The organism is Citrobacter sp. Cpo071 (genome assembly GCF_030332765.1).
In the GTDB taxonomy this organism is placed as follows: Bacteria; Pseudomonadota; Gammaproteobacteria; order Enterobacterales; family Enterobacteriaceae; genus Citrobacter; species Citrobacter portucalensis.
On the sequence record NZ_JAOWHE010000065.1, the window covers coordinates 57,319 to 108,445 of the forward strand.

Consider the following 51,127-nt stretch of genomic DNA (forward strand, 5'->3'; position numbering starts at 1 on the left):
GCTAATATTTAGCTATTTAGTCGTTTATGATTTTTGCTCAACCATATTCTCAGTGGCTTCATTGGGCTCATATTTAGCAATGCCAATACCGGTTGCCGCCCACAGTAGGGCAAAGATGACACCGCTGTAACAGAGGATTGCCCAGGGCAAGTAATCAAGCGTGGCAACGCCCAGCATAGTGGCGCAATAAACGCCTGAGGCAGACCATGGGATAATCGGTTCGACAACGGTTCCGGCATCTTCAGTGGTTCGCGAGAGGTTTTTTGCCGCAAGACCTCGCTTTTTGTACTCCTCTTTAAAGGCATCACCGCACAGCAGCAACGGTAAGGTCCCATTTGCCGTGCAGGCACAGATGGTAAATGTCGTCACAATCGTGGTAGCCACCAGGCGGAATGTGGATTTAACGCCTTTTGTCAGTGCGTTTATCACGGTGTGCAGAGAGCCTGTCGCACTCATTGCCCCGGCAAAGCTGAAGGCGCTGAAAACGGTAACGAAGCTGCTAAACATTGAAATAGCGCCGCCTCGCTCCAGCAAGCGGGAAACATCGGAAGACAGTGTCGGCAGATTATCTCCGGTAAGCATTGCGAGCTTAAAGCCACTGACCACGGATTCGCCGACAGAGGATGCCGTAAATTGCTGAAAGACTAACGCCAAAATCATTGAGACTATCGTAGATAAAAAGAGCATCGGAATGGGCGGTCTTTTTGACAGTGAGCCATATAAAACGATGATCGGCGGGAGTAGCAGCAGAATATTAAAGTGATAAATCTGACCAATAGAATTCATCAAGTTGGTAATGTTTTCAGGCGCGCTGGACGAGGCATCAATGCCCATGCCCATATAGCTGTAAACGACGCAGCAAATAATAAAACCCGGGCCGGTAGTCCACAGCAGGTGGCCGATATGCGAGTACAGGTTTACCCCGGCAGCCAGTGCAGCCATGTTGGTTGAATCAGAAACCGGTGAGAGCTTATCACCAAACCAGCAGCCTGAAACAATGGCACCAGCGGCAATGGGCAGCGAGACATTCAGACCAATCGCTACACCAATCATGGCAATACCAACGGTCCCGATAGAACCCCAGGAGGTACCGGTGCATACTGAGATCAGTGCTCCCAGCATAAATGCCGAAATATAGAAATACTGCGGGTTAATCCACTTCAAACCATAATAAATCATCATTGGAATAGTGCCTGACACCATCCATGCGCCAATTAAGAAACCGATACTGGCGACAATTAATATGACCGGCAGCGCTTCAGATATTTTATTGCAAATAGATTGTAGAATGTCATCCCACGTGTAGCCGTGAGCGATGGCGATAAACGAGGCGGTTGCCGTTCCCATCAGGATCATGGGTTCAGCACGAATATTGAAGATAAAATATCCGATGCTAATCCCGCCCAGCATGACTACCATGGGTAAAACTGACCAAAAGAAAGACAATGGCTTTCTGTTGTTGGCGGTACAGTTATTTAATTCCATAATTCCATCCCAATCATTAATGGTTGAACACGTCAAATAAATACCTGCTACAGGTCACTCATGTCTGAGTAACATAGTTGCCAGAGCTCATGGCTGAACCCTATTTTATTAACTGCTGCAGATTATCTTTTTTGACCTGCTATTCTGGTGCTTATATTTTAGTAGTAAGGTAAGAGAACGTTTGGTGAATAAATTACCCCTCGGCATAAGGTGAATGATGTCGGCGTTGTTGACTCAATTTGCGATACTGCTGTGGTGGCATGCCGACGTATTTATGGAACGAGCTGTAAAATCGACTGCTGGAGCGAAAACCTGCAATTGTAGCGATATCCAGAATTGTTTTATCCGTATCGCTGAGTAAAGCCCGCACATGGTTAATGCGCATCGCGGTAATATACTGTTTCATCGTCAGTTGCATCACCCGGTGAAAAATACCCATCGCATAATTGGGATTGAGCTTAACGTGTTCGGCAATAGCATCAACCGTAAGCTGTTTGTCGCAGTTGGCGGCAATAAACTCCAGCATCTGGCTGACGTAAAACTGTGAATGCCGTGAAATACTGTTTTTCTGGGTACGCGACGTTTTGTTACCCAGTACCGGCCGCCAGCCAGCGAGGCTAAAGCGCTTGAGCATTAGCGCGATTTCATCAATGGCTAACTGGCGAATTTGTTCGTTATCGCTATTGAGTTCATTCTGCCAACGCTGTACTTCAAACGCGCTCAGCTGCTGTGAAGCCAACGAAGTAATCACCATCCCGTGGGTCACGTGATTAATCAGCTCCCTGTCCAGCGGCCAGGATAAAAACAGATGCATCGGTAAGTTGAAGATGGCCATCTGTTTACAGTGCCCGGCATCCGTGAGTTGATGGGGAGTACAGGCCCAGAACAAGGTGATAAAACCCTGTTTGCTCTTCACCACTTCGTCATTAAAAAGATACTCCACATCACCATCAAATGGCACGTTCACCTCAACCTGGCCATGCCAGTGGCTGTAGGTCATAGCCAGCGGCGCCCGCAGTTCGACATCCATACGCTGATACTCGGAATAGAGCGCCAGCGGACTTCGCGACTTTTTCTCATAGCTACGACACATATGAGGGTCGAGCGGCAGCTGCGGGGTACTTTTTGCCATTATGGTTGGGTTCCTGGATAGTGATTCCGGCCATGGGGTAACGCCAAAGCATGAACATAGCTTAACCGAAAAAAAACGTCGTTTTCTCTCCATTTTCGCGAAGTTATTCCCAAAAACTCAGATCCTGTGCCTGTCGCTTGCCGATCTGAGATAGCGGGAATGGCGAGCTGTAATCTCAAAAACGCTCAATCTGGGGAGCCCATGGCAAAGCAACATCGTTTATTTGCCCATAAATCGGAGTTGAAGCGATAGCCAGTATTCAGCGAATACCGTACATTTTTATTTGTATCCACAGCTTAAGGAATCATCATGTCCAGGCTCCGTACTTTGGCCGCGGCGGTAGTTGCCGTTGCTGCGATGACGATGTGTGCCACTCCTGTGTTGGCTAACCCCGGCAATGGCAACGGAAATGGTAACAGTGGCAACCATGGTAATAGCGGGAACAAGGGGAATAGTGGTCATAGCCAGAAAGGACACGCGGACCAAAAAAATAACGCACAATCAGAACAGCGTAAAAATTATGGTAAGTCGGACCATGTTGATAGTGACATCAGCTATAACGTGGCCAGGCAGTATGCCGTCAGATACGGTCTAACGGGCTATAAGTCACTGCCTCCAGGTATTGCCAAAAATCTGGCGCGAGGAAAACCGCTTCCTCCGGGGATCGCCAGGAAGAGCGTTCCGCCATCAATGTTGAATCAACTTCCGTATTACCCGGGCTATGAATGGCAGGTTATTGGCGATAATCTGGTGCTGATTGCACTGAGCACGGCGATTGTCACCGCTGTTATTAATGGTGTGTTTGATTAAGGTTCAACGCTATGTCCAGACGAAAGGCCATGTTATTAACATGGCCTTTTTGTTGTGCATTATTCACTAAGGATCACCCGCATAGTCAAAGAATTATATTTTGCATATTTCCCAGTTAATATCTGATAGTTCCGACATGGATCACAATCGCAGTTAAATAAGTTGGCTTGCCGTTGGAGCATCTCCATTATGTGCCTTTTCTTAACAAGGATTACGTTTTATGAACATTCGGCCTCTCCTCGCCTTCACTTTTATCGGAATATTGTGGGGTGCGGGATCTTCACAGGGACAAGCAAAAGAGTGGAATAAAGAACCTGTGGCTGTTTTACAGCAGGGTGCTGAGGCGGGGGATGCGCAGGCGCAGTTTGTGCTTGCAACCGTGTACTTAAAAGGTAAAGAGGTAGAGCAGAATTTCAGTAAAGGCAGCGAGTGGCTGACCAAATCGGCTGAGCAGGGTAATGCGAGTGCCCAGCATCTGCTTGCACTGATGTACTACGAGGGCAAAGGCGGCCTGAAAGATGACAAGAAAGCGGCCGAATGGTTTAGCAAAGCGGCGGCCCAGGGGAATGTCGATGCCCAATACTATCTCGGTGTGCTGTATTTCGAAGGTAAGGGCGTGCAGCAGAATGACAAGAACGCTGTTGAATGGCTGACACGTGCGGCTGAGCAGGGCAATCTCGATGCGCGTTATCTGCTCGCCTTAGTCTACTTTGATGGTGAGGGCGCGCGCTGGTATGACGGTAAGGTCATTGAGTGGTTTGACAACGAAGTCGGAAAAGGCAATAAGCAGGCCGTCGAGTGGTTAAGCATTGCTGCCGAGCGCGGAAACTATCATGCCATTGAGTGGCTCCATCGTGCGGTTGAGAAGGGCAATCCTGACGCAAAGCGTTTCCTTGAAAGTAAGGCGTCGCTATTAGAGGGCTACAACACCGTTAAGTCATTGAGTAAAGCGGCTGAACGAGGGGATGCCAAAGCGCAGGGATTACTGGGCAGAAAGTACTTTGAAGGTGATGGTGTCGGTCTGGATACTGACAAAGCTTTCGCGCTGTTTAAACAGTCCGCCAGCAAAGGGGACGCGCTGGGCCAGAGCATGCTCGGCGCGATGTATTACCTTGGCGAGGGGGTTGGCGTGGCTCAGGACCACAAAAAAGCGTTTGAGCTGTTTAATCAGGCTGCTCTTCAAGGGGATATGCTGGCCCAGGGCATGCTTGGCATGATGTACGCAAAAGGAGAGGGAACGGTCCAGGACAGTAAAAAAGCGGTGGAGTGGCTGGAGAAAGCCGCGGCCCAGGGAGATGCAGGCTCGCAGAAAGATCTTGGCTTGATGTATTTAGAAGGTAATGGCGTCGCTCAGGATGATAAAAAAGCCGCTGAGTGGTTTGAACAGGCCGCAAGAAAGGGAAATGCGGAAGCTCAGGGGATGCTGGGAACCATGTACCTTGAAGGCAAAGGGGTAACTCAGGATTATGCTCAGGCGTATATCTGGAGTGCGGTGGCCTTTGCTAATGGGAATTCTGATGCACAAAATGGACTGGATATCGCGCAGAAGAACCTGAATCCGACAGCCCTGAAAGAAGCTGACGACAAGGCCAGACGCTATTTCGAGCAGCATCGAAATCAATCGGCCCTGTAACGCGCTCGGTTGCACAGTATGGTTTTACGTGAGCCTCTTCGTTAAGAGGGGGAGGCTCACAAACCGTACAGTTTTATTTTTCTATAGAGCGTGGCAATGCTGATCCCCAGTTCTGTCGCGGCTTGTTTTTTCCCCTCAACGCTTGAGCCGAATCGCTGGATGACGTTTTCGATAGCTTCCCTTTCCGCCTGTTTTCCTTTGCTGGCAAGCTGACGGGGTTGCGCGGTCATCGTCGTTTTCCTACCGTCAGCGGCGGTGAGCAGGTAAGGGGGAAGATGGCTGGCGTTGATCCCGGCGGCTTCTCCGCGCATCACAAAAATGTATTCGATCACGTTGCGTAATTCACGAATGTTGCCCGGCCAGTGCCAGGCATAAAGGCGGTTAATAACGTCATCAGGCAGTTTTTGCGGTGGTCGCTGGTAACTGACCGAGAACTCATCGGCAAAATACTGTGCGAGGACCGCGATATCAGCCCGGCGTTCACGCAGGGAAGGGAGTACCAGAGGGACCACGTTCAGGCGATAGAAAAGATCTTCGCGAAACTGATTATTCTCCACCATCGCATTAATGTTTTTGTTAGTTGCAGCAATAATGCGCACATCAATATTGATGGTGTTATTAGAGCCAACGCGGGTGATCGCCTTTTCCTGCAAGACCCTGAGCAGCTTGGCCTGCAGATGCAACGGCATATCGCCAATTTCATCCAGAAACAGGCTGCCGCCGTTGGCCAGTTCAAATTTTCCCATTCGTCCTTTGGGATCGGCCCCGCTGAATGCGCCACGAACATAACCAAACAGTTCGCTTTCCAGCAGTTGTTCGGGGATAGCCGCGCAGTTGATTGTCACGAAAGGCGCGGCTTTACGTGGACTGCTTTGGTGAATGGCAAAAGCCACGACCTCCTTCCCCGAACCACTTTCCCCGGTGATGAGCACGCTGGCGTAACTGTTGGCGATTTTACCGATGGTGCTTCTGAGTTGCTCCATTGAGGGAGAGTGACCAATCAGTCGCACCTGCATGTCGGACTCATAAGGGGATGGAGTAAGGTTACTCAGGTAGTCGTGTGCATCACGAAAGATAACCATGGTTAAGCGATCGTTATCCTGCGAGGAGAGCGAAATTTGTTTGCACAGTATATGATGTTTCTGACCTTCAAGCGTCAGCCACGCTTCTTCATCGCCATACAGGCTATCTCCGGTTGTTTCAATGGTCAGTGGTAATCCCTGAACCTCACGGTTGAGGATGCGATCGGCTGAATGATTGGCATGCCAGATAAGCCCCTTGCCATCAATTGCCACCACGCCGCGGTCCATAGCATCGATCAGACGCCGAAATGCGCCAAGCGTTTCCTGCGCGCGTAAACGCTCCAGGCATTCAAAGACCTTACTGGAGATCATTACGGCGATTTGCTCAATAAAGGTGACAAATTTATCAATCTGGCTCAGTAACGTGTCACGCTGTGCCTGGGTTGAGCAAATAATCCCGATCACGCCAATCACGCGATTATTGAGAAAAATGGGTGCGTTCAAATCCAGCATTTCAGAACAGTAGTGGTGTTTTTCACATAACTGACACAGCGGATGCTCGCCGGGATTTTTGATCAGTACCGTTTCTCGCACCTGCAAAACGTGACGATAGATGTAGCCATTTTTGGCCACGTTCTCATTGAGCATATGCCGATATTTCCCGGTACCCGCGATGCGCATTAAAGATTCATCAATGATTTCAACGTCCGTGCCCGTTATGCCAGAAATAGCGTCGGCATAATTGCATATATCATCCTGAATATTGCTGAGTACTGAAATCATGGTACTTCTCCGGCAGTGTGTCGCATTTCTCAAGGAAAATGATAAATAGGCGAAGCAATGCAAAAATGATTTGCGAAAAATCAATCTATCACGCTGTTTTTGGATGTTTTTCTTATTTTATCTTCAGCGATCACACTATTTATCAATAATGAGAATTTATCAAAATGAGGCGATAAACTGACGCAGTGATATTTTTGGTGTCAATTTTTATTTCTATTTAATTTATTGAAATTAAAGCCTTTATTAAAATATTTATAAGAATTTACTCGGTTAATAAAAAGCTGGTAAGCATTTTGCTCTATTGCCAATACCGATAACGGAAATATCTCTGTATTTCACCGATTACAGGGAATGAAATACCAGGACAATGAGGTTTTATGATGCTGGAAAACTTATCATTTTTTATTAACCAGACACCGTTTACCGAACATCCGAACGCGCCGTTGGCACCGTTTAGCCGCCAGGAACTGGTAAAAGCGTTGAATTTTCATCGGTCTATTCCGGGCTACGCGCCGACGCCGCTGTATACGCTACCGGCGCTTTCACAAAAACTGGGCGTTAAAAATATCTACCTCAAAGATGAATCTCAGCGTTTTGGCCTGAAAGCCTTTAAAGCGCTGGGTGGCTCCTATGCGATGGCGTGCCATATCGCTGAATTAGTTGGTAAGGATATCAGCGAACTGCCGTTTGACGTGATGACCAGCGAAGAGGTACGCCACGATCTGCAAACCGTCACGTTTGCCACCACTACTGATGGCAACCACGGTCGCGGCGTGGCATGGATGGCGCGCCAACTGAAGCAAAACGCCGTGGTGTATATGCCGAAGGGCTCTTCGCAGCAACGTCTGACCTCTATCCGTAACGAAGGCGCTACCGCTGAGATCGTCGATATGAACTATGACGATGCGGTTCGTATGACCGCAGAACAGGCCGAAAAGTATGACTGGATTGTGGTGCAGGATACCGCGTGGGAAGGATACGAAAAGATCCCGCAGTGGATTATGCAGGGCTACGGCACGCTGATGCTGGAGGCGATAGATCAGCTGCATCAGGTTGCGCCGACGCACATTTTTGTGCAGGCAGGCGTCGGCTCGTTTGCCGGAATGGTGCAGGGAATGGTGACGGCAGCCTGGGGGGAGAATCGCCCGAAAGTGATCGTCGCCGAAGCGTTAATTGCCGATTGCCTCTACCGCTCAGCCCGTTCGAAAGAGGGAGATGCCATTGCGGTGGGCGGTGATTTACAAACCGTGATGGCCGGTCTCGCCTGCGGTGAAGCGAACAGTATCGGCTGGAAATTGCTGCGCGATTATGCCAACGCATTTGCCTCCTGTCCTGATGAAGTTGCAGCGTTGGGCATGCGCATGTTGGGCAACCCGCTGGCAGGTGATCCACAGATTATTTCGGGTGAGTCAGGTGCGGTTACTACCGGTCTGCTGGCGCTGCTGATGACCTCGCCTGAACTGGCGCAAACGCGTGAGCAACTGGGGCTGGATGCGCACTCTCGTGTGCTGTTAGTCAGCACCGAAGGGGATACCGACCCGCAACAATATCTGGATATTGTCTGGGGCGGTCAGTACCCGGGCATCAACAAATAATTCCCTGATTGAGAGATATAACGGAGAAACCCATGTTATCTGCAAACCGCATTGAAGAAGTCATTAAAAACTGTCAGGCGCTGATCCAACAAAAAAGTTATTCCGGTCAGGAAGGGGAAGTGGTTAATGCCATAAAAACAATGATGCAGCATTACCAATTCGATGACATCCACGTTGATAAGTACGGCAACATTGTTGGCGGCATTGTCGGCAACCAGCCGGGGAAAACGCTGGTTCTCGATGGACATATCGATACCGTGCCGGTGAATGAAGAGAAGTGGTCCCGCAACCCATACGGCGGCGATATTGAAGATGGCAAAATTTATGGTCGCGGCACAACAGACATGAAAGGTGCCGTGGCGGCGATGATCTCCGCCGTGGGCTTTTTCGGTCAGGACAATCAGCGAAATTTTGCCGGGAAAATCTACGTTGCGTGCATCGTGCATGAAGAGTGTTTTGAAGGTATTGCTGCCCGCCTGGTCAGCGAGCGCTATAAGCCAGACTACGTGATTATCGGTGAAGCTTCCGAGTTAAACCTGAAAATTGGTCAGCGTGGCCGTGCTGAGATTGTGGTCGAAACCTTTGGTAAGCCCGCGCACTCCGCTAACCCACAGGCGGGGATTAACGCGGTGTACAAAATGGCGCAATTGATCGACAAAATTCGCACGATCACGCCGCCGACGCATCCGGTTCTGGGGCCTGGCATTCTGGAACTGACCGACATTAAATCTTCGCCGTACCCGGGAGCCTCGGTGGTACCGGATTACTGTCGCGCAACCTACGATCGCCGTTTGCTGGTGGGTGAAACCAAAGAAAGCGTGATTGCTCCGCTGGAAAATGCGCTTGCTGAACTTATTGCTCAGGATCCGCAGTTTAAGGCCCGAGTGTCCTACGCGGTGGGTCAGGAGTCTTGCTATACCGGCGCCACGATTGAGGGAGAGCGTTTCTTCCCCGGCTGGGTGTACGACGAGTCCGACGAATTTGTGCAGGCAGCGTTAGTGGGCATTCGTGAGGCTGGCTTTAATCCAACCATTACGCAGTACTCATTTTGTACCAACGGTAGCCACTATGCGGGCGAAGCGGGAATCAAAACCATCGGCTTCGGTCCTTCACGAGAAAACCTGGCACACACCATTGATGAGTATATCGAGATCGATCAGTTAACCGGCTCAGCCAGCGGCTATTACAGCATCATCCAGACACTCTATCGCCAATAAAAATAAAGATAACCACCTCTTACCTTACAGGCGGTGTCGCTCAGCAGCACCGCCATGGAGAATAACGATGAAAACCATTTTCAAAAACGGAAATGTAATCGATGGGACGGGCAGTGAAGGCAGGATTGCCGATGTGATGGTTGATGAAGGACGTATTGTCGAAATCGGTCAAATTGAGGTTGGCATCAATGAACAGGTAATTGATGCAACAGGAAAAATTATTTGCCCTGGCTTTATTGATACCCATACGCACTCTGACCTGTCGGCCATTATTAACCCCGCGCTGTCGGCAAAAATTCGTCAGGGTATCACCACCGAACTGTTGGGCCAGGATGGCGTCGCCTTAGCACCGCTACCTGAAGAATATATTCCAGCCTGGCGTAAAAATATCGCCGGGCTGGACGGTGACACCGACAAAATTGACTGGAAGTATAAAAATACAGACGGTTATCTCAATCTGCTGGCATCACGTCATCCGGCGACAAACCTCGCGTATTTAGTTCCTCATGGCAACGTGCGCATGGAAGCGATGGGTCTGGATGGGCGTCCTTCGACCCGTGAAGATGTGGCGAAGATGTGTGAAGTCCTTGAGCGGGAGCTAAAGGCTGGGGCATTTGGACTTTCCACAGGACTTATCTATATGCCTTGCGCCTTTGGTGATACTGCCGAAATGATTGAACTGTGTAAGGTCACGGCGAAATATGACGGGATCTTTGTGGTGCATCAGCGCAGTGAAGCTGACGATATTATCAACTCAACCCAGGAACTGATTGATATCGCCAAAGCCACTGGCGTCTGGCTACATATTTCGCATATGAAGGTTTGCGGCAAGAAAAACTGGGGGCTGATCGACCAGATGCTGGGCATGCTGGAACAGGCGCAGGAAGAGGGAATTCGTATCTCTTTCGACCAGTATCCGTATGTGGCGGGCAGTACGATGCTTGGCGTGATCCTGCCGCCCTGGGTTCACTCCGGTGGTACGGACAAATTACTTGAGCGTCTCGCCTCGCCCGAACTGCGCGCCAAAATGATTGATGATATTCAGCAGGGTATTCCTGGCTGGGATAACTTTATTGATTTTGCCGGTTTGGACCAGATTTTTGTCACCAGCGTAAAAACGGCAAAAAATCAGGATGCTGTCGGTTTGAACCTCGTCCAGTTGGGCGAGCTGCGCGGAAAAGATCCGTACAACGCCACCTTCGATCTGCTCTTTGAAGAGGAAAACGCCGTGGGGATGGTCGACTTCTACGGTACCGAAGAGCACGTGATTAAGTTTCTCTGTCGACCTGAGCAAAACGTCTGTACCGACGGCTTAATGGGGGCTGGCAAACCGCACCCGCGCGTGTTTGGCGCATTCCCTCGCGTACTCGGTAAATATGTCCGTGAAGAGGGATGTCTGAGCTGGGAAGCGGCAATCCGCAAGATGACGGGAAAACCTGCTGAAGTATTGGGTTTGCAGGATCGCGGACTGCTGAAGGTGGGTTATGCAGCGGATATTGTGATGTTCGATCCGAACACAATTACGGATAAAGGCACTTTTGTGGAACCCAATCAGTACCCGGAAGGGATTGAAATTGTCATGGTTAATGGGCGCATTGCCTTAATCAATGGCACGGAAAGTTATGCCTGTAGCGGTACGGTTATTAGAAAACAATATTAATAAATAACGCTAAACACGCATGGATCTATCGCGACTATTTATGGCCGCGGTAGATCACTACACCCTAAGGACATCACAATGAACCTACAAACGTCTTTACCTTCAGGTAAACCCAAGACCTGGAAAGCAAGATATACCGTCCTGACCCTGATCTGGCTGGCGTGGCTGCTCTCTTTTCTCGACAGAATGGTGATGAGCGTTTCGCTCCCTTATATTGGCAAAGATTTAAATCTTGATACGACTCAACAAGGTTTAATTATTAGCGCCTTTTTTATTGGTTATGCTGCCTTTCAGATTCCCGGTGGATTACTGGCGGATAAATTTGGCTCGCGCAAAATCATGGCCATTGGTATTGCATGGTGGTCTGTGTTCACCAGCTTAACCGGCGCTGTGCTGACGCTGCCGCTGATGTTAGCAGTACGATTCTTTTTTGGTATCGGTGAGGGATGTTTCCCGTCGGCCTCATGGAAGATGATATCAACCTATTTCCCGTCGAAAGAGCGTGGTCGCGCCACGGCGATTCAGTCAACGGTTAACACCTTAGGCCCAGCGCTGGCGGTAGTTGTGGCGGCAAGTATCATCGGGGCATTTGGCTGGCACATGGTTTTTATCGTGCTGGGTATTCCCGGTCTGTTTATCGCGGCAGGTATCTACTTATTTACACGTGACAACCCGAAAGATCACCCTGCCATTACGCAGCAAGACCTGGCTGAGCTGGCTGCTGACGATCAGGGGAGCCTGCAAAACACCAGTGCTATCGCGTTTAAAGACGTACTCAAAATGCCAGTGCTCTGGCAAATGGCCAGTATCTGGTTTTTGTTTGATATTACCTTCTGGGGTTTTTCAACCTGGCTACCAAGCTACCTGATTACCGTACGAGAGTTTTCTCTGGCAAAGACCGGTGTCATGGCGGCCATTCCCTTCCTGTTCGGGGCTGGCGGAACATTATTAGGCGGTTATTGCTCAGACAAATTCAAACCCCAGCGTAAAACGCTGTATGTCGTAACCTCTGTTATTGCCGCGGGATTCCTGTATCTGACTTTCAGCGTGAGCAGTGCAGATATGGCGGTGGTTTATCAGTGTGTCTCAGCCCTGTTCATGTTCTTTGCCATGGCGACGTTCTGGGGCATTCTGATGGATACGATCCCGAGCAACATCATGGGGCGGGCATCCGGTATTGTTAACTTTGGCGGCCAGATGGCGGGGGTTGTATCAGCGCCTATCATCGGCTGGCTTATCCAAAGTAGTGGCGGAAGCTATAACAGCGCCTTTATCTTTATGATTGCTGCACTGTTGTGCTCAGCTGTCGTTACACTGACAGTCAAAAGCTCGCAGGCAGTGGGAGCGTTGCCCAGTAAAGCCTGATTAATGTCTCTCTCTTGTGGCTCTGCTGTTCCAGAGCCACATTAAGGATGACGGAAATAAGTGATTTAGAGCCTATCCCATTAGGCTCTTAGTGGAAACTCAGGAATCGGTTTGAAAGAAATGCAGAGGATCTTTTAATCGTTTTCTCTAAGGAAAACAGTATAGGGTTTTGTAAACTACAAAAATGAGATGTTTTGTTATCTCTTTTATCTATAACAGGAAAGGGGTAAAAAACCTTATTTTTAGGGAAGCATTCTGTATAAATGCTCATATGGTTTAATACTTCGCTGTTCAATGGTTTGGCCTTGTTACATATCTCGTTGGCGAATGCGCTGCATTTGCTGCAATTACAACGACATGCAGAATAGTCAGTCGAGATGAGGGAATCATTATTGCCAATGTTAAATCCTAGCTTTCCTCGCCGGATATAAGCATCCATTATTCCACTGGCTTCATATTTTAGCAGTAATCCCTCCCGTTCACTCCGCGTTAAAGATGGCGATAATATATAACTCAGCAACAAGGTAGTTCTTTCATTTATGGATGGATATAGATTTAACTTGTTGATCTGTTTCGTCTTAATGATGAAATAGGACGCGATGACAAAGCCAAGGCATCGAGCGGTACTCATCTGCAGATCCCAGTTGTCTTTTTGTACGGTATATTCGTAAGTTACAGGCATGAGTGAATGTTCGTACGCTAGAAAGTCGGCAATAAACTCCATGGTCCTGATATACGGAAGTTGGTTGCCATTCATCTTGATGTATTGATGCTGGCAACACATCAAATGAACCAATTCATGAAAGAAAACGAAGTTCATAAAAGAGCGGGCGGTGTTAAGAGATACCTCTACTGAATGTATGTCAACGCGATTGGCTATAATACATAGCGCTGTATCGGCTAAGGCTGTGTGTTTAAATATGGAGGCAAGATCGAGACTGATGTTTAAGTTGTATGTTCCTGCAACAATAATTACCCATGAATAGAATCTGTGATTAATTGCAATATATGCAATATCTTCGTGGATAACTATCTGGATTAATGGTTCATTTTCGTTCACAAAACCCCATACGGTTTTGTTCACCGGGATGAGTGAGTCTTTACCCAGCCAGGCTTCGATCATCAAATCCAGCTCAGTAAATGAGTACCATGTAATATCGGTATCATTATTGTCAGGTGAACACCAGGATTGATAAGGCCAGGCGTCAGGCATTGTGTCAGGGAATACAACATTGTTTAATGATTCTCGTATTTGATTCATTTTGCTATACGCCATCAATCAATTGCTTTGCTTACTACCAGAAGAGAAGCGTAACTTACTGTTCTGGTAACCTATTTTTCTCCTTAGAATGTGAAAGTGGTGCTTTTAACGTTGGCCGGTTTTTCTTCCCGCCAGGTTGTGCCAGTGTACGATCCTTCTGGATTTACAGTTTCTCCAAAATTCAGGTTAGTAAAATTGTTATCACCCGAAAGTATGAAAAATGCTCTATCTTATTTTTTTAGCAGCGCATCGATGTAACCTGGAAATTTGAAAATGCGCTGTTTCTGCTTTATTTAAGCATAAAGACAAGTGTAGGATAATTTCATATAGAAATAAAATTAACAAAAAACTGTCGTAGGCAACGTATTGAAAAATAATATTTGTTTGTAATGTAAAGTTGCTGGCATAGAAATGTGCATGGGAATGTTCAACGTAAGCGGCTATTTGATAGCGGCTTTCCACCATGCCACCCTAACGGAATGATCGTCAGATGAGGGGGGGGCGTATTTTTACGGTTCTAATGCTTACTACCCTATTGATATTAATAACTTTGCTAAGAATGAATCCTAATAAATGAAAGACCTGTCCTACATGTGTAGGAATTTTCCTTTGTGTTGTGTTAATGATTTGATATTTACAAAGGTTCAAAGTTTAATTTTTGTAAATCAAAATGTTGTTTTTATGATTTATTCATTCGAATTATGAAAAAATAATAAAATATACGCGTGGCTATGCTAGAATTTTCCTCTTAAAGTCTTGCGTTTATAAAACATAATATTGAAGACTCATCTGCTCTATAGCCATCGCCTCTCTTTATTTATCGGGATTCTTATACGCAATGAACGCGATAATCGTTGACGATCACCCATTGGCTCGCATTGCCATCCGCAACTTACTCGATACCAATGGTATCGCCGTGACCACCGAACTCGACAGTGGGGATCAAGTGGTTCAAACCGTTGAAAAAACTAAACCGGAGCTGTTGATTATCGATGTGGATATTCCGGGTATCAGTGGCATCGAAGTGCTGGAGCAGCTGAGAAAGCGGCACTATGCTGGTGTAATCATTATCATTTCAGCCAAAAATGAATTTTTTTACGGCAAACGTAGCGCCGAATACGGTGCTAACGGATTTGTGAGCAAAAAAGAAGGTATGAATAATATTCTTGCCGCAATCGAAGCAGCAAAAAATGGCTATAGCTATTTTCCCTTTTCCCTTGAGCACTTTACTGGTTCATCCGTCAGCGAGCAGGATAAGCTTGATACGTTGTCGAACCAGGAAATGAGAGTATTGCGTTATATACTTAATGGCATGGATTACAGCACAATTGCCAGCAAAATGAATATCAGTAATAAAACGGTAAGTACCTATAAAAGCCGGTTGATGGAAAAATTAGATTGTTCATCATTAATGGAAATTTATGATTATGCGCAGAGAAATAAAATAGGATAGAGTAATGCTGGAACGCTTTTTTATTTTTTTGATGGTCGTCTTTACCATCGGGTTGTCTACGGGTGTAAGCTCAGCTCGGCAAGTTGAGCTAAAAAGTAACTATAATACCTCAGTGCAAAATATCGGCTTGAACAGGGAAGAAACAAACTGGTTAGCGCATAAAAAAACCTTGGTTGTTGGCACCTGGTTACCGGAAGTCTCCCCCATTGTTTATCAAAATAGCGGTGAATATTATCGGGGCGTCAACGCGGATTACCTTGCGTTAATGCAAAAGAACCTCAATCTAAAAATCATTATAAAGCAGTATGATAATGAGCAAGAGGCGCTGGCCGCGCTCGCCAATAACGATGTTGATACGCTGATAACCCAACTGTCCCGACGGCAGGATGTTGGCGGAAATCTGTTGCGCACTTCGGCATTGCTGACCACGTGGCCGACGCTTGTAACATCGCTAAAAAACACTCTGCTGCCGCTGACCTCGAACCATCAGGTTAGCGTCGCGTGTGTGCGAGATTGCCCTTTTCTCGATGTTATCCAGGGGGCTTTTCCTGAGGCTAAAGTCTCATTTTATGACGACGAGTATCAGGCTATGGCGTCGGTAGTGAATGGCGATAACCAATATTATATTGGTAACAATATCACCAGCAGCCATTGTATCTCTCGATACTTCTCACAATCACTGGTTATTACGCACTACTTTGATAAGCAAGAACAATATAATTATTTTGTCGTTAACGAAGATCAGCCTGTATTAAGAAATATTCTTGATGGTTTCATTACGTCAATCAGTAATGAAATTCATATGCAAGTCATGCAGAACTGGCTGAACCGCGGCAACCTTGCCTATCTGAATGCGCCTATTCCTTTCACCGATCAGGAAAAAGCGTGGTTGAAGAAAAAGCATGTTATCCGCATTTTAATCAACCCAGATTACTCGCCCTATACGCTGGTCGATCGCAGTGGTGAGTTACGCGGTATTATTGGTGATTTGCTGAATATTATTCATCTGCAAACGGGGCTCGATTTTGAACCCATTTTAGCTAGCTCCAAAAGTGAGCAGACAAAGCAAATAAGCGGCGAACAGTGGGATATGTATCCCACTATCACGCTAACTCATCAAAACCCGAGCAATTCGGCCTTTAGCGATCCGCTGATGAATGTGGCATTTGTGATGATCACTTCCCGTGAGGAAACCGCCGAATCGCTACTGGAGAAGCCGATACGCATTGCTTTGCCTGCCGGGCATGTGCTGGAAAGCGAGCTGAAGCAACGCTATCCGCAGGCCACCTGGGTGAATGCGGATACTGGCAGTGTTGCGATGGCCATGGTCAAGGAGGGCAGCGTTGATGCGGCAATCGCTACCGAATTGTCGGCAAGATTTATGGTCGATCATTACTACCAGAAAAATATGCACTTTTTTAGGCTTCCAGATATGCCTGGTGCGTCGGTAAGTTTTGCGATTTCTCCCCACGAGCCGATGTTGAAGTCAGTTATGGATAAAGCGCTACAGGCCATACCGCCACGTGAAATTTTGCAGATGACGGAGAGGTGGTCGAAAATTTCTAATACGCAGGTCGATTTCTGGAGTCGATATAGCAAACAGTTCTATCAACTGGGGATATTCGCGCTGCTGCTGATAGCAATTAGCCTGATCTGGGGGATCTCACTCTCCCGTGAGGTAAATAAAAGGAAACAATCGCAGCGGCTACTGGAAGAGCAGCTTCATCTCAAAGAAGCATTATCTCAAGAACTGGAAAACGAAAAGAATAAAGCGATTGAAGCAACCAAGGCCAAAAGTCGCTTTCTGGCGAGTATGAGTCATGAATTACGTACTCCGGTAAGTTCGATTGTTGGCTTTGTGGAATTACTGTCGAGTTCAGAACTCAGCCCGGCACAGCGAAAAGAGGCGATTGCCCTTACCGGGGCGACGGCCCAGTCATTGCTTGGGCTGATCGGTAAGATTCTGGATGTGGATAAGATTGAGTCTGGTAAATACCAGGTTGTTCCTCAATGGACGGATCTCTCGCAGCTCATTGAATTGCAGTGCCACTCTTTCGATGCCTTAGCCAGACAGAAAGGCATTACGCTTGCCTGCGTTAGCCAGTTGCCGGCGAACGAGCGGGTATTTGTCGATCAGCAGGCTTTGCGGCAAATTCTCACCAACCTGGTGGGTAATGCGTTGAAGTTTACCGAGCAGGGCAGCATTCATGTGACGGCCCGTTTGATGCCTGAGGGGGAGAATCACGGTACCCTGACTATTGCCATTAGCGACACCGGTTGCGGGATTAGTGAAGAGGAGCAGGCGGGGCTGTTTCAGCGTTACGCTCAGGGACGCTGCGGGCGCCAACAAACCGGTTCTGGTCTGGGGTTATTTATCTGCAAAGAACTGGTGACGTTGATGGGCGGGACGCTGGAGTTGATGAGCGTCCCGTTGCAAGGAACCACGTTTACCATAACGCTGCCGGTTGAAACGGCTCGTCAGTCGATTGTATCGGATGGCGATGCGCCCGGTACTCTGTTACCGCTTCCGTGTCTGTCTATTTTGATAGCTGACGATAATCCAACCAATCGCCTGCTGCTCAAGCGACAGTTGAATGCCATTGGCTACAGCGTGGATGAAGCGTGTGATGGGGAGGAAGCAGAAGCCAAACTGGCGAAGAAATCGTACGATCTGCTGATAACCGATGTAAATATGCCGAAAAAAGACGGGTTTGATCTTGCGGCTTCGCTACGTCGTCAACAGCCGAATTTACAAATATGGGGACTGACGGCCAGCGCACTTCCACAGTCACGCGATCGATGCCTGCAAAATGGTATGAACTTGTGCCTGTTCAAGCCTGTGTCGATTCAGACACTGACCCATGAATTGAGTAAAATCGAAACCGGTTATGCGTCTCCTTGTACAATCCGGCATTTGAAATTCAATGTGTTGACGGAAAATACCGGCGGCGATCGCGCACTGATGAACGAGATTCTCGAGACATTTCGCGAGGCAACGCTGAATGATATACAAGCGGCTGAGAAAGCCGTTCTGCAAGATGAACCTCAGCTGTTTTTGCGAGCTCTTCACCGGTTGCATGGCTCGGCGCAAATTCTGGGTATCACTGCGCTACAGAACCTGTGCGAACCTTTCGAATCCAGACGACATGACGATCTTCCTCTGGCAGTACGCGAGGAGGCATTGCAGAAGATTATTGCTGTTATGCGGGAAATTGAGATTGAGATAGACAGTCTGATTAGCCATTAATCCCCCTGATCGGGTAGCCGTAGCTGCCCGATCAGGAGAGAAAGTCCTGGTTCAACACTCCGTAGTGCTGAGTACTACTGGCCTGCGCCGATCATCTCGCTATCGACCACAATGCCATCTTCAGCACCTTTTAACACAAGGTTTGCTTCATAGTATTTACCGGAAGCCAGCAGTTTTTGCGCGCTGGCAACGGTTTTACGAGTCTGATTAAGAGGCATCAGGTATTGGGTCTGAAGCACGCTGATACCAGCCAGTTGCAGAGTATCCACTGCACCTTTCCAGTCGCCTTTGGCCATTTTGCCATTCGCTGTTTTGATAGCGGATTCTTTGGCCGGAGTCGCAATATAGTCTTCTGACAGCGCGACCGTAGCGTTAATAACCACGTACTGATCGTCAATCATCTTGGCTTTAGGCGCAGCTTTTACAAATTTCGCCCAATCTTTGCTGTCGCCTGCCAGCAGGGAAGCCGCGTCATCGGTTAATTTTTTAGCGCTGTCAGGCTGTCCATGAAACAGGGCCAGACGAGCAAGCTGAATATCACGCATCGCATTTGCGCCTTGCACTGCGACCTGCATAACATCGGCAGCTTCTTTTTGTACATTTGCGGTAGCAGCTTGCGCCGGAGTGGTTGTGGTAGCAGTAGCAGCCATCACTGGTGCTGAACCCATCATGGTTGCAAGCACACCCGCAAGAATAATCTTTTTCATTACTTTCTCCTGAATAAATTTGGTATATGTCACCAAACGCAATAAGCATATTAAATAATGTTAAAGAGAGGAATCAGAGCCAAGATAGAATAATGACCGTTTAATCCTACAAGTGTCAGATGTCTGACATGTGTAGGAATATACGCATAGCGACATTCTCTTGTTCTTATATACGCTTCCTTAGTGGAAGTCTTATCATTCCACTGTAAGTAACATATGTTGAGTGAGTAATAATTCTTGTGTCAACAGGTTACATTGCGTTTATGTATAACGGAGGATGTATGTTTGTTTTTAATCAGCGTAGCCTGAGAGCGTTTAATGAAAAAACACTCGTTCATTATAAAAAGCACGCGACGATTATGGCGATGTTGATGTTGATTTGTGGCATCTGCTGCTTGATTTATCCGATTGCTGCAGGTGTTTATTTAAGCTATGCAACCGGTTTTATGTTCCTGGTATGTGGTTTCTATTCTATTTATAGCCTGTTTAGTTCAGGTAAAAAGCAATTGAAAGCCAAATTTACCTATGCCTTTTTTGCTATCGCGTGGTTACTGCTGGGTTACTGTTTCCTCGTGAATCCTGTGATAGGCATGAATTCACTGGCAGTGGTATTTTGCTGCCTGTTTATTCTGGGGGGAATTTTTCGTATCGCCTCTGGGGTCAAACTGTTCCGTAGTCCGGGTTATGGATGGAACATTTTTATTGGTATTTTTGACCTGCTTATTGCCGGCGTATGGCTGAATATGGATCCCGACAGATCGTATGTATTTACCTCAATTTTTATTGGTGTCGAGATGATCTTTAGTTCTTTAGCTTTTATCAGTCTGCGTAGAAATGCGACGCTGGTTAAAACTGATAAGCTCGCCGATAAAAATTAATGCTAACTCTGGAGCGCATAGTGAATATTAAAATGATGGTTTCTGCGGCTATTCTTGTGACCTCTGTTATGGCACCAATGACCCGTGCTTTGGCTACTCAGGCAACGGAAGCTGCGCCACAAGATATGACCTGTAAAGAATTTGTTGATATGAGTCAGCAATACAAGACGGCAATTGCCTTTGTGATTGTTAATAAAAATTCGGACTTTAAAGGCGATGATTATGTTCCCCTGCATGAGGTGGAAACGGAAGCTGTACCGAAAATGGTTAAAATGTGCCATCAGCATCCGAATACAAAACTGGGTGAACTGGCTGTAAATCTGAAAGGTTCCGGTCTGCACTATTGATTAACCGTTTTGATAGCCTGGCTTTAGTTAGAATTGACAACCTCTGTTCCTACCCTCAGTCGTTCCTTATAAAAAATCCGCGTAATGCTTACCCTGCTATCCACGAGAAACTCGCTGGATAGCTGTGCCCGCTAATAACCGTAGACCTGACAAACGAAGCCCCATCCCTGGGAATTGAATAATCTAAACCCAGGGAGAGGGCAGGGGATCAGCGTCGAGCTTTAAATCGCGCTAACGTATTTTCAACGAGGACAAAGAACACTGGAACAAAATAGATTGCCAGTACCGTCGCGGCCAGCATCCCACCGATAACCCCCGTACCGACGGCATTTTGCGCACCAGAGCCCGCGCCGTTGCTTATTGCCAGTGGAATAACCCCCAGGATGAAGGCCAGTGAGGTCATCAGAATTGGACGTAAGCGCATTTGCGCGGCTTCCACCGCAGCCTCAAGCGGCGTTTTCCCTTCTTTCTGCATAATCTCGACGGCAAACTCGACGATCAGAATGGCGTTTTTAGCCGACAGCCCCATGGTGGTGAGCAGGCCGACCTGGAAATAAACATCATTGCTCAGGCCACGCAGATCGGTAGCCAGCAAAGCGCCGACCACCCCGATTGGCACAACCAGCATCACCGAGAACGGGATCGACCAGCTTTCATACAGTGCCGCCAGCGCCAGAAACACGACGATCAGCGAAATGCCGTACAGCATTGGTGCCTGGTTTGTGGATAGCGCCTCCTGATAAGACAGACCGGTCCAGGCATAGCCGACGCCTGCGGGCAGTTTATTAATCAGCGATGCCATAAATTTCATCGCATCACCGCTGCTTTTCCCTTCAACCGGCTGGCCCAGAATTTCCATTGCTGGTTGACCGTTGTAGCGTTCAAGGCGAGGAGAACCGTAGGTCCACTCGGTGGATGAGTAGGCGGAGAGCGGCGTCATGGAACCGGAGGCGTTACGTACGTACCAGTGGTTGATATTGTCCGGCAACATACGGAACGGCGTATCGGCCTGGACATACACTTTTTTTACGCGCCCCTGGTTCAGGAAATCATTGACATAGCGACTACCAAACGCGGTGGAGATGGTCTGATTAATATCCGATAACGCAACGCCCATAGCTTCAGCCTTTTTGGCGTTGACGTGAATGCGGAACATCGGTGTATCTTCCAGACCGTTCGGACGCACCCCGTCGACCTCACCGGATGACTGGTTGGCCAAAGCCAGAAGCTGGTTCCGCGCCTGCATCATTTTTTCATGCCCAAGATTACCGTTATCCAGCAGCTCCATATCAAACCCTGATGCGGTGCCCAATTCTGCGACCGCCGGTAAATTGAACGGATAAACGACGGCATTATTGATGGTGCTTAAGGCCATCATTGCCCGTCGAATAATGGCGGTAACCGAGTTTTCTTCGCCAACGCGTTCTGACCAGGGCTTCAGGCTGATAAACGCCAGACCGTTGTTTTGTCCCTGGCCGCTGAAACCAAATCCGCCGACGGTGAAAACAGAAGCAACGTTTTTCTGCTCTTTCGTCAGGTAGTAGTCGGTTATTTCTCCGAGCACTTTGCTGGTGTTCACCATCGTTGAACCCGAAGGCAATTGTGCCGTGGTCATGAATACCCCCTGATCTTCTTCAGGCAGAAACGAGGTCGGAGTGCGTAAAAACAGCACAATCATGCCCGCGCCAATGACTAAATAGACGACCATATAACGGCCTGTGCGACGTAGCAGTCTACGGGTGCTGTCCGTGTAGTGCTGAGTGCATTTCTCCATGAAGTGATTGAAACGGGTAAACAGAAAATGTGTGTTTGCCTTTTCTCCTTCGTGGGATTTCAACAACATAGCGCAAAGTGCAGGCGTCAGGCTCATTGCCACAAATACTGACAGCAGCATGGAGGAGATCAAGGTGATGGAAAACTGACGGAAAATTTCACCCGTTGCCCCGCTCATAAACGCCATCGGCATAAATACGGCGGATAAAACGACGGCAATACCAACCAGCGCCCTCTGGAGCTGGCCCATTGCTTTGTGCGTTGCCGCTTTTGGAGACAAGTGCTCTTCAGCAATAATACGTTCTACGTTCTCAACCACCACGATGGCATCATCGACCAACAGCCCTATCGCCAGCACCATGCCAAACATCGTGAGCGTGTTAATCGAAAAACCGGCGACGTCGAGTATTGCAAAGGTTCCGAGGATAACCACCGGAACGGCGATAGTGGGGATAAGCGTCGCACGGAAACTCTGCAAAAACAGATACATGACGAGGAATACCAGAATGATTGCCTCGATCAAAGTATGAAAAACACCCTGAATCGAAATCTCGATAAACGGCGTGGTGTCATAGGGATAAACGGTTTTCATACTGGCCGGAAACCAGGCCGATAATCTGTTCAGCTCTTGTTTGACCGCCTGGGACGTTGCCAGGGCATTGGCGCCAGCGGCAAGTTTAATCGCAATCCCGGCGGCGGGTTTGCCGTTGTAACGTGCAACCGTTGCATAATTTTCCGCACCCAGCTCAATGCGCGCGACATCGCGCAGCAGAACCTGAGAACCATCTTGCTGAACTTTAAGGAAGATCTTGCCAAATTCATCGGTCGTTTGCAGACGCGTCTGGACGATTATCGACGCATTTAACTGCTGATCGGCTGACTGAGGCATACCCCCCAACTGCCCGCCAGATATCTGATTATTCTGCACTTTGAGCTGGGTAATGACGTCCTCGGGAGTGAGGTTATACTTGTCGAGCTTTTGTGGATCCAACCAGATGCGCATGGCGTATTGCGAACCGAATAACTGCACGCTCCCCACCCCGGCAGTGCGGCTTAGCGGATCTTTAATGTTCGAGGCCACATAGTCGGCAATATCATATTGGCTCAGGCTGTTATTATCAGAGATAAAACCGGCGACCATTAATATATTGCTGCTGGATTTATCAACGCTGATCCCTTGCTGTTGTACTTCCTGTGGCAAGGAAGGCATCGCCAGCTGTAGTTTATTCTGTACCTGAACCTGCGCAATATCGGGTGACGTACCCGTTTTGAAGGTCAGGATAATCGAGGCATTACCTGCCGCATCGCTGGTGGATGACATATACATCAGGCCATCAAGACCATTCATATTCTGTTCAATCACCTGGGTGACGGAGTCTTCAACGGTCTTTGCGTCAGCCCCTGGGTAGGCAGCGCTGATGGTAATGGTTGGGGGCGCAATTTGTGGATATTGGGCGACAGGCAGGTTCATTATCGCGATACCGCCCGTAAACATCATGATAATAGCGAGCACCCAGGCGAAAACCGGGCGCTCAATAAAAAAGTTGGCCATGAAGAAAGTGTCCTTAATGCCTGAAATATTACTGTTCAGCTACCGTGTCAGGTGTGTTCAGTTTTGAAGGGAGGACCCGGGCTTTGATTCCCGGATGAATTCTTTGTAATCCGGACACAATGACCCGATCGCCAGGATGTAATCCCGCGGTCACTAACCATTGATTACCAACGGCCTTCACTGCGTTTATTTCACGCAGTTGCACTACGTTTTCCTGGTCAAGGATCAGCGCGGTGGCTTTTCCTTGCTCGTTATGCGTAATTCCTTGCTGGGGGACCATCAACACGTTTTGTTGACTGCCTTCGTCCAGCAACGCCGTGACATACATACCGGGTAAAATTTCACCTTCAGGATTGGGAAATACGGCGCGCAGGGTTACCGAACCGGTGGTCTCATCAACAGCGGGATCGGAAAACTCAAGCGTACCGGTATGGCGATAGGGCTTGCCGTTTTCCAGCATCAGTTCAACCGGAATTTTGCCTTGTTGCTGGGCGATTTGGCCGTTGGCTTTCTCTTCTTTCAGGCGTAAGAAGTCCTGTACTGATTGGGTTAAATCAACATAAATCGGATCTAATCTCTGAACGGTGACCAGCGCGTTTTCCTGATTGGCAGTAACCAGGGCACCCACGGTCACGGAAGATTTGCCGCTAATGCCATCAATGGGCGAGGTAACATTGGCGTATCGAAGATTGATGGTGGCTTGTTCAAGATCCGCTTTAGCGACGGCAACATTGGCTTGCGCTTCATTAAGCTGTGAACGCGTCGTGTCATAGTCCTGGCGGCTGACGTAATTAGATTTTATTAATGCTGACTGCCGATTGAGTGTCAGACGAACATTATTGGCGGTAGCCTGTGCCTTTGCCAACGCGCCTTTGGCTGAGTCCAGTCGTGCCTGCAGCGGGGCTGGATCAATTTGATACAGTGATTCTCCTTTGCTGACTTTATCACCTTCAACAAAGTTGCGTTTTATGATGATCCCACCAACCTGAGGGCGGATTTCGGCGATCTCGAACGCAAGCGCGCGACCCGGAAGTTCACTTTTAATATTTACTGAGGAGGGCGCTAAGGTAACAACGCCGACCTCGGGCTCCATGGCGGTTTTTACTGCAGGTTTATTATCGCAGGCGGTGATGATGACGCTACTAAAGAATAATGGTATCAACAGTAAGCATTTTCTGTTCATAGTAATCCCTGAATAATGTATAAACACAAATGTTCTTTTATTGCATGCAGGGTGGGGGAGTTGTCGGTAAATAACAAAAGATGGTCAGGCATGAGAAGGGTAAAGCCCATTTCTTCGCTAACAAATTAGCGGTTAAAAATTATATGTAACAGGAAGAATGCATGTTAAGCGAAGGATCTCATGAAGCAGGATGGCGCAATAAGATAAACGCGGGGTGATGAGAAGGGTTGTTTGCCAACACCTGACTCCGGAATATAGTCGCGCCATCTTACCTCTGGGATTATTTCACTAGCTCCGGAGTTACCTGAGTGACTGTATTGGCGTAGTAAGGCGCTCCCCACATCGGCTCAGGCCAGAATGCGCCGTAACCATAATCCCACATGTTATAGGTGGTGTTGACAGACTCAGTTAAATGCCAAACCTGGATTCCTTGTAAATCAACTTTAACAAAGTTGTACGGGACTTTGTTGATGAATCCTGACTCATCTCCTTGAATTGTTCCCAAAATGGTCACGAAATGGTTTCTGTAGTTTACCGGATCGAGGAAACCTTTCTGCTGGGCAAGAATACGTCCCTGATAGCTCGCGTCTATTTGTGGCTTAGCAGAGTCGTTCAGTGGCAAAACGGCGATTTCCAGCAACGTATCATTTTTGGTGTTAATCACATTGATGACTTTACCACCAAAGCGAGCCTGTTGACCGGTATATAAACCGGGCTGGTTATGCACGGAGATAAAGTTTTTTTGGATATCGGGTTGATTATTACCTTTGATATTCTCAGGAATGGAAGCACATGATGCCAGGGTGAAAGCAAGGGCAATAATCATCAACCCTTTTGTATTTTTCATTTTACTTTCCTGCTTAAAAAAGACAGGTCTATAGTAAACCTTTGCGTATTATTGTCAGCATGCGCATTGTTGATTATCTAATATTAATATAATTGTAGCTTATGGTAATAACGGATTGTATTTTATCTGGTCGCTGAATGAGGACGATATTTTCAACGACCATAAAAGTAACGGCTGGCATCACGCTTTCACGTCACGCTGGCGGGAATGTAATAAAGCGGATCGTCAATTTTTGCGGTGCTCATCACCCGACAGAATGACCGTTTTCATTACTCCCGTCACCCAGACGGTAAGCCAGCGCCACCACTAGCGACTGCACCAGGCACAGCGTCGCAGACTGGGATCGAAACGCGTCAACCTGCGCCTCTTTCACCACAAAGCAGAGATCGCTGAATGTGGCCAGCGGGCTTATCTGGCTGTCGGTAATCACGATCTGGCGCGCGCCGGCATTGGCCGCAGTTTCGCTGACCATCACCGTTTCTTCCGCATAAGGCGAGAAGCTAATCGACACCACGATATCGTGCGCTTTGATGCGGTTAATCTGCTCGCGCAGCATTCCGCCCATTCCGTCGAGCAAAATAGGGCGACATTCAAGATGGCTCAGGGCGTAGGTGAGATAGGCCGCTACGCTAAACGAACGACGCAGACCTGCAATGTAAATGGTGTCGGCTTCTGCCAGCAATTGTACGGCGCGTTCCAGCATTTCAGGTTCGGCACGGGCTGCCAGCTGCTGGAGCGCCTGGGTATTCGAACGGGCGAACTCCTGCAGGATATCGAGCGGGGTTTCCGGTACGGCTTCGCTTTCCATCTCACGGAACATGCGCGCGCGGTCGCTGTAGCTGGCGGTTTCCTCTACCAGGTTCATACGAAACAGCTGTTTCATTTCGTTGAAGCCGGTGAAGTCAAAGGCGTTGGCGAAGCGGATCAGCGTAGAGGGGGGCACTCCGGCACGTTCAGCAATGACGGCAACCGTATCAAAGGCCACGCTATTGGTATTATCCAGCACATAGCGGGACACCTGCTGCAGCCTCTTACTCAGGCTATCGTAGCGATCGCGGATTTGCTGCTGCAGCTCGTTCAGGCTGGTTGCTGTTGTCATTTTACCTCCTGGTACATAGTTTTATGATTCTAAACGCAAAACCGCGTCTTTGAAATGTCACTCATTCATCTGGCTGTAAAAACGAAACAAAAGCTTCAGGCTTGTCGTCCGCTGAAACGTTATGCCAGTGCACGCTAATCATGCGATTCCGCTTGTTAACATAAAAACCCATCCTTGATCACATTAATCATTATTTATTTTATTTCAACTTAAAATGGAATGTTTGTTTCATATATAGTACACAGATAACAGTGTTCAGGTAACAGTCACGTATCAACAGCGAGAGGTTAAGGATGGAGACAGTAGCGAATTTTATCCACGGCGAATGTGTCACCGGTTCAGGCCAGCGCGTTCAGGCAATCTTCAACCCGGCCACCGGCGAGCAGATCCGCCAGGTGGTGATGAGTACGACACAGGAAACCGAGCAGGCCATTGCGGTAGCGCACGACGCATTCCCCGGTTGGGCGCGCCATTCTCCGTTAAAACGTGCGCGAGTGATGTTCCGCTTTAAGGCGCTGTTGGAAGAAAACATGGAGAGGCTGGCTCGCATCATCAGCGAAGAGCATGGCAAGGTATTCTCTGACGCAGTTGGTGAGCTGACCCGCGGCCTGGAAGTGGTGGAGTTTGCCTGTGGCATCCCACATCTGCAAAAGGGCGAACACTCAGCCAACGTAGGGACCGGCGTCGATAGCCATTCGCTGATGCAACCGCTCGGGGTTTGCGTCGGGATCACGCCGTTTAACTTTCCGGCAATGGTACCGATGTGGATGTTCCCCATCGCGCTGGCAACCGGGAATACCTTCGTGCTGAAACCCTCAGAAAAAGACCCTTCTCTCGCCCTGGCTCTGGCGAAACTGCTGCAAGAAGCCGGATTGCCGGACGGCGTGTTCAACGTCGTGCAGGGGGACAAAGAGTCCGTTGACGTGCTGTTAACTGACCCGCGTGTGCAGGCCGTGAGCTTTGTCGGCTCTACGCCGATTGCGGAATACATTTATCAGACGGCATCGGCCCACGGTAAGCGTTGCCAGGCGTTAGGTGGCGCTAAAAATCACTGCATTTTAATGCCGGATGCCGACATGGATATGGCGACCAACGCCATTATGGGGGCCGCTTACGGCGCGGCGGGTGAACGCTGCATGGCGCTTTCGGTCGTGCTGGCGGTAGGGGACAAAACGGCAGACGAGCTGTGCTCGAGACTGGAAAAACAGATTGCGGCGCTGCGTGTCGGGCCTGGTCTTGACCAGACACCGGAAAATGAAATGGGGCCGCTTATCTCCTCTGTACATCGTAATAAAGTGCTCGGTTATATCGACAGTGGGGAATCGCAGGGGGCCAGCCTGCGCGTGGATGGTCGACGTTTTAGCGTTAAAGGCCATGAGCAGGGTTATTTTGTCGGGCCGACCCTGTTTGATAACGTCACGCCGGAGATGACCATCTATAAAGAAGAGATTTTTGGACCGGTGCTTTCTGTGGTGCGCGTAGCAGATTACAGCAGCGCGGTGGAACTGATTAACCGTCATGAATATGGTAATGGCACGGCAATTTTCACACGTGACGGCGGCTGTGCACGTCGCTTCTGCGAAGAAGTGCAGGCGGGCATGGTGGGCGTAAACGTGCCAATTCCGGTGCCGATGGCGTTCCACAGTTTTGGCGGCTGGAAGCGGTCCATTTTTGGTGCGCTGAACGTTCATGGTAACGATGGCGTGCGCTTCTACACCCGGATGAAAACCGTCACCGCACGCTGGCCGGAGATGCTGCAGGACACAGGGGCCGCGTTCTCTATGCCAACGCTGGGCTGACAGGAGGGTTTATGCAAACCGAACGTATGACCATGGCTCAGGCGCTGGTCAAATTCCTTAATCAACAATATATCTGTGTCGATGGCGTGGAAACGCCCTTTGTCGAGGGCGTCGCCACCATCTTTGGTCACGGTAACGTGCTTGGCATTGGCCAGGCGCTGGAGCAGGCACCCGGTCATTTGCAGGTGATGCAGGGATGTAATGAGCAGGGAATTGCGCACATGGCGACCGGATTCGCCAAACAGCATCGGCGCCAGCGTATTTTTGCCGTGACGTCATCAGTTGGGCCGGGAGCGGCAAACATGGTGACCGCCGCGGCAACCGCGACGGCGAACCGTATTCCGCTGCTGCTGTTGCCTGGCGATGTCTACGCCAGTCGTCAGCCGGACCCGGTATTACAGCAAATTGAGCAATACCATGACCTTGGCATCAGTACCAACGACTGCTTCCGCCCGGTCTCGCGTTACTGGGACCGGATTAACCGCCCGGAGCAGTTAATGAGCGCGATGCTAAACGCGATGCGAACGCTTACTGACCCCGCAGATACTGGTGCCGTAACTATTTGCCTGCCACAGGATGTGCAGGGGGAAGCCTGGGACTATCCGCAGAGTTTCTTTGCGCGCCGCGTTCATTTGATCGAACGTCGACCACCCGACCCGCAGCGTCTGGCGATGGCGCGGGCGCTGATTGCCCGCAAACGCCGTCCGCTGGTGGTATGCGGCGGCGGGGTACGATATTCCGGCGCGCATGAGGCGTTTCGTACGTTTGTTGAAACGCTGCAACTGCCGTTTGCCGAAACTCAGGCCGGAAAGGGAGCGCTGGTTAGTGACCACCCACTTAACCTCGGAGGCATTGGGGTAACTGGAGGGATGGCAGCGAATCAGCTCGCACCGCAAGCCGATCTGGTGATCGGCATTGGTACGCGCCTCACAGACTTTACCACCGGTTCGAAAGCGCTGTTTTCTCATCCGGAGGTTGAGTTCCTGCTGCTGAACGTGGCGGAGTTTGACGCACTGAAGCTTGATGCCACTGCACTTATCGCCGACGCCCGTACCGGGCTTAAGGCATTAACCGAAACACTGAAAGACTACCGCAGCGATTGGGGGAAGGAGGTCGCTAAGGCGCAAGAGGCCTGGCGTGATGAGTGCCAACGTTTATGGGAGCGCGACTGGCGTCCCGATGACGAACCCGAAGTGGCTGGGCATCTTGACGTTCAGCTGGCGGAATATGGCGACACGCTAAACACCCGGTTGACCCAGACGAAGGTGCTGGGGCTTATCAATCAGCACATTGAAGATAACGCTATCGTCGTAGGGGCCGCCGGATCGCTGCCTGGCGATTTACAGCGTATCTGGCAGGTCAAAACCCCGGACAGCTATCACCTGGAATACGGTTACTCCTGTATGGGCTATGAGATTGCGGCTGCTATTGGAGCCAGGCTGGCGAAGCCGCAGCAGCCGGTATATGCCATGGTGGGGGATGGCTCGTACATGATGCTGCATTCCGAGCTACAAACCGCCGTCCAGGAGGGGATAAAAGTCACTATCCTGCTGTTTGATAACGCCAGCTTCGGGTGTATTAACAACCTGCAGATGGGGCATGGGATGGGGAGCTTCGGTACGGAAAACCGTCACCGTAATCCGCAAACCGGACGGTTGGATGGGCCATTGGTGAAGGTCGATTTTGCTAAAAACGCGGAAAGCTACGGCTGTCGGGCATGGCGTGTACATGACGAGCAAAGCCTACTGGCGGCGCTGGAAGCCTCGCGTGCGCATTCGGGACCTGTGCTGCTGGATATCAAAGTCCTGCCGAAAACCATGACCCACGACTATGCCTCCTGGTGGCGCACTGGCGATGCGCAGGTGGCAGAATCTCCGTCGGTGCGAAAAGCGGCTGAGCAGACGTTTGAGCAGATGAAAAACGCACGTCAGTACTAAAAGCGATTAATGCCGGATGGCGCCGCGCTTATCCGGCCTACAGCGGATTCTACCCCAGGCCGGATAAGTCGTTAGCGCTGTCATCCGGTAACCTGCGACAACGAAATTTTCATTTCATTTTTCCTTTCTCTTCATCCATCGCCTCCTTCCTGAACGGAAGGGGGCCAATTCCTGCATCTTCCCTGTTGTTATGTTGTGATATTGATAACAGATTTTATCTCGATCATCTCAAAAGTGTTAACTTGCACCCAAAAACATAATTTTCACTATTTATAAAAATGAAATAAATGTTTTATTTAAAGGGTCGTTAGTTCATCGCATTCACCAACACCGGGAGCCGTTATGTTTAACATTGCTTTACTGGGCGCTGGCCGAATTGGCCAGGTACATGCAGCTAACATTGCCAGTCACAGTGCCACTACCCTCTGGTCCGTCGTCGACCCGAATCAGGAATTTGCCACCCGTCTTGCCACACAGTACCAGGCTCGTTTGCAAAGCCTGGATGAGGCGATGACGGACCCTAACGTTCACGCCGTGCTGATTGCCTCCGCGACCGATACCCATGCGGATTTGATTGAAATGGCCGCCCGCCACGGCAAAGCCATCTTCTGTGAAAAGCCGGTCCACCTGGATCTGGCCCGTGTACGCGACTGCCTGAAAGTAGTCAAAGAGTACGACGTACCGTTGTTTATCGGTTTCAACCGCCGCTTCGATCCACAGTTTCGCCGTGTGAAAACTGACGCACTGGCCGGGCGTATCGGAAAGCCGGAATCGCTGCTGATCATCTCCCGCGACCCGTCGCCGCCGCCTGCGGAATACGTGCGTGTGTCCGGCGGTATGTTCCGTGATATGACCATCCACGATTTTGATATGGCGCGCTTTATCATGGGCGAAGAGCCGGTTTCGGTGTATGCCCAGGGCAGCAATCTGGTGGATCCGGCGATTGGCGAAGCGGGCGATATCGATACCGCGTTCATCGTACTGAAATATTCATCCGGTGCGATGGCGACCATCGTCAACAGCCGCCGTTCTTCTTACGGATACGATCAGCGCCTTGAGCTGCACGGCTCTGAAGGGCTGCTGTGCGCGGGCAACATTCTCGAAAATCAGGTGCAGCACTACGCGAAGACCGGCTGCACCAGCGCGTTACCTGAACATTTCTTCCTGCAGCGTTATAAATCGGCCTATGCCGCGGAATGGGAACACTTTGTTGCGGTACTGCGCGGCGAAGCGGTCCCTGATTGCAGCGGGGACGATGGCGAGCGTGCGCTGTATCTGGCGGATAAAGCGCTGGAGTCACTGCATAGCCAACGTGAAGTTCTCCTCTGATTGTCACCACAACCTACCCTACACAGAGAGACATAATAATGAAAAAACTGATCTTAGCTGTCCTCATCGCCATGACATCCGGGGCAGCCATTGCTGAAAACGAGCAAATTGTTTTCAGTACGCCAAACCTGGCGATGCCATTTGAAGTTCACATGCAGCGCACGGCGGTGAAAGCCGCAAAAGAGATGGGCGTGAATTTACAGGTCCTGGACGGGCAGGGTAGCTCGCCAAAACAGGTCGCTGACCTGGAAAACGCCATAACTCGTGGCGCACAGGGCTTTATTGTTTCACCAAACGATGTCAACGCGGTGTCCAGCGCGGTAGATGAAATTCAGGATGCGAAACTGCCCGTTGTTACTCTTGACCGCTCTGTTGACAGCCAGAAAAAAGTGCCGCACTTCGGCGCGAACAACTACAAAGGCGGCCAGGCGATTGGCGACTTTGTCAAAACCAAATTCCCTGACGGGGCAGACATTATTCTGCTGACCGGCCAGCCAGGCTCCTCCTCCAACATTGAACGTACTAAAGGCATTCGCGACAGCCTGAAGGCGGGTGGTGAAAAGTACAAGATCGTTGCCGATCAGACCGGTAACTGGATGCGTTCTGAAGGGATGCGCATTGTCGAAAGCGTTCTGCCTTCGTTGCCGAAGCGTCCGCAGGTGATCCTCTCCGCTAACGACGATATGGCCTTGGGCGCGATTGAAGCGTTACAGGGACAAGGACTGAAACCGGGTGAAGTTCTGGTCACGGGCTTCGATGCCGTGCCGGAAGCACTGGCGCGTGTGCGCGACGGCTGGCTGGCAGTGACGGCGGATCAGCGTCCTGGCTTTGCGGTGAAAACGGCCATGAGCCAGTTGGTGAATAACGTCCGTGAGAAGACGGCGATCACCGGGGCTGACTACCCGCCAACGCTTATCACCAAAGAGAACCTGCAGCAGGCCGAGCGTATTAGTGAGGCCGGTAACTGATATGTCCGCAGCCGCCGCACAAGTGGCGGCTCTCTATGAGGAGGAGCAGACCGATGTCGCAACCCTTACTGAAAGTGACCGACCTGGCGAAAAGCTTTTCCGGCGTTTGGGCGCTGAGCAGCGCACAGCTGACCGTCGGAGCAGGCGAAATTCATGCGCTGTTAGGTGAGAACGGTGCCGGAAAATCGACCCTGCTGAAAGCGCTGGCGGGCGCACAGCCGCAAACACGCGGGGATATTTGGTTCAACGGCGAAACATTGCCGGTAGAAGACTCTCCGGTTGAGCGGCAGAACAAGGGCATTATCACGATTTATCAGGAATTTAATCTGCTGCCCAATATGACCGTCGCCGAGAATATGTTCCTCGGTCGCGAACCGCGTAAACGCAATCTGATTGTTGACGAAAAGGCGGTAAATCAGGAAGCGCAGGTGATTCTGGATTACCTGCAACTGAACGTTGCGCCAACCACGGCCGTGGCCCGACTGAGCGTGGCGCAGCAGCAAATGGTGGAAATTGCGCGAGCGCTGACGCTGAACGCAAAGCTGATCATTATGGATGAACCTTCCGCCGCGCTGAGCGACAGCGAAGTAGAAAGCCTACACCGTGTGGTGCGGGAACTTAAAGGGCGTGGCGTGAGCATTATCTACGTCACCCATCGCCTGCATGAAGTTTTTCAACTCTGCGACCAGTTCACTGTTTTCCAGGATGGACGATTCACCGGGAATGGCGCAGTTGCACAGACCACCGTAGAACAGCTGATCCGCCTGATGGTGGGGCGCGATGTGGCCTTTAATCGCCGTCCGGCCAGCGAAACTCACCATGAAGATAAACCTGTGCGTCTGGCGGTGAAGGGGCTTAGCCGCGAAAAACCGCCGCTGGATCCGCATGGTATCGCGCTGCACGACATTAGCTTCCACGTGCATGCTGGCGAAGTGTTAGGCATTGCCGGACTGGTGGGTGCCGGGCGCACTGAAGTGGCCCGCTGCCTGTTTGGCGCCGACAGTTTTACTTCCGGCAGCTTTGAACTTGATGGCGTGCCATATCAGCCGCGCGATCCGCTGTTTGCGCTGGATCAGGGGCTGGCGCTGGTACCGGAAGATCGTAAAAAAGAGGGCGCGGTGCTTGGGCTGTCGATCCGCGACAACCTGTCGCTCTCCAGCCTCTCGTCACTACTGCACTGGCGCTGGTTCGTGAATACCCGCAAAGAGGATGCCCTGATCGAGTCATACCGCCAGGCGCTGCAGATCAAAATGGTCAACAGCGCGCAAGAGGTGCGCAAGCTCTCCGGCGGGAACCAGCAGAAAGTAATCCTCGCGCGTTGCATGGCGCTTAATCCTCGGGTGTTGATCGTGGATGAACCAACGCGCGGCATCGATGTTGGCACCAAATCAGAAGTCCATCAGGTGCTGTTTGATATGGCGAAAAAGGGCGTGGCGGTGATCGTGATCTCCTCCGATCTGCCGGAAGTCATGGCGGTTTCCGATCGGATCATCACGTTAAGTGAAGGCCGGGTGACTGGCGAGATCCACGGCGACGACGCTAATGAAGAGCGGCTAATGACGATGATGGCCATCAACCACAACGCCCTGAATGCGGCATAACGGAGTGATTCATGACGCAGATTATTTCTAAAACGCAGGTTCCTGCCAAACGCGGCGGACGTCTTGATCCCATTGCCTTTTTTGAGCGCTTTGGGGTACTGATTTTCATGATCCTGCTGCTGATTTTCTTTCAGTTGCAGAACAGCAATTTTCTTTCTGAACGCAATATTTTCAACATTCTGACCGAAGTCTCCATCTACGGGATCATGGCGGTGGGGATGACGTTTGTCATTCTGACCGCCGGGATCGATCTGTCGGTGGGCTCCATCCTGGCGGTCTGCGCCATGACCGCCGCGTATGTGATTAAGGGCGACAACTTCACCACCGTCGACCCGAACGCCTGGGGAGGCATGAGCTGGCTGATTGGCCTTGGTATCTGTATGGCGATGGGCACCGCGATTGGTTTTCTGCATGGCCTCGGCGTGACCCGCCTGCGTCTGCCGCCGTTTATTGTCACCCTCGGCGGGATGACTATCTGGCGCGGCCTGACGCTGGTGATTAACGACGGCGCACCAATTGCCGGTTTCGACGCGGGATACCGCTGGTGGGGACGCGGCGAACTGCTTGGTATCTCCATTCCAATCTGGATATTCGCGCTGGTGGCGGTAGGCGGTTATCTGGCGCTACATAAAACCCGCTGGGGGCGCTTCGTGTACGCCATCGGCGGCAACCCGGAGGCGGCGCGTCTGGCAGGGGTTAACGTGAAGCGCGTGCTGGTGAGCGTCTACGTGTTAATTGGCTGTCTGGCAGGGCTGGCGGGTTTCATTCTCAGCGCGCGGTTGGGCAGCGCAGAAGCGGTTGCCGGGATCTCGTTTGAGCTGCGCGTTATCGCCTCGGTGGTCATTGGCGGTACCTCACTGATGGGCGGCTACGGGCGTATTGGCGGCACCATTATCGGCTCGATCATCATGGGCATCCTGATTAACGGTCTGGTGCTGATGAACGTCTCGGCTTACTACCAACAAATTATTACCGGCTTAATTATCGTTCTGGCGGTGGCGTTCGATACCTACGCCAAGAGCCGTCGCGGCGCATTGTGAGGATCATGATGAAAGAAGTTCGTATTGGATTGATTGGCACCGGGTATATCGGCAAGGCGCATGCCATCGCCTATGCCCAGGCCCCGACGGTGTTTAACCTGCGCGGCAAGCTGGTGCGCGAAATGGTGGCGGAAGTCTCTCCAGAGCTGGCCGCCGAGCGGGCGCAGGCGTTTGGCTTCAATCGCTCAACCGGAGACTGGCGTGCGCTGGTGGCTGACCCGGCCATTGATGTCGTGGATATCTGTTCTCCTAATCATCTGCACAAAGAGATGGCGCTGGAAGCGATTCGCCATGGCAAGCATGTGTATTCAGAAAAGCCGTTGGCGCTGAACGCCCACGACGCACGTGAAATGGTTGAGGCTGCACAGCGGGCAGGAGTGAAAACGCTGGTGGGGTTCAACTATATGAAGAACCCAACGGCGCAGCTGGCGAAAGAGATCATTGAGCGCGGAGAAATTGGTGAGGTGATCCATTTCTACGGCACCCACAACGAAGACTACATGGCCGATCCGCTTGCGCCGATCCACTGGCATTGTTTTAAAGAGACCGCCGGACTTGGTGCGCTTGGCGATCTGGCGGCGCATATCGTCAATATGGCGCAGTACCTTGTTGGGGATATTCAGCAGGTCTGCGGCGACCTGAAGATCGTGGTGCCACAGCGTCCGGCGAAAGTCGGTTCCTCGCAAATGGTGACGGTAGAGAACGAAGATCAGGCCCACGCGATGGTGCGCTTTGCAGGCGGTGCGCAAGGGGTGATTGAAACCTCGCGCGTTGCCTGTGGCCGCAAGATGGGGTTGTCGTATGTGATTACCGGGACCAAAGGAACCATCAGTTTTACTCAGGAGCGTATGGCTGAGCTGAAGCTCTATCTGCATGACGATCCGGTCAACCGCCAGGGGTTTCGCACTTTACTGGTTGGCCCGGCGCACCCGGACTACGGCGCGTTTTGCATGGGAGCCGGGCATGGTATCGGCTTTAACGACCAGAAAACAGTAGAAGTACGTGACCTGGTGGACGGCATTGCCGCCGATGCACCGATGTGGCCGGACTTTGAAGAGGGCTGGAAGGTGTCGCGCGTGCTTGACGCTATCGCACTCTCGCACCAGGAAGGCCGCTGGCTGAACGTGAACGACATTGTCTGAAGAGGTATCAACGTGGAAAAGCAGTTTGATGTGATATGCATGGGCCGCGTGGCGGTTGACCTCTACAGTCAGCAAATTGGCGCGCGCCTGGAAGATGTGTCGAGCTTTGCCAAATATCTTGGTGGTTCGTCTGGAAACGTGGCTTACGGCACGGCACGCCAGGGACTGCGTTCTTCAATGCTGGCGCGGGTTGGCGACGAACATATGGGGCGTTTCCTGCGTGAAGAATTAAACCAGGTAGGCTGCGATACCAGCCATCTGATCACTGATAAAGACCGCCTGACGGCGCTGGTGCTACTCGGCATTAAAGACCGGGACACCTTCCCACTGATTTTTTACCGTGATAACTGCGCGGATATGGCGATTACCGCCAGCGATGTTGATGAACAGTACATCGCTTCTGCTCGTTGTCTTGCCATCACCGGGACGCATCTTTCTCATCCGCAAACCCGCGAGGCGGTGTTGACGGCGCTCGCTTACGCCCGGCGTCACGGCGTGCGTACGGCGCTGGATATCGACTATCGCCCGGTGCTGTGGGGACTTACTTCCTTAGGCGACGGCGAAACACGCTTTATCGCCGCCGATCAGGTCACCCGCCAGTTGCAGGAGGTGCTGCATCTTTTTGATGTAATTGTCGGCACCGAGGAGGAGTTTCATATTGCGGGCGGCAGTACCGATACGCTGCAGGCGCTGTCGCAGGTTCGCGGCGTGAGTCACGCGACGCTGGTCTGCAAGCGCGGTGCGCTTGGCAGTTCGGTGTATACCGACGCCATCCCGGCCCGGCTGGACGATGGCCTGACAGTCACCGGCGTACGCGTAGAGGTGCTGAACGTGCTGGGGGCGGGGGATGCGTTTATGTCCGGTCTGCTGCGCGGCTACCTCAACGATGAGGGATGGGAGCAGGCGTGCCGCTACGCCAACGCCTGCGGTGCGCTGGTGGTGTCGCGTCACGGCTGTGCGCCGGCGATGCCGAGCAAAGTGGAGCTTGATGATTATCTTTCTCGCGCCGCAGAGGTTCCACGTCCGGATCTCGATCCGCATCTCAACCATTTGCATCGCGTGACGACTCGCCGCCGCACATGGCCGGAACTGTGCGTGATGGCCTTCGATCACCGTAGCCAACTGGAAGATATGGCGTTGCAGTGCGGCGCGTCTTTGAAGCGTATTCCGGCATTGAAACAGCTTATTTTGCAGGCCAGCCGTGAAGCGGCCAACAGCGCCGGGCTGGAGGGCAAGGCCGGGCTACTCTGCGATGGTACGTTTGGTCAGGATGCGCTGAATGCGATAACCGGAGAGGGCTGGTGGATTGGCCGTCCTATCGAATTACCGGGATCGCGGCCGTTGGAAATGGAACACGGCAATATAGGTTCGCAGCTCATCAGTTGGCCGCAGGAGCATGTGGTGAAGTGTCTGGTCTTTTTCCATCCGGAAGATGCCCACGCGTTGCGTCTGGAACAAGAACAGAAAATCGCTGAGGTGTACCGCGCCTGTTGCCAGTCCGGTCATGAGCTGCTGCTGGAGGTGATTTTACCGGCCAGTATGCCGCGCAGTGATGAACTGTATTTGCGCGCCATTTCCCGCTTCTACAACTTAGGGATCTACCCCGACTGGTGGAAACTCCCACCGCTGACTTCTGCTGGCTGGACGGCGTTGAGTGACATTATCGAACGGCGCGATCCGCACTGCCGTGGCGTGGTGATCCTGGGTCTGGACGCACCGGCAGAGCAACTGTGTGCTGATTTTAAAGCGGCTGCGGGTCATGGGGTGGTAAAAGGTTTTGCCGTGGGACGCACGCTGTTCGGCGACGCTTCCCGCGCGTGGTTGAAACACGATATTGACGATGCGCAGCTGGTGACGCGCATTAAAGATAACTACCTGCAGCTTATCGCCTGGTGGCGCGAGCGCGGACAAGCATAATTCAGGAGAAGATGATGACGGTACAATTAGGTATTAATCCACTGACATGGACGAATGACGATCTTCCTTCACTGGGCGCTGAGACGTCGCTTGATACGTGTCTGAGCGAGGGCAAAGAGGCTGGATTTGCTGGTTTCGAACTGGGCAACAAATTCCCGCGTGAGGCGCGACTGCTCGGCCCCATTTTGCAGCACCACGACCTGCAACTGGTTTCCGGCTGGTACTCCGGACGTCTGCTGGAACGCAGCGTGGAGGAGGAGATTGCCGCCGTGCAGTCACATCTGACGTTACTGCGCGAACTGGGAGCGAAGGTGCTGGTCTTTGCCGAAGTCAGTGGCTGCATTCACGGCGAGCAGCAGACGCCGGTACATCTGCGTCCGCGCTTCCCGCAAGAGCGCTGGCAAGAGTACGGTGAAAAGCTCACCGAGTTTGCGCGCTACACCCAGCAGCAGGGGGTACAGATTGCCTATCACCACCACATGGGAACGGTGATTGAATCTGCTGAAGATGTGGATAATCTGATGACGAATACCGGTGATGAAGTTGGCTTGTTGCTCGATACCGGGCATTTGACCTTTGCGGGTGCCGATCCGTTGGCTGTGGCGCAGCGCTGGGCATCACGTATCAACCATGTTCACTGCAAAGACGTACGTGCCGACGTGCTGGCGGATGTCAAAAACCGCAAAACCAGCTTCCTCGATGCGGTGCTGAGCGGCGTCTTTACCGTACCGGGAGATGGCTGCGTTGACTATCCGCCAATCATGGCATTGCTGAAGGCGAACCAGTATCAGGGGTGGCTGGTGGTGGAGGCGGAGCAGGATCCAGCCATCGCGCATCCGCTGACGTATGCGCGTCTGGGCTATAACAACCTTAGCCGTCTGGCGCGGGATGCCGGGCTTATCTGAGGAGGTGATATGTCACGTTTATTATCACGTTGGCAGCAGCCGGACGCGCAAGGGTGTACGCAGTCAGTGACGCCGGAAAGCGCCGGTTGGGGATATGTTGGCTTTAGAACGTATGAACTGGAGGAAGGGCAGCAGCTTACGCTGCCCGCCGTCAGCGAAGAACGCTGCCTGGTACTGGTCGCCGGACGCGCGACCATCACCACGCCGGGCGCAACTTTTACGGATATCGGTGAGCGGATGAGCCCGTTTGAACGCATCAAACCGTGGGCGGTTTATGTCACTGCTGGTGAAACCATACAGGTTCAGGCGGTGACCAGACTGGAGCTGGCAGTCTGCGCTGCGCCGGGGAAAGGCACGCACCCAACGCGGTTGATCGCACCTAAGGATATTGACGGGGAAGCGCGCGGCAAAGGTCACAACCAGCGCTACGTGCACAACATCTTACCGGAAGATAAACCCGCAGATAGCCTGCTGGTGGTGGAGGTGTGGACCAACGAAGGTTGTACCAGTTCTTACCCAAGCCATAAACATGACACCGATAATCCCTCGCAGGAAACCTATCTGGAGGAGACTTACTACCATCGCCTCAACCCGCCGCAGGGATTCTGTATGCAACGGGTCTACACCGACGACCGGTCACTTGACGAGTGTATGGCAGTCTATAACCGCGACGTCGTGATGGTGCCGAAAGGGTATCACCCGGTGGCAACCCTGGCGGGATATGACAGTTACTACCTTAACGTGATGGCCGGCCCGGTTCGCAAATGGATGTTTACCTGGGAAGATGAACATGCGTGGATTAACAGGGATTATCCGGTTGATAAGTAAGGTCATGAATGGCTTTGTTAAAAGCGAGTCGTTTTTTTCCCTCCTTTTGTTGAGTAAAAAGGGGAGGAATGGGATGACGGTTGGCGCTATTTAAGTGCTCATTATTCTCATCGCTCGCCTGGCCATGAGAATAATGCAAGCGTCGATATATTTGAGGTTATGGCAGTAGCCGGGGTGCTCTCGAAAACACCCCGGCTATCTTTTGTTTATATCCCGATCAGGAATTTGGTTGATGGTTCTCAACTACCCAGACGGTGAGTACTTTTTCCAACGTTTTATCTCCCGTCGTTGCCTTCGCTCTTACCCAACTTACACCGGCCGTATCCGTTCTCAGTTCAGAGTAAGCATTCCCTAACTTAAAGTTGGTTTTATCCGGCGTCATCGTAAAGGTTCCGCTGCCGGGTTTGGCTTTGCTGCCTGCGCTAAATTCGACACTGCCGTTTAACGGGTTACCGAATTTATCCTGCAACCGGGCCATAAAGCCTACCGGCTCAAGGTTGGCAACGGCATAGCCAGGATCCTGCTCCAGAGTGAGTACTGGATTCTGGGCGTCGGCATTCAGCGTTATCGAAGCATTTGCCGAGACATTGCTACCGTGTTCAGCCAATGTGGCGGTCAGCGTGTAACGACCCGCCTTATTACCGCGGACATTTACCGTCGCAGTACCGGAACCATTGGTGGTGACAAGCGTATTGTCAATCACCAGAGGATCGCGTGGCGATGGGCCTGTAGCCGTAATTTTCAGCTTACGGTTGCTGACGCCGTTCCCTGATGTATCGGTCAGATGCAGGGTAAACGCCACGTTATCCACATCACTGACTACGGCGGATGTAGTTGACGGTTCGATCGTCAACGCGGCATTTTGCAGATCCGATACCACCTCAATCGCCTTACTCGCCGTAACGCGTTTACCCTCTTTGATGAAGGTTGCCTGCAATTGATAGTGCCCAGCTTCTGCGGCAATAAAGGTTGTTGATGCCATTCCTTTCTCATCCAATGTCAGTTCGGACTGGCCCAGTTTTAATCCACTGGCAGGGGAACTGGTCAGGTGCACGTCACCACTAAATGGGTTGTTTTCACCGTCGACAACCTGTACCTGAATTTCATGTGCCGCTGATGCGTTTGCCACAATGCTCTCAGACGGTGCGGTCAAATTCAGCACTGCGCTGTTAATATCAGGTACGAATTCCAGGTCAACGCTTGAGGACTCAACGCTGTGCTGCCCATCTGTAACCCTGGCATTAACGGTGTAATGACCTGCCTTAACCGTAGTTAACGTTACCGTCGCGTAACCGTCTTTATTGGTGGTGATTTTCTCCGGGTACACGAGCCCTTGTGGCGTTACGATAAGCTCCACTTTCTGTCCTTCAACCGACGCGGCGGTATTGTTGAGCATGATCTCAAGCGTGGCACCATCGCGACCGTTTGCTGCAATATTGGTGATTGCGCCATTGTCTTTGGCCGTCAGAGACAATGTTGCCCCCTCCATTGCAGAGGCAAATGTTACGCTTAGCGATGAGCTGATGTTCCCCGCGCTTAGCGTAATATCATAAGTTCCCGGCGTTGAACTGGTCAGTGAGAATCTTGCTTCACCTTTGGCATCGGTCTTCACAACGTTCTCCCCATTCGCGATCTTAACCTGTGGCGGTAACGCCAGAGTGACCGTGTATCCGGACAGCGGGTTCCCATAACGGTCGGTCAGGGTAACGACCGCGATATTACTCTGTTTGCCATCCGCCAGTGCATTGTCCTTGGTCAGGTTAAAAGCCTGCACCACCGGTTGCGTTTTGTCGGCAATCCAGTTGGCTTGTTTTTCCAGTCCGGAGAAATCATGTTTTTGTGACGTCACACCAATGCGTGTCGCCTGAGCCAGTTCAGACGTTGCCTTAGCGCTGTACACGCCGTCTTTCTCTTCTACGGCAGTAAAACGGACTTCGCCGCTGGCTGACACTGCATAAAAACGTAAGCTGTCGTCGCCGGTGATGGCATTCCCGTCTTTATCTTTTGCTTCTAACGCCAGGCTAATCGGGTGTCCAACGACCTGCTCCATGGGCATTACCGTGAATGTCGATTTTGCCGCCTCGGCGGAAACCGCTTTTAGTGTCACCGTCAGGGTTTCTGTTTTACCCAGGACTTTAGCGGTGATGCGTGCCGCCCCCGCCGTTAAACCCGGCGTCAGCGTGGCGGTATACACCCCGGAGCGGGTTTCCTGCACTTCACCAAGTTTTGGAGCCTGTGCTGAACGCTCACGATTTCTCTGTGCGTCAGGCGTAAACGCTAAAGACAACTCAATGTCATGTGCAAGCCCTGTTAACGGATTACCATTGGTATCTTTAAGCACCAACGTAACCGGATGCTGTGACTTCCCGTCAGCCGCGATGATCGGTTGCTGCTCGCCGTTCAATGTAAAATCCATTGTGCCGACAGAGGCTGAACTCCCCGTCACCGTCACGTTCATCACCGCATAGTTAGAGACATTTCCTTTAACATCTCGCGCCGTTGCACCGATTTGCCAGTGATTAGTGCCGCCTGGTGTATAAGCGGGTAACGTCAGTTGCCATGATGTGCCGCTACCGGAAATGCGTCCGCCAGCGGCGGTAAATGCGCTATCGTTCCACTCTACCGACTGAATGCCCCAGTGGGATTTATCCAGCGAAATAGTCACCGGAATAACGGCGCCACCTTCCCCCTGTACGCTTTCAGGCAGGCGGATTTTCAGAACCGATTTTTTGCGGTATTCCAGAACAATATTGTTATTTCGTTCGACAAAATCGTAGCGTCCGTGCTGAACTTCGCGCATTAACGCAACATTGTCGCTGTCCAACTGCTTCGCCAGCGGGATGCCGGGGCGATAGTTAATCTCTATGCCGAAGCGTGAATCATGAGTATTGCTCTGCCCCTGCTTGTGTTCAGCGGAAAGCGTAACTAGAGGGACCGGCGTATAGCTGATCCCGCCTGTAAAGGCGTACGGATTTTCCTGAAGATGATCGCTGCCAAAGAGGCCGACATTCTTGCCGTAATACTTTTCATATTTAAGCGATGCGCCCAGTTGCGGATACGATGGCAACCAACCTTGGGTATAGATATCCCAGCCATCCGCCGGACGTTCCTGATAATCATCCAGATCGTGAGAATCCTTCCATTTTGATAATCTTAAATAAGCATTTGCGCCTGCGCGTAAATAATCTCGCCAATACTCAACGCCTGCACCCATACGTGCGTGATGACGACTTAAATCGTAGTCATAAAATAAGTTTGCGCCCAGCATTGAATTATCCGCCGTGAAATAGCGATAACCCATGCCGATATTAGTTTGGGTTCTGTCATCGGTACGGTGAAGCGATGTCTGGCTAAATAAAACATGCTGCTTTGTATCAACCCACGGATAAAGGAAATCGAACGCCGAATCTTTCAACGAGAAAGCGTCATCGACGTTGAGTTGAATACGCGCATTACCGTACTTCTGTAGCCACTCTACCACCTCCTTCGTTGCCTGTGCTGAGACGGTATTGGCAGCAAAACTGCCCGCATGGCCGTTTTCAATACTTCTGCCAGCCTGCGCGGCGAGAGAAGACAGACCGCGCAGTTCTTGCTGTTCTGCGGTGGCCTGCGATGCCTTAACGGCTGACGCATGGCTGATGGTTGGCGTGAAGCTAAGAAGGGCAGGATACAGAGCCTGCAAAGCGATTGTTGACCATGCGACAACCTTATTAACGGGGCCTGTTGCCCCATTGCTCCGCGAAATTTTCTTATTTGACATTTGTAACTCCAATATCAATTAAAAAAATCAAAGGTTATTCCATGTACTGAACGGGATGCGTAATATATGTATTTAGTAGGAAAATTCAAGAGTTATTCATGGAGAAGTTAACTGGATATTTTTACACTATGCGGCGTTGTGGGCTGGCTAACGATGTCGAACGTTTAAATGACGAATGTATTTAAAAAATACGTTTCTTTTTATCGTGACGATTTTAAGCTTGTAGGGATATTATTTAACCATGGTCGTTCACTGTTAAATAAAAAGAGTTATCAGGAAATTAATCTGCCTGTTCGTATTCAGCTATCATCACGTTCTCCGGATCTAAGTCTGGAACGTGTCAACGCTTTCAGGACGGGTCAATAGACACAAAAAGCCCTCAGCTTGCGCTGAGGGCTTTCACCGGTGTTTGGGCTGGCGTCCTTGTAATTGGTGTGGGAGGTGGTTGAGTTTGTTGGATATTTTGATTTTTTGCGGGGAAGGGAAGGCGCAAAAAGAGTGGCGATGATGTTGATATGGAAAGGATTTTTGTATCTGTTTGATTTTTAAGTTGATTGTTGAGGGCTGGGTTTTGCGTGTTGCTTGAGGCCTTGGTGGACGTTATATGCTTGTCGTTCGTTTCTTCAAGTGAACGTTTCTGTCGGATAATTCACTCTCTTGAATTTTCCAGACTGTAGACCATGCTCATCTAATACACGTGAAAAACAATAGCGTCATCTATCGCATAAGGAGATACGGGTAGATGGCTTTTGGTATAGCCAATGATGTCCCTTTAACAATAAAGAGAGCACCATGCTTGAACTCCGTCCTAATTGCGAATGCTGTGATAAAGATCTGCCACCTGAATCAAAAGAGGCATACATCTGTTCATTCGAATGCACATTTTGCGTCGATTGCGTGACCCAACGGCTTAACGGCCAGTGTCCGAACTGCGGAGGGGAGCTGGTGCGACGTCCAATACGCCCAGAAGCATCCCTCCTGCGATACCCTGCATCCAGTCAGCATCACTATAAACAGTAGAGATGAAAACTATGTTCACTCCTTGTTTATAACTATCTTCGTGATCTTGCTAGCCGTCCGCTGAGTGCCAGGACATAGCTATTAATCCCAAGGAGCAGATCACATTTCCAAGTAACGTCTATACCATGATGCCTTAATTAGATAAGCTTGTCCGCCTCGCTTCATAGATTACAGCGTTCCAACATAATTCGCTCTTCACATTGGACGTACGAGCATAGCTGTCCATTAACTACACTTTTATCCTTCATTTCTTCGGATAGTAAATAGATGCCGCGACCATCGTAGCTGACTCTCTTACCGTTATCAGATTGGCTGAATCTGCTGTGACTTGTTGCCGATGATAGTGCAACAGGCCCAACGACACGGTCTTTGAACTCTGTGAGAGTAGTGGAAAACCAAGATATTCCGCTCTAAATGTGGATAGATATAGTACATGTAAGAAAATTTTCAGCCGTCTTGATAAAATTAAAAGAACCTACTAAACAATAAAGGAGGCTGGTGTGTTGCAGGACACTGGGTAAAGTAAAAAAGTAAGAATGATCACGTTTTTCACCAACATTGCAGGTTTTGAACACCAACTTAGAGAAACGATGATGGATAAATCAACTGCAAAAAATGAAACGGTAGGTTGTACAAAATCATTTGGCTTTATAGAGCTTAAACCAAATTTTATTTCAGCTGCTGATTATCTCATTTGCAATCCAAATCGAGTTGTTGCATTTCCAACACCTAATTTTGAGTGGTGGCTTCCAGAAAACACTAGTTCTGAAGTCTTTGAAATAGTTGCTCCTGCGTATCAAGCTGGGCGGCTGCTGGGTGAGGCTCTATTAATGCGAGATTTCCCTGAGGAAATAGTAGCTACTGTTATATCCAGCGCACGAGCATTTCAAGTCATGGGTGCATCACATCAATGCCTGCTACAATTTGTGATTATTAAGTCAGACACCCTAAGATTTGCTGATAATGCTATATTTTCGTTACACCGTGACTATGATAGAAATTACCCAAGTATGATGATAACTCGACTTGTTCAGGTCATCTCAGGTGCTCCTACAATCTGGTGTCAGAAAGAAGGAGAAAAGGCATCTTTATTTACATTGCCATTCCCTCACGCTGTGATTTTTAATTCAAATTTTGAGTGTGGACCTCTGCATTCGTCACCGCCAATGGATTATATTCGCATCTTATTTATCGGAACTCTTTTTTCTCGGAGGTGTTATTGAACATCCTATTTTTAGGCGGCAGCTTTACTGCTGATGGGCGTCTGCCAGAGATTTTCAAAAAGCAATATGAAATAAAGTATGGCGAAGTGTGCAATGTTGCCTCCCGCACATTCCGTCAGGCAAAATTGTGCGAGCATTTTATTTCGAAGGAATCAAGGGAGCTTCTGAATTTCAGAAACTGGGATGTGGTGGTTCTTCAAGAGCAAAGCAAACTTCCAATAGACAACCCAGAAGAAGCACTAAAATCCATCATGACCTGGAAGGAAGCTATACCTAGGAATACGCTATTGATACTTATGATGACCTGGAGACGCAGAGAGGATTCTGCTGATTGTGATCGTTGGGCAAAGCACCTTGATTTTTTTAAAAAAGTCCATTCGGCTGGTGTCTTCGTTTCACCTGTCGGCCTTGCTTGGGAGATTTATAAAGGAGTATTTCCTCGGCAAGAGTTAATGGAAGAAAATTCAAGCCACTCAAGTCCAAAAGGTGCAGAGCTTTCTGCTATTTGCCTCATAGAATCGCTATCAGCATCAGCATCAGCATCAGCATCAGAAGTAAGAAGTGATAAATGGAAGAGTCAACCATCTGGAATGCAACTATCCGCAGTCGCGGCACATAAACTATTCATGGAGTGTGAAAATGTCATTAATTGAACGTTCTTTAGAGCATTCAGCAAAATTTTGGGCTATGGAGTATGCAATTGGTAAGCTGTATTTTGAAGTGCCTAGTGAACAAAGAATATCACATATCGAGCAACAATGGCTCAAACTTCAAATATGGAAAGAGTGGTATGGGAGCGGTGTTTACGGTAGGCCAGGAACAACGGTGACAGGAATGATTGGAGAGGCTGCATTACATCTTACACCATTGAACCCACTAGTTGATTACATGCAATTGCGTGAGTATTTTTCCTATTTGACATTTGCACAGGAAGAACTTTCACATTACATAGGTCTAATGGACATTTATGTCTCAAAATTCGGCTCCGAGATTCGTGACAAATTAGAAGACTGGGGAGAAATACCTGCTAGTCGAAATCTCACTATACATAGAGAAACCCTGCGAGGACATCATCTGGGTGAAGTTGTTATTCGCTTATCAGAAGGCGGTGGATTAGGTCTTTTCTATGGAATGAAGAAAGCCTTCAGTGGGAGAGTTCTTTGCGACTTTGATTCAGAACTTCTTAAAATTGTTCACCAAATACTTAATGATGAGGAAGTACACTTAGCTGGTAATGTAAAATTCGCCAAGTCAATTCTAAAACAGGAGGGAGAATATCAATACGTATCGGAAACACTTGCTGAAATTTCCAATCAGAAATTAAAAGAACGTGAGGAGCAGTTTTGTATACCACGCGACACGATTACTAAAGATTTCCTGGAGGCTGCAATGAGTGAGTACCTCCATGATTACTATTACCCGCTTATTAATACCGTTAACGGATAGATGATATGAAAAAGAATATTCAGCTCGAAGCACCATCTCATCCTACTAGAGGAAGGCGTCGTTCTCATACTGTTGTAACACGTACAATCCTTTGTTCCGATATTGTTGGGGCTAAAAAACTTTATGAGAATCTTACAGGTCCAAAATATTCTGCAGTTCTCGATAGACATATTGATTTGGTTTCAAAATGTGCCGCAGAAATTTCCGCCGAATTTATTGAGGTAGATGGTGATTCTGTTTATGTCGTGATGGATGCACTATCCTTAGAGCATATAGATTTGGCCGTAGCAATCCAAAGAGCGGGTGTTGGATTGCCATTTGGCTATTCGGTTGGCATTTCACAGGGCGAGGTTGTTTCGGTTTTCGAAGAGGGGACAACAAAATATGAGGGAGTCACTATTGTTAGGGCCAAAGCACTCGCTAGAATAGGGAGCGCAGGTGCTGTATTTATCGACAGCAACCTCGTCAGCCAAGTGAATTTACAGTTACTTGGTGGCATTACGTTAGGCTCCAGTTTTAAGTATCACGCATTACCATATTTTAATAGTCCGGGAGATGTATCCGAGATAATCTGGTCGCATCAAGCATTTGGAGTTAAAATATAATGCCAAAACAATCCGAGCTCCTATTTAAATCACATGGGAATTGCCTGAGATTCTCTGGGGTATTAAACTCTGAACGATTGCTATTTCAGGGTGATAGCCATGAAAAATATTGGGAATCAATTGAAAAGTCTCTCGCGGAAGGCGTAGGTTTTTTTGGTTTTGTCTCCTTTGATTGTTTTAACGAGTACCGTCGAAATGAGCCCAATATGGCGCTGGCAGGTTTTGTAGAAATTGATAATTTCGCATGCTCACCATTATTACATAAGCCAGAGGTTAAGGGCGATTTGAGATGGGGGGGGTGGGAAACTAATCGCAAAAGCGAATGCCATTTTCTACAAATGGCAAATACGGTTATCAGGGGGGGGGAAGAACTAAAAAAACCAATGGAGCGCTTAACCGTAGCGCGGCGTATACATGCAATGAGCCCAGTAGATGGGCTAGCGACCTTTGAAGCAGCATTCCCTCACCGCTGCTCAAGAGCCTTCGCTGCTAATATAGCTGGGTATGAGATGGTTGGCGAAAGCCCGGAACTCTTGCTTGCGGGGAATATTCGTCATTTTCGGACATATAAACTTGCCGGAACTTCACCAAGATCACATCACAATGAGCAGGATAAGAAATTGCGAGCACAGATGTACACTTCAAATAAATTGCTATATGAGCATGAGCTTTCAGCCGAAACAACCTTCGGGGTACTTTCAACACTCGGCCAAGTAACTAAGCGAGGGACATATATTCTTCCCCTCAGGCATCTAAGACACTTTGTCAGTATTTTAGAAACAGTAGTCTCCCCTGATATAAAATTTCGAACCATTATGTCTGCAGTATCCCCCTCTGGTGCTAGTCCTCGACATTTAGGCCTGCAAGCTTTGAGAAATATGGAGCAATACTCACGCGGCCCTTACTATGGATTGCTGGGCTATGTAATGCCTAACGGCGAGTCCGAATTTGTTCAAATCATCAGAACAGTTATCCGGACACCATCATACCCTATTTGGCATACATGGGTGGGAGCTTCTATAGTGCGTGGAAGTACTGCTAATAGTGAACTGGAGGAAACTAAATTAAAATTACAGCAAATTAATTATATTACATGCCCTCCCTTCTGATAAACAATAGAATTAGTTAAGTGTGATTTTTATATAAAGATAAATATTTAAGATAATCTGCTAATATAAGGTGCTTAATCTAAACGTGGATTTTTCAATAGGGATCGGATCCGACCGGTATGATGTCTTCACGAACATTGTTCATGTGGAAGAGGCTCGTAGTGTTATTATGTATGCTATCTCGTTTCGCACTGACTGTTGGCATTGGCGCACTGCCGCTGATCAAGTTACCACGATGCAAGTGTAAGTATCCCGCATAATCGTGCCATTCACATTTAGAGATCCGCCGGCATAATCACTCTGCCAACAAAGGAGATCGCTATGCGTAAAGCCCGTTTTACTGAGCATCAGATCATTGCCGTAATTAAATCGGTTGAAGCCGGACGAACCGTTAAAGATGTCTGCCGGGAGGCCGGTATCTCTGAAGCCACCTACTACAACTGGAAGTCCAGATACGGCGGCATGGAGGCTTCTGATATTAAAAAGATCAAGGATATTGAGGACGAGAATCGGCGTCTCAAACAGATGTTTGCCGACCTGAGCCTTGAGAACCGGGCGCTGAAAGACGTTATCGAAAAAAAGCTTTAAAACCAGCCTTTAAGCGTGAGCTGGTCACTCATCTGATAACGACATTTGGACTCAGTATCCGTCAGGCCTGCCGGAGTCTGAACCTGAGCAGAACAGTTTACCATTACCGTCCGGATATCACGCGGGACGAACCCGTTATTGTCGCGTTGCAGGCAGTGGCAGAGCGATACCCACGGTATGGTTTTCCAAAACTTTTCCAGGTTCTGCGGCGGCAGGGATACCCGTGGAATCACAAAAGGATCCATCGTATTTATTGTCTGCTGAAGCTGAATTTTCGCCGTAAAGGCAAACAACGGTTGCCGGTGCGTAATCCCTCGCCACTGGCCACACCGGAAGCGCTGAACCAGAGCTGGTCTGTCGATTTTATGCATGATGCTCTGGTCTGTGGCCGTCGTTTTCGCACGTTCAATGTCGTTGATGACTTTAACCGTGAGGCATTGTCGATTGAAATCGATCTGAATCTGCCAGCTTTGCGCGTGGTCCGTGTACTCGACAGGATCGCGGCAAATCGCGGCTATCCGGTCATGCTACGCATGGATAATGGTCCGGAATTTATCTCACTTGCACTGGCTGAATGGGCAGAGCAACATGCAGTAAAACTGGAATTTATTCAGCCGGGTAAGCCGACGCAGAACGCTTTTATTGAGCGCTTTAACCGAACATACCGTACAGAAATACTCGATTTTTATCTGTTCAGAACGCTGAATGAAGTGCGGGAAATCACGGAAAGATGGGTGTCAGAATATAACTGTGAACGCCCGCATGAATCACTGAACAATATGACGCCGGAGGAATATCGGCAACACAATCATTTGGCCGGGGTCTCAAAAAATGCCTGGAACTAAAACGGGTCTATTTACA

At 49.9% G+C, this 51,127-nt stretch carries 37 protein-coding genes; 27 read left to right on the forward strand and 10 right to left on the reverse strand.

Features of this window, described 5'->3' with window-relative positions; all coding sequences use genetic code 11:
- Positions 1 to 24: 24 nt before the first annotated feature.
- Both nhaC and melR read right to left on the reverse strand, forming a co-directional pair.
- Positions 25 to 1,485 (reverse strand): Na+/H+ antiporter NhaC, encoded by a 1,461-nt coding sequence (gene nhaC / locus OGY09_RS03425; RefSeq protein ID WP_032944663.1) that lies wholly within the window; start codon positions 1,483 to 1,485, stop codon positions 25 to 27.
- Between the two features lie 193 nt (positions 1,486 to 1,678).
- Positions 1,679 to 2,617 (reverse strand): transcriptional regulator MelR, encoded by a 939-nt coding sequence (gene melR, locus OGY09_RS03430; RefSeq protein ID WP_003826064.1) that lies wholly within the window; start codon positions 2,615 to 2,617, stop codon positions 1,679 to 1,681.
- A 309-nt stretch (positions 2,618 to 2,926) separates the two neighbouring features.
- Between melR and OGY09_RS03435 the strand changes: the two genes are divergently transcribed.
- On the forward strand, positions 2,927 to 3,427 hold the full coding sequence (locus tag OGY09_RS03435; RefSeq protein ID WP_032944662.1) for an anti-virulence regulator CigR family protein: 501 nt from the start codon (positions 2,927 to 2,929) through the stop codon (positions 3,425 to 3,427).
- Between the two features lie 220 nt (positions 3,428 to 3,647).
- Positions 3,648 to 5,060 (forward strand): tetratricopeptide repeat protein, encoded by a 1,413-nt coding sequence (locus OGY09_RS03440; RefSeq protein ID WP_050592542.1) that lies wholly within the window; start codon positions 3,648 to 3,650, stop codon positions 5,058 to 5,060.
- Positions 5,061 to 5,116: 56 nt separating this feature from the next.
- On the opposite strand, the gene OGY09_RS03445 is transcribed toward OGY09_RS03440, so the two are convergent.
- Positions 5,117 to 6,865, reverse strand: coding sequence for a sigma-54 interaction domain-containing protein (locus OGY09_RS03445; RefSeq protein ID WP_032944660.1), 1,749 nt, complete (start codon positions 6,863 to 6,865; stop codon positions 5,117 to 5,119).
- Positions 6,866 to 7,245: 380 nt separating this feature from the next.
- Here OGY09_RS03445 and dpaL point away from each other — a divergent pair, with 380 nt between their 5' ends.
- The 4 genes from dpaL to OGY09_RS03465 all read left to right on the forward strand — a co-directional run bounded on the left by dpaL (position 7,246) and on the right by OGY09_RS03465 (position 12,702).
- Positions 7,246 to 8,460, forward strand: a complete 1,215-nt coding sequence (gene dpaL, locus OGY09_RS03450) for a diaminopropionate ammonia-lyase (protein ID WP_275399129.1) — start codon at positions 7,246 to 7,248, stop codon at positions 8,458 to 8,460.
- Between the two features lie 32 nt (positions 8,461 to 8,492).
- Positions 8,493 to 9,677 carry a YgeY family selenium metabolism-linked hydrolase gene (locus tag OGY09_RS03455; protein WP_008785574.1) on the forward strand — a complete coding sequence of 395 codons (1,185 nt, stop codon included), beginning with the start codon at positions 8,493 to 8,495 and terminating at the stop codon, positions 9,675 to 9,677.
- Positions 9,678 to 9,744: 67 nt separating this feature from the next.
- Positions 9,745 to 11,337: an N-acyl-D-amino-acid deacylase family protein gene (locus OGY09_RS03460; RefSeq protein ID WP_008785573.1), complete on the forward strand. Its 1,593-nt coding sequence runs from the start codon at positions 9,745 to 9,747 to the stop codon at positions 11,335 to 11,337.
- A gap of 78 nt (positions 11,338 to 11,415) precedes the next feature.
- Positions 11,416 to 12,702 carry an MFS transporter gene (locus OGY09_RS03465; protein WP_032944659.1) on the forward strand — a complete coding sequence of 429 codons (1,287 nt, stop codon included), beginning with the start codon at positions 11,416 to 11,418 and terminating at the stop codon, positions 12,700 to 12,702.
- 88 nt (positions 12,703 to 12,790) lie between these two features.
- Here OGY09_RS03465 and OGY09_RS03470 read toward each other — a convergent pair whose 3' ends face one another.
- A complete protein-coding gene (locus OGY09_RS03470; protein ID WP_150388444.1) occupies positions 12,791 to 13,963 on the reverse strand; it encodes a hypothetical protein in 1,173 nt (390 codons plus the stop codon).
- 838 nt (positions 13,964 to 14,801) lie between these two features.
- On the opposite strand from OGY09_RS03470, the gene evgA reads away from it, so the two are divergent.
- Both evgA and OGY09_RS03480 read left to right on the forward strand, forming a co-directional pair.
- The gene (gene evgA, locus OGY09_RS03475; protein WP_008785570.1) at positions 14,802 to 15,416 is read left to right on the forward strand and encodes an acid-sensing system DNA-binding response regulator EvgA; all 615 of its coding nucleotides are present in this window, start codon (positions 14,802 to 14,804) and stop codon (positions 15,414 to 15,416) included.
- 4 nt (positions 15,417 to 15,420) lie between these two features.
- Entirely contained in the window at positions 15,421 to 18,663 is a 3,243-nt protein-coding gene (locus OGY09_RS03480) for an ATP-binding protein (protein WP_032944656.1), read from the forward strand.
- A gap of 74 nt (positions 18,664 to 18,737) precedes the next feature.
- Here OGY09_RS03480 and OGY09_RS03485 read toward each other — a convergent pair whose 3' ends face one another.
- Positions 18,738 to 19,370, reverse strand: coding sequence for a YfdX family protein (locus OGY09_RS03485; RefSeq protein WP_032944655.1), 633 nt, complete (start codon positions 19,368 to 19,370; stop codon positions 18,738 to 18,740).
- A gap of 281 nt (positions 19,371 to 19,651) precedes the next feature.
- Here OGY09_RS03485 and OGY09_RS03490 point away from each other — a divergent pair, with 281 nt between their 5' ends.
- A complete protein-coding gene (locus tag OGY09_RS03490) occupies positions 19,652 to 20,248 on the forward strand; it encodes a DUF308 domain-containing protein (RefSeq protein WP_032944654.1) in 597 nt (198 codons plus the stop codon).
- Positions 20,248 to 20,595 carry an HdeA/HdeB family chaperone gene (locus OGY09_RS03495; protein ID WP_020996283.1) on the forward strand — a complete coding sequence of 116 codons (348 nt, stop codon included), beginning with the start codon at positions 20,248 to 20,250 and terminating at the stop codon, positions 20,593 to 20,595. Before OGY09_RS03490 ends, OGY09_RS03495 begins: the two co-directional genes overlap by 1 nt.
- Positions 20,596 to 20,803: 208 nt before the next feature.
- Here OGY09_RS03495 and OGY09_RS03500 read toward each other — a convergent pair whose 3' ends face one another.
- The 4 genes from OGY09_RS03500 to OGY09_RS03515 form a co-directional block, all read right to left on the reverse strand.
- Complete coding sequence (locus OGY09_RS03500) at positions 20,804 to 23,920, reverse strand: efflux RND transporter permease subunit (RefSeq protein WP_032944653.1); 3,117 nt, start codon at positions 23,918 to 23,920, stop codon at positions 20,804 to 20,806.
- Between the two features lie 28 nt (positions 23,921 to 23,948).
- Entirely contained in the window at positions 23,949 to 25,103 is a 1,155-nt protein-coding gene (locus tag OGY09_RS03505; RefSeq protein ID WP_032944652.1) for an efflux RND transporter periplasmic adaptor subunit, read from the reverse strand.
- A 280-nt stretch (positions 25,104 to 25,383) separates the two neighbouring features.
- Entirely contained in the window at positions 25,384 to 25,950 is a 567-nt protein-coding gene (locus OGY09_RS03510; protein ID WP_003826090.1) for a Slp family lipoprotein, read from the reverse strand.
- 244 nt (positions 25,951 to 26,194) lie between these two features.
- Complete coding sequence (locus OGY09_RS03515; protein ID WP_032944650.1) at positions 26,195 to 27,049, reverse strand: MurR/RpiR family transcriptional regulator; 855 nt, start codon at positions 27,047 to 27,049, stop codon at positions 26,195 to 26,197.
- A gap of 293 nt (positions 27,050 to 27,342) precedes the next feature.
- On the opposite strand from OGY09_RS03515, the gene OGY09_RS03520 reads away from it, so the two are divergent.
- From OGY09_RS03520 to iolB, 10 genes are all read left to right on the forward strand, one after another.
- Positions 27,343 to 28,848 carry a CoA-acylating methylmalonate-semialdehyde dehydrogenase gene (locus OGY09_RS03520; RefSeq protein ID WP_032944648.1) on the forward strand — a complete coding sequence of 502 codons (1,506 nt, stop codon included), beginning with the start codon at positions 27,343 to 27,345 and terminating at the stop codon, positions 28,846 to 28,848.
- An 11-nt stretch (positions 28,849 to 28,859) separates the two neighbouring features.
- Positions 28,860 to 30,785, forward strand: a complete 1,926-nt coding sequence (gene iolD / locus OGY09_RS03525; protein ID WP_032944646.1) for a 3D-(3,5/4)-trihydroxycyclohexane-1,2-dione acylhydrolase (decyclizing) — start codon at positions 28,860 to 28,862, stop codon at positions 30,783 to 30,785.
- A gap of 342 nt (positions 30,786 to 31,127) precedes the next feature.
- Positions 31,128 to 32,114, forward strand: coding sequence for an inositol 2-dehydrogenase (iolG, locus tag OGY09_RS03530; RefSeq protein ID WP_032944644.1), 987 nt, complete (start codon positions 31,128 to 31,130; stop codon positions 32,112 to 32,114).
- 38 nt (positions 32,115 to 32,152) lie between these two features.
- Entirely contained in the window at positions 32,153 to 33,082 is a 930-nt protein-coding gene (locus OGY09_RS03535; protein ID WP_003839787.1) for a sugar ABC transporter substrate-binding protein, read from the forward strand.
- A 53-nt stretch (positions 33,083 to 33,135) separates the two neighbouring features.
- Positions 33,136 to 34,683 (forward strand): sugar ABC transporter ATP-binding protein, encoded by a 1,548-nt coding sequence (locus OGY09_RS03540; protein ID WP_008785559.1) that lies wholly within the window; start codon positions 33,136 to 33,138, stop codon positions 34,681 to 34,683.
- An 11-nt stretch (positions 34,684 to 34,694) separates the two neighbouring features.
- Positions 34,695 to 35,723 (forward strand): ABC transporter permease, encoded by a 1,029-nt coding sequence (locus tag OGY09_RS03545; RefSeq protein WP_003826102.1) that lies wholly within the window; start codon positions 34,695 to 34,697, stop codon positions 35,721 to 35,723.
- A gap of 8 nt (positions 35,724 to 35,731) precedes the next feature.
- Positions 35,732 to 36,865, forward strand: a complete 1,134-nt coding sequence (locus OGY09_RS03550) for a Gfo/Idh/MocA family protein (RefSeq protein ID WP_032944642.1) — start codon at positions 35,732 to 35,734, stop codon at positions 36,863 to 36,865.
- Positions 36,866 to 36,877: 12 nt separating this feature from the next.
- Positions 36,878 to 38,782: a bifunctional 5-dehydro-2-deoxygluconokinase/5-dehydro-2-deoxyphosphogluconate aldolase gene (locus OGY09_RS03555; protein ID WP_032944639.1), complete on the forward strand. Its 1,905-nt coding sequence runs from the start codon at positions 36,878 to 36,880 to the stop codon at positions 38,780 to 38,782.
- A 14-nt stretch (positions 38,783 to 38,796) separates the two neighbouring features.
- Positions 38,797 to 39,687 carry a myo-inosose-2 dehydratase gene (gene iolE / locus OGY09_RS03560; protein ID WP_020996280.1) on the forward strand — a complete coding sequence of 297 codons (891 nt, stop codon included), beginning with the start codon at positions 38,797 to 38,799 and terminating at the stop codon, positions 39,685 to 39,687.
- A 9-nt stretch (positions 39,688 to 39,696) separates the two neighbouring features.
- The gene (iolB, locus tag OGY09_RS03565; RefSeq protein ID WP_032944636.1) at positions 39,697 to 40,515 is read left to right on the forward strand and encodes a 5-deoxy-glucuronate isomerase; all 819 of its coding nucleotides are present in this window, start codon (positions 39,697 to 39,699) and stop codon (positions 40,513 to 40,515) included.
- A 217-nt stretch (positions 40,516 to 40,732) separates the two neighbouring features.
- Here iolB and OGY09_RS03570 read toward each other — a convergent pair whose 3' ends face one another.
- A complete protein-coding gene (locus OGY09_RS03570; RefSeq protein WP_286589950.1) occupies positions 40,733 to 44,275 on the reverse strand; it encodes an inverse autotransporter beta domain-containing protein in 3,543 nt (1,180 codons plus the stop codon).
- Positions 44,276 to 45,067: 792 nt separating this feature from the next.
- On the opposite strand from OGY09_RS03570, the gene OGY09_RS03575 reads away from it, so the two are divergent.
- The 7 genes from OGY09_RS03575 (at position 45,068) to OGY09_RS03605 (ending at position 51,111) form a co-directional block, all read left to right on the forward strand.
- Complete coding sequence (locus tag OGY09_RS03575; RefSeq protein ID WP_071992568.1) at positions 45,068 to 45,295, forward strand: DUF1272 domain-containing protein; 228 nt, start codon at positions 45,068 to 45,070, stop codon at positions 45,293 to 45,295.
- Between the two features lie 536 nt (positions 45,296 to 45,831).
- The gene (locus OGY09_RS03580; protein WP_032944630.1) at positions 45,832 to 46,518 is read left to right on the forward strand and encodes a hypothetical protein; all 687 of its coding nucleotides are present in this window, start codon (positions 45,832 to 45,834) and stop codon (positions 46,516 to 46,518) included.
- On the forward strand, positions 46,515 to 47,171 hold the full coding sequence (locus OGY09_RS03585; protein WP_275399128.1) for a hypothetical protein: 657 nt from the start codon (positions 46,515 to 46,517) through the stop codon (positions 47,169 to 47,171). Before OGY09_RS03580 ends, OGY09_RS03585 begins: the two co-directional genes overlap by 4 nt.
- Complete coding sequence (locus OGY09_RS03590) at positions 47,158 to 47,964, forward strand: hypothetical protein (protein WP_032944627.1); 807 nt, start codon at positions 47,158 to 47,160, stop codon at positions 47,962 to 47,964. The genes OGY09_RS03585 and OGY09_RS03590 overlap by 14 nt, the downstream gene beginning before the upstream one ends.
- 5 nt (positions 47,965 to 47,969) lie before the next feature.
- Positions 47,970 to 48,569, forward strand: a complete 600-nt coding sequence (locus tag OGY09_RS03595) for a nucleotidyl cyclase domain-containing protein (RefSeq protein WP_032944625.1) — start codon at positions 47,970 to 47,972, stop codon at positions 48,567 to 48,569.
- A complete protein-coding gene (locus OGY09_RS03600; protein WP_032944622.1) occupies positions 48,569 to 49,678 on the forward strand; it encodes a chorismate-binding protein in 1,110 nt (369 codons plus the stop codon). The genes OGY09_RS03595 and OGY09_RS03600 overlap by 1 nt, the downstream gene beginning before the upstream one ends.
- 321 nt (positions 49,679 to 49,999) lie before the next feature.
- A protein-coding gene (locus tag OGY09_RS03605; protein WP_115642877.1) for an IS3 family transposase occupies positions 50,000 to 51,111 on the forward strand; the annotation gives its coding sequence in 2 pieces (ribosomal slippage) (positions 50,000 to 50,261 and positions 50,261 to 51,111; 1,113 coding nt in all).
- Positions 51,112 to 51,127: the final 16 nt, after the last annotated feature.

Bases quoted from the DNA above. Each gene is read 5' to 3' on its own strand.
- nhaC (WP_032944663.1), bottom strand. From the start codon at position 1,485: ATGGAATTAAATAACTGTACCGCCAACAACAGAAAGCCATTGTCTTTC.
- melR (WP_003826064.1), bottom strand. From the start codon at position 2,617: ATGGCAAAAAGTACCCCGCAGCTGCCGCTCGACCCTCATATGTGTCGT.
- OGY09_RS03435 (WP_032944662.1), top strand. From the start codon at position 2,927: ATGTCCAGGCTCCGTACTTTGGCCGCGGCGGTAGTTGCCGTTGCTGCG.
- OGY09_RS03440 (WP_050592542.1), top strand. From the start codon at position 3,648: ATGAACATTCGGCCTCTCCTCGCCTTCACTTTTATCGGAATATTGTGG.
- OGY09_RS03445 (WP_032944660.1), bottom strand. From the start codon at position 6,865: ATGATTTCAGTACTCAGCAATATTCAGGATGATATATGCAATTATGCC.
- dpaL (WP_275399129.1), top strand. From the start codon at position 7,246: ATGCTGGAAAACTTATCATTTTTTATTAACCAGACACCGTTTACCGAA.
- OGY09_RS03455 (WP_008785574.1), top strand. From the start codon at position 8,493: ATGTTATCTGCAAACCGCATTGAAGAAGTCATTAAAAACTGTCAGGCG.
- OGY09_RS03460 (WP_008785573.1), top strand. From the start codon at position 9,745: ATGAAAACCATTTTCAAAAACGGAAATGTAATCGATGGGACGGGCAGT.
- OGY09_RS03465 (WP_032944659.1), top strand. From the start codon at position 11,416: ATGAACCTACAAACGTCTTTACCTTCAGGTAAACCCAAGACCTGGAAA.
- OGY09_RS03470 (WP_150388444.1), bottom strand. From the start codon at position 13,963: ATGAATCAAATACGAGAATCATTAAACAATGTTGTATTCCCTGACACA.
- evgA (WP_008785570.1), top strand. From the start codon at position 14,802: ATGAACGCGATAATCGTTGACGATCACCCATTGGCTCGCATTGCCATC.
- OGY09_RS03480 (WP_032944656.1), top strand. From the start codon at position 15,421: ATGCTGGAACGCTTTTTTATTTTTTTGATGGTCGTCTTTACCATCGGG.
- OGY09_RS03485 (WP_032944655.1), bottom strand. From the start codon at position 19,370: ATGAAAAAGATTATTCTTGCGGGTGTGCTTGCAACCATGATGGGTTCA.
- OGY09_RS03490 (WP_032944654.1), top strand. From the start codon at position 19,652: ATGTTTGTTTTTAATCAGCGTAGCCTGAGAGCGTTTAATGAAAAAACA.
- OGY09_RS03495 (WP_020996283.1), top strand. From the start codon at position 20,248: ATGCTAACTCTGGAGCGCATAGTGAATATTAAAATGATGGTTTCTGCG.
- OGY09_RS03500 (WP_032944653.1), bottom strand. From the start codon at position 23,920: ATGGCCAACTTTTTTATTGAGCGCCCGGTTTTCGCCTGGGTGCTCGCT.
- OGY09_RS03505 (WP_032944652.1), bottom strand. From the start codon at position 25,103: ATGAACAGAAAATGCTTACTGTTGATACCATTATTCTTTAGTAGCGTC.
- OGY09_RS03510 (WP_003826090.1), bottom strand. From the start codon at position 25,950: ATGAAAAATACAAAAGGGTTGATGATTATTGCCCTTGCTTTCACCCTG.
- OGY09_RS03515 (WP_032944650.1), bottom strand. From the start codon at position 27,049: ATGACAACAGCAACCAGCCTGAACGAGCTGCAGCAGCAAATCCGCGAT.
- OGY09_RS03520 (WP_032944648.1), top strand. From the start codon at position 27,343: ATGGAGACAGTAGCGAATTTTATCCACGGCGAATGTGTCACCGGTTCA.
- iolD (WP_032944646.1), top strand. From the start codon at position 28,860: ATGCAAACCGAACGTATGACCATGGCTCAGGCGCTGGTCAAATTCCTT.
- iolG (WP_032944644.1), top strand. From the start codon at position 31,128: ATGTTTAACATTGCTTTACTGGGCGCTGGCCGAATTGGCCAGGTACAT.
- OGY09_RS03535 (WP_003839787.1), top strand. From the start codon at position 32,153: ATGAAAAAACTGATCTTAGCTGTCCTCATCGCCATGACATCCGGGGCA.
- OGY09_RS03540 (WP_008785559.1), top strand. From the start codon at position 33,136: ATGTCGCAACCCTTACTGAAAGTGACCGACCTGGCGAAAAGCTTTTCC.
- OGY09_RS03545 (WP_003826102.1), top strand. From the start codon at position 34,695: ATGACGCAGATTATTTCTAAAACGCAGGTTCCTGCCAAACGCGGCGGA.
- OGY09_RS03550 (WP_032944642.1), top strand. From the start codon at position 35,732: ATGAAAGAAGTTCGTATTGGATTGATTGGCACCGGGTATATCGGCAAG.
- iolE (WP_020996280.1), top strand. From the start codon at position 38,797: ATGACGGTACAATTAGGTATTAATCCACTGACATGGACGAATGACGAT.
- iolB (WP_032944636.1), top strand. From the start codon at position 39,697: ATGTCACGTTTATTATCACGTTGGCAGCAGCCGGACGCGCAAGGGTGT.
- OGY09_RS03570 (WP_286589950.1), bottom strand. From the start codon at position 44,275: ATGTCAAATAAGAAAATTTCGCGGAGCAATGGGGCAACAGGCCCCGTT.
- OGY09_RS03575 (WP_071992568.1), top strand. From the start codon at position 45,068: ATGCTTGAACTCCGTCCTAATTGCGAATGCTGTGATAAAGATCTGCCA.
- OGY09_RS03580 (WP_032944630.1), top strand. From the start codon at position 45,832: ATGATCACGTTTTTCACCAACATTGCAGGTTTTGAACACCAACTTAGA.
- OGY09_RS03590 (WP_032944627.1), top strand. From the start codon at position 47,158: ATGTCATTAATTGAACGTTCTTTAGAGCATTCAGCAAAATTTTGGGCT.
- OGY09_RS03595 (WP_032944625.1), top strand. From the start codon at position 47,970: ATGAAAAAGAATATTCAGCTCGAAGCACCATCTCATCCTACTAGAGGA.
- OGY09_RS03600 (WP_032944622.1), top strand. From the start codon at position 48,569: ATGCCAAAACAATCCGAGCTCCTATTTAAATCACATGGGAATTGCCTG.